This window comes from Mycoplasmopsis sturni DSM 22021 (genome assembly GCF_000701485.1).
Classification (GTDB): domain Bacteria; phylum Bacillota_I; class Bacilli_A; order Mycoplasmatales; family Metamycoplasmataceae; genus Mycoplasmopsis; species Mycoplasmopsis sturni.
In genome coordinates, this window is sequence record NZ_JNIZ01000004.1 from 1 (window position 1) to 57,671 (window position 57,671).

General features: G+C 30.2%; 54 protein-coding genes, 10 tRNA genes and 1 rRNA gene (1 of these 65 running past the window's edge). 46 read left to right on the forward strand and 19 right to left on the reverse strand.

All coding sequences use genetic code 4. The features are described 5' to 3' along the window. The 16 genes from Q349_RS01395 to rpmA form a co-directional block, all read left to right on the forward strand. Positions 1-1,637 (forward strand): 23S ribosomal RNA (locus tag Q349_RS01395); the annotation flags it as partial. A gap of 1,092 nt (positions 1,638-2,729) precedes the next feature. After that, a tRNA-Pro gene (locus Q349_RS01400) sits at positions 2,730-2,806 on the forward strand. A gap of 6 nt (positions 2,807-2,812) precedes the next feature. Continuing rightward, positions 2,813-2,889: transfer RNA gene (locus Q349_RS01405), tRNA-Ala, on the forward strand. A gap of 6 nt (positions 2,890-2,895) precedes the next feature. Next, a tRNA-Met gene (locus Q349_RS01410) sits at positions 2,896-2,972 on the forward strand. 21 nt (positions 2,973-2,993) lie between these two features. Beyond that, positions 2,994-3,069: transfer RNA gene (locus Q349_RS01415), tRNA-Ile, on the forward strand. Between the two features lie 3 nt (positions 3,070-3,072). After that, positions 3,073-3,165 (forward strand) — tRNA-Ser (locus Q349_RS01420). 29 nt (positions 3,166-3,194) lie between these two features. After that, positions 3,195-3,270, forward strand: a tRNA-Met gene (locus Q349_RS01425). 4 nt (positions 3,271-3,274) lie between these two features. Beyond that, a tRNA-Asp gene (locus Q349_RS01430) sits at positions 3,275-3,350 on the forward strand. Positions 3,351-3,354: 4 nt separating this feature from the next. Continuing rightward, positions 3,355-3,430, forward strand: a tRNA-Phe gene (locus Q349_RS01435). A gap of 93 nt (positions 3,431-3,523) precedes the next feature. Further along, complete coding sequence (locus tag Q349_RS01440; RefSeq protein ID WP_036464238.1) at positions 3,524-4,012, forward strand: hypothetical protein; 489 nt, start codon at positions 3,524-3,526, stop codon at positions 4,010-4,012. A gap of 8 nt (positions 4,013-4,020) precedes the next feature. Beyond that, positions 4,021-6,687: an isoleucine--tRNA ligase gene (gene ileS, locus Q349_RS01445; RefSeq protein ID WP_036464240.1), complete on the forward strand. Its 2,667-nt coding sequence runs from the start codon at positions 4,021-4,023 to the stop codon at positions 6,685-6,687. Further along, positions 6,687-7,553, forward strand: coding sequence for a signal peptidase II (locus tag Q349_RS01450; RefSeq protein ID WP_051616735.1), 867 nt, complete (start codon positions 6,687-6,689; stop codon positions 7,551-7,553). Before ileS ends, Q349_RS01450 begins: the two co-directional genes overlap by 1 nt. A 77-nt stretch (positions 7,554-7,630) precedes the next feature. Next, a complete protein-coding gene (locus tag Q349_RS03280; RefSeq protein WP_051616737.1) occupies positions 7,631-9,322 on the forward strand; it encodes a YitT family protein in 1,692 nt (563 codons plus the stop codon). Positions 9,323-9,389: 67 nt separating this feature from the next. After that, positions 9,390-9,641 (forward strand): hypothetical protein, encoded by a 252-nt coding sequence (locus Q349_RS01465; protein WP_051616738.1) that lies wholly within the window; start codon positions 9,390-9,392, stop codon positions 9,639-9,641. Between the two features lie 121 nt (positions 9,642-9,762). Continuing rightward, entirely contained in the window at positions 9,763-10,062 is a 300-nt protein-coding gene (gene rplU / locus Q349_RS01470; protein WP_036464243.1) for a 50S ribosomal protein L21, read from the forward strand. Positions 10,063-10,076: 14 nt separating this feature from the next. Continuing rightward, entirely contained in the window at positions 10,077-10,337 is a 261-nt protein-coding gene (gene rpmA / locus Q349_RS01475) for a 50S ribosomal protein L27 (protein WP_036464246.1), read from the forward strand. A 26-nt stretch (positions 10,338-10,363) separates the two neighbouring features. Here rpmA and Q349_RS01480 read toward each other — a convergent pair whose 3' ends face one another. Further along, on the reverse strand, positions 10,364-11,092 hold the full coding sequence (locus tag Q349_RS01480; protein WP_036464249.1) for a DNA-processing protein DprA: 729 nt from the start codon (positions 11,090-11,092) through the stop codon (positions 10,364-10,366). A 153-nt stretch (positions 11,093-11,245) separates the two neighbouring features. On the opposite strand from Q349_RS01480, the gene Q349_RS01485 reads away from it, so the two are divergent. The 10 genes from Q349_RS01485 (at position 11,246) to Q349_RS01530 (ending at position 24,696) form a co-directional block, all read left to right on the forward strand. After that, a complete protein-coding gene (locus Q349_RS01485) occupies positions 11,246-12,283 on the forward strand; it encodes a 2-hydroxyacid dehydrogenase (protein ID WP_036464252.1) in 1,038 nt (345 codons plus the stop codon). Continuing rightward, positions 12,276-13,283: a hypothetical protein gene (locus tag Q349_RS01490; RefSeq protein ID WP_169734565.1), complete on the forward strand. Its 1,008-nt coding sequence runs from the start codon at positions 12,276-12,278 to the stop codon at positions 13,281-13,283. Before Q349_RS01485 ends, Q349_RS01490 begins: the two co-directional genes overlap by 8 nt. A 48-nt stretch (positions 13,284-13,331) precedes the next feature. Beyond that, positions 13,332-14,072 carry a nuclease-related domain-containing protein gene (locus Q349_RS01495; protein ID WP_036464257.1) on the forward strand — a complete coding sequence of 247 codons (741 nt, stop codon included), beginning with the start codon at positions 13,332-13,334 and terminating at the stop codon, positions 14,070-14,072. Beyond that, positions 14,059-16,209 carry a Tex-like N-terminal domain-containing protein gene (locus tag Q349_RS01500; protein WP_036464258.1) on the forward strand — a complete coding sequence of 717 codons (2,151 nt, stop codon included), beginning with the start codon at positions 14,059-14,061 and terminating at the stop codon, positions 16,207-16,209. The genes Q349_RS01495 and Q349_RS01500 overlap by 14 nt, the downstream gene beginning before the upstream one ends. A 114-nt stretch (positions 16,210-16,323) precedes the next feature. Further along, the gene (uvrB, locus tag Q349_RS01505; RefSeq protein WP_036464260.1) at positions 16,324-18,321 is read left to right on the forward strand and encodes an excinuclease ABC subunit UvrB; all 1,998 of its coding nucleotides are present in this window, start codon (positions 16,324-16,326) and stop codon (positions 18,319-18,321) included. A gap of 81 nt (positions 18,322-18,402) precedes the next feature. Then, on the forward strand, positions 18,403-18,924 hold the full coding sequence (locus tag Q349_RS01510; protein WP_036464262.1) for a hypothetical protein: 522 nt from the start codon (positions 18,403-18,405) through the stop codon (positions 18,922-18,924). A gap of 7 nt (positions 18,925-18,931) precedes the next feature. After that, positions 18,932-21,775, forward strand: a complete 2,844-nt coding sequence (gene uvrA, locus Q349_RS01515) for an excinuclease ABC subunit UvrA (protein ID WP_036464264.1) — start codon at positions 18,932-18,934, stop codon at positions 21,773-21,775. A 50-nt stretch (positions 21,776-21,825) separates the two neighbouring features. Next, a complete protein-coding gene (hprK, locus tag Q349_RS01520) occupies positions 21,826-22,755 on the forward strand; it encodes an HPr(Ser) kinase/phosphatase (RefSeq protein WP_036464265.1) in 930 nt (309 codons plus the stop codon). Continuing rightward, entirely contained in the window at positions 22,748-23,761 is a 1,014-nt protein-coding gene (lgt, locus tag Q349_RS01525; protein ID WP_036464266.1) for a prolipoprotein diacylglyceryl transferase, read from the forward strand. Before hprK ends, lgt begins: the two co-directional genes overlap by 8 nt. 2 nt (positions 23,762-23,763) lie before the next feature. Beyond that, positions 23,764-24,696: an NAD(P)/FAD-dependent oxidoreductase gene (locus Q349_RS01530; RefSeq protein WP_036464268.1), complete on the forward strand. Its 933-nt coding sequence runs from the start codon at positions 23,764-23,766 to the stop codon at positions 24,694-24,696. Positions 24,697-24,794: 98 nt separating this feature from the next. On the opposite strand, the gene Q349_RS01535 is transcribed toward Q349_RS01530, so the two are convergent. The 3 genes from Q349_RS01535 to glpO are packed head-to-tail and all read right to left on the reverse strand — an operon-like array spanning position 24,795 to position 28,350. Further along, positions 24,795-25,628 carry an MIP/aquaporin family protein gene (locus Q349_RS01535; protein ID WP_036464270.1) on the reverse strand — a complete coding sequence of 278 codons (834 nt, stop codon included), beginning with the start codon at positions 25,626-25,628 and terminating at the stop codon, positions 24,795-24,797. Next, on the reverse strand, positions 25,628-27,151 hold the full coding sequence (gene glpK / locus Q349_RS01540; RefSeq protein WP_036464273.1) for a glycerol kinase GlpK: 1,524 nt from the start codon (positions 27,149-27,151) through the stop codon (positions 25,628-25,630). Before glpK ends, Q349_RS01535 begins: the two co-directional genes overlap by 1 nt. 44 nt (positions 27,152-27,195) lie before the next feature. Beyond that, entirely contained in the window at positions 27,196-28,350 is a 1,155-nt protein-coding gene (gene glpO / locus Q349_RS01545; protein ID WP_036464276.1) for a type 2 glycerol-3-phosphate oxidase, read from the reverse strand. Between the two features lie 435 nt (positions 28,351-28,785). Here glpO and Q349_RS01550 point away from each other — a divergent pair, with 435 nt between their 5' ends. The 5 genes from Q349_RS01550 (at position 28,786) to msrA (ending at position 32,735) form a co-directional block, all read left to right on the forward strand. Further along, on the forward strand, positions 28,786-29,760 hold the full coding sequence (locus Q349_RS01550) for a hypothetical protein (protein WP_036464279.1): 975 nt from the start codon (positions 28,786-28,788) through the stop codon (positions 29,758-29,760). Between the two features lie 87 nt (positions 29,761-29,847). Continuing rightward, on the forward strand, positions 29,848-30,264 hold the full coding sequence (locus Q349_RS01555) for a hypothetical protein (protein WP_036464282.1): 417 nt from the start codon (positions 29,848-29,850) through the stop codon (positions 30,262-30,264). A gap of 8 nt (positions 30,265-30,272) precedes the next feature. Continuing rightward, the gene (cmk, locus tag Q349_RS01560; protein WP_036464285.1) at positions 30,273-30,962 is read left to right on the forward strand and encodes a (d)CMP kinase; all 690 of its coding nucleotides are present in this window, start codon (positions 30,273-30,275) and stop codon (positions 30,960-30,962) included. Further along, the gene (gene der / locus Q349_RS01565) at positions 30,955-32,262 is read left to right on the forward strand and encodes a ribosome biogenesis GTPase Der (RefSeq protein WP_036464287.1); all 1,308 of its coding nucleotides are present in this window, start codon (positions 30,955-30,957) and stop codon (positions 32,260-32,262) included. Before cmk ends, der begins: the two co-directional genes overlap by 8 nt. After that, complete coding sequence (msrA, locus tag Q349_RS01570; RefSeq protein ID WP_036464289.1) at positions 32,262-32,735, forward strand: peptide-methionine (S)-S-oxide reductase MsrA; 474 nt, start codon at positions 32,262-32,264, stop codon at positions 32,733-32,735. Before der ends, msrA begins: the two co-directional genes overlap by 1 nt. 162 nt (positions 32,736-32,897) lie before the next feature. On the opposite strand, the gene Q349_RS01575 is transcribed toward msrA, so the two are convergent. Both Q349_RS01575 and Q349_RS01580 read right to left on the reverse strand, forming a co-directional pair. Next, positions 32,898-34,085 carry a phosphopentomutase gene (locus tag Q349_RS01575; protein ID WP_036464291.1) on the reverse strand — a complete coding sequence of 396 codons (1,188 nt, stop codon included), beginning with the start codon at positions 34,083-34,085 and terminating at the stop codon, positions 32,898-32,900. Between the two features lie 626 nt (positions 34,086-34,711). Further along, on the reverse strand, positions 34,712-35,581 hold the full coding sequence (locus Q349_RS01580) for a DegV family protein (RefSeq protein ID WP_036464293.1): 870 nt from the start codon (positions 35,579-35,581) through the stop codon (positions 34,712-34,714). A 45-nt stretch (positions 35,582-35,626) separates the two neighbouring features. Here Q349_RS01580 and tapR point away from each other — a divergent pair, with 45 nt between their 5' ends. Together tapR and tyrS are read left to right on the forward strand one after the other, a co-directional pair. Beyond that, positions 35,627-36,208: a TyrS-associated PheT N-terminal domain-related protein TapR gene (gene tapR / locus Q349_RS01585; protein WP_036464295.1), complete on the forward strand. Its 582-nt coding sequence runs from the start codon at positions 35,627-35,629 to the stop codon at positions 36,206-36,208. A 1-nt stretch (position 36,209) separates the two neighbouring features. Continuing rightward, positions 36,210-37,448, forward strand: a complete 1,239-nt coding sequence (tyrS, locus tag Q349_RS01590) for a tyrosine--tRNA ligase (RefSeq protein WP_036464296.1) — start codon at positions 36,210-36,212, stop codon at positions 37,446-37,448. A gap of 61 nt (positions 37,449-37,509) precedes the next feature. Here tyrS and Q349_RS01595 read toward each other — a convergent pair. The 6 genes from Q349_RS01595 to Q349_RS01615 form a co-directional block, all read right to left on the reverse strand. Next, positions 37,510-37,583 (reverse strand) — tRNA-Thr (locus Q349_RS01595). Between the two features lie 3 nt (positions 37,584-37,586). Next, a tRNA-Ser gene (locus tag Q349_RS01600) sits at positions 37,587-37,679 on the reverse strand. A 57-nt stretch (positions 37,680-37,736) separates the two neighbouring features. Then, positions 37,737-38,348 (reverse strand): transcription termination/antitermination protein NusG, encoded by a 612-nt coding sequence (gene nusG, locus Q349_RS01605; RefSeq protein ID WP_036464298.1) that lies wholly within the window; start codon positions 38,346-38,348, stop codon positions 37,737-37,739. A gap of 10 nt (positions 38,349-38,358) precedes the next feature. Next, a complete protein-coding gene (gene secE, locus Q349_RS01610) occupies positions 38,359-38,580 on the reverse strand; it encodes a preprotein translocase subunit SecE (protein WP_051616741.1) in 222 nt (73 codons plus the stop codon). Further along, the gene (gene rpmG, locus Q349_RS03340) at positions 38,580-38,726 is read right to left on the reverse strand and encodes a 50S ribosomal protein L33 (RefSeq protein WP_084270839.1); all 147 of its coding nucleotides are present in this window, start codon (positions 38,724-38,726) and stop codon (positions 38,580-38,582) included. The genes secE and rpmG overlap by 1 nt, the downstream gene beginning before the upstream one ends. A gap of 116 nt (positions 38,727-38,842) precedes the next feature. After that, positions 38,843-40,033, reverse strand: coding sequence for a phosphoglycerate kinase (locus tag Q349_RS01615; protein WP_036464303.1), 1,191 nt, complete (start codon positions 40,031-40,033; stop codon positions 38,843-38,845). Positions 40,034-40,403: 370 nt separating this feature from the next. Here Q349_RS01615 and Q349_RS01620 point away from each other — a divergent pair, with 370 nt between their 5' ends. The 5 genes from Q349_RS01620 to rplL all read left to right on the forward strand — a co-directional run bounded on the left by Q349_RS01620 (position 40,404) and on the right by rplL (position 44,220). Further along, entirely contained in the window at positions 40,404-41,435 is a 1,032-nt protein-coding gene (locus tag Q349_RS01620; protein ID WP_036464306.1) for a nicotinate phosphoribosyltransferase, read from the forward strand. Between the two features lie 66 nt (positions 41,436-41,501). Further along, complete coding sequence (locus Q349_RS01625; RefSeq protein WP_036464309.1) at positions 41,502-41,885, forward strand: hypothetical protein; 384 nt, start codon at positions 41,502-41,504, stop codon at positions 41,883-41,885. Between the two features lie 14 nt (positions 41,886-41,899). Beyond that, positions 41,900-43,189, forward strand: a complete 1,290-nt coding sequence (locus Q349_RS01630) for a hypothetical protein (protein ID WP_036464311.1) — start codon at positions 41,900-41,902, stop codon at positions 43,187-43,189. Positions 43,190-43,317: 128 nt separating this feature from the next. Further along, the gene (gene rplJ / locus Q349_RS01635) at positions 43,318-43,815 is read left to right on the forward strand and encodes a 50S ribosomal protein L10 (RefSeq protein ID WP_036464314.1); all 498 of its coding nucleotides are present in this window, start codon (positions 43,318-43,320) and stop codon (positions 43,813-43,815) included. Between the two features lie 33 nt (positions 43,816-43,848). Beyond that, positions 43,849-44,220: a 50S ribosomal protein L7/L12 gene (gene rplL, locus Q349_RS01640; RefSeq protein WP_036464317.1), complete on the forward strand. Its 372-nt coding sequence runs from the start codon at positions 43,849-43,851 to the stop codon at positions 44,218-44,220. 102 nt (positions 44,221-44,322) lie between these two features. Here the strand turns inward: rplL and Q349_RS01645 are convergent, their stop codons facing one another. The 5 genes from Q349_RS01645 to Q349_RS01665 form a co-directional block, all read right to left on the reverse strand. Next, a complete protein-coding gene (locus tag Q349_RS01645) occupies positions 44,323-45,048 on the reverse strand; it encodes a potassium channel family protein (protein WP_051616743.1) in 726 nt (241 codons plus the stop codon). 11 nt (positions 45,049-45,059) lie between these two features. Then, on the reverse strand, positions 45,060-46,946 hold the full coding sequence (locus Q349_RS01650) for a TrkH family potassium uptake protein (protein WP_036464319.1): 1,887 nt from the start codon (positions 46,944-46,946) through the stop codon (positions 45,060-45,062). Positions 46,947-46,956: 10 nt separating this feature from the next. Continuing rightward, entirely contained in the window at positions 46,957-47,196 is a 240-nt protein-coding gene (locus Q349_RS01655) for a YneF family protein (RefSeq protein WP_036464432.1), read from the reverse strand. Between the two features lie 176 nt (positions 47,197-47,372). Further along, positions 47,373-48,455 carry a M42 family metallopeptidase gene (locus tag Q349_RS01660; RefSeq protein WP_036464326.1) on the reverse strand — a complete coding sequence of 361 codons (1,083 nt, stop codon included), beginning with the start codon at positions 48,453-48,455 and terminating at the stop codon, positions 47,373-47,375. Next, a complete protein-coding gene (locus Q349_RS01665) occupies positions 48,455-50,821 on the reverse strand; it encodes a UU173 family protein (protein ID WP_036464331.1) in 2,367 nt (788 codons plus the stop codon). Before Q349_RS01665 ends, Q349_RS01660 begins: the two co-directional genes overlap by 1 nt. Before the next feature lie 123 nt (positions 50,822-50,944). Between Q349_RS01665 and rbfA the strand changes: the two genes are divergently transcribed. From rbfA to rpmE, 4 genes are all read left to right on the forward strand, one after another. Beyond that, positions 50,945-51,283, forward strand: coding sequence for a 30S ribosome-binding factor RbfA (gene rbfA, locus Q349_RS01670; protein ID WP_036464341.1), 339 nt, complete (start codon positions 50,945-50,947; stop codon positions 51,281-51,283). A 32-nt stretch (positions 51,284-51,315) separates the two neighbouring features. Then, positions 51,316-51,840 (forward strand): hypothetical protein, encoded by a 525-nt coding sequence (locus tag Q349_RS01675; protein WP_036464344.1) that lies wholly within the window; start codon positions 51,316-51,318, stop codon positions 51,838-51,840. A gap of 281 nt (positions 51,841-52,121) precedes the next feature. Next, positions 52,122-52,721, forward strand: a complete 600-nt coding sequence (gene rpsD, locus Q349_RS01680; protein WP_036464351.1) for a 30S ribosomal protein S4 — start codon at positions 52,122-52,124, stop codon at positions 52,719-52,721. 17 nt (positions 52,722-52,738) lie between these two features. Then, positions 52,739-52,948, forward strand: a complete 210-nt coding sequence (gene rpmE / locus Q349_RS01685) for a 50S ribosomal protein L31 (protein ID WP_036464352.1) — start codon at positions 52,739-52,741, stop codon at positions 52,946-52,948. Positions 52,949-53,243: 295 nt separating this feature from the next. On the opposite strand, the gene fba is transcribed toward rpmE, so the two are convergent. Both fba and rpoE read right to left on the reverse strand, forming a co-directional pair. Then, entirely contained in the window at positions 53,244-54,110 is an 867-nt protein-coding gene (gene fba / locus Q349_RS01690) for a class II fructose-1,6-bisphosphate aldolase (protein ID WP_036464353.1), read from the reverse strand. A 27-nt stretch (positions 54,111-54,137) separates the two neighbouring features. Next, positions 54,138-54,395, reverse strand: coding sequence for a DNA-directed RNA polymerase subunit delta (rpoE, locus tag Q349_RS01695; RefSeq protein WP_036464354.1), 258 nt, complete (start codon positions 54,393-54,395; stop codon positions 54,138-54,140). A 226-nt stretch (positions 54,396-54,621) separates the two neighbouring features. Here rpoE and Q349_RS01700 point away from each other — a divergent pair, with 226 nt between their 5' ends. The 4 genes in view from Q349_RS01700 to Q349_RS01715 are tightly spaced (at most 3 nt apart) and all read left to right on the forward strand, a layout consistent with a single transcriptional unit that may run on beyond the window. Continuing rightward, the gene (locus Q349_RS01700) at positions 54,622-55,857 is read left to right on the forward strand and encodes a class I tRNA ligase family protein (protein ID WP_036464355.1); all 1,236 of its coding nucleotides are present in this window, start codon (positions 54,622-54,624) and stop codon (positions 55,855-55,857) included. Beyond that, positions 55,857-56,561 (forward strand): 23S rRNA (guanosine(2251)-2'-O)-methyltransferase RlmB, encoded by a 705-nt coding sequence (gene rlmB, locus Q349_RS01705; protein WP_036464358.1) that lies wholly within the window; start codon positions 55,857-55,859, stop codon positions 56,559-56,561. Before Q349_RS01700 ends, rlmB begins: the two co-directional genes overlap by 1 nt. Continuing rightward, positions 56,542-57,153: a hypothetical protein gene (locus Q349_RS01710; protein ID WP_036464360.1), complete on the forward strand. Its 612-nt coding sequence runs from the start codon at positions 56,542-56,544 to the stop codon at positions 57,151-57,153. The genes rlmB and Q349_RS01710 overlap by 20 nt, the downstream gene beginning before the upstream one ends. A gap of 3 nt (positions 57,154-57,156) precedes the next feature. Then, positions 57,157-57,671, forward strand: the 5' portion of a protein-coding gene (locus tag Q349_RS01715) for an MIP family Ig-specific serine endopeptidase (RefSeq protein ID WP_036464362.1). 1,207 nt of this gene lie beyond the right edge of the window; 515 of the gene's 1,722 nt are visible here — the first part of the coding sequence; its start codon is at positions 57,157-57,159; the stop codon falls past the right edge of the window.

A 57,671-nucleotide genomic window follows, 5' to 3' on the forward strand; every position in this document is an offset into this window, starting at 1 on the left:
AAGTCAGACCGTGAGGACTGGTGGAGCGCTTAGAAGTGAGAATGCCGGTATGAGTAACGATTCGTGGTGAGAATCCACGACGCCTATTGGGAAAGGTTTCCTGGGCAAGGTTCGTCCACCCAGGGTTAGTCAGGACCTAAGGAGAGGCTGAAAAGCGTATCCGATGGACAACGGGTTAATATTCCCGTACTATCTATGACTGTGATGGAGTGACGGAGAAGGATAGCACTACCCATTATTGGATTTGGGGGTAAGCTTAAACTGGTGAACATAGTTAAATGCGTGTTCTATAACCGGGATAAGTGATGCATAGGCGCATGCTGAATTGTGTGATTTCATGCTTCCAAGAAAAGCTTCTAAACGTTAAACTCATAGATACCTGTACCGAGAACGGACACACGTTCCCAAGATGAGTATTCTAAGGCGAGCGAGAAAACTAGTGTTAAGGAACTCTGCAAATTAACCCCGTAAGTTCGCGAGAAGGGGTGCCATCTTGATGGCCACAGTAAATTGTGAGGGGCAACTGTTTATCAAAAACACAGCTCTCTGCTAAATCGTAAGATGAAGTATAGGGGGTGAAGCCTGCCCAGTGCCCGAAGGTTAAGCAGATGTGTTAGCTTATGCGAAGCATTGAAGTGAAGCCCGGGTGAACGGCGGCCGTAACTATAACGGTCCTAAGGTAGCGAAATTCCTTGTCGGCTAAATACTGACCTGCACGAAAGGCGCAATGATCTCTCAACTGTCTCAACACTAGACTCGGTGAAATTATGGTCCCAGTGAAAACGCTGGGTACCCGCATCAAGACGAAAAGACCCCATGGAGCTTTACTACAACTTCGTATTGGAACTTGGCCTAACATGTGTAGGATAGGTGGGAGACTATGATCTTAAGGCGCTAGCCTTAAAGGAGTCGTCCTTGAAATACCACCCTTGGTATGTTGAGTTTCTAACCTGCTACCGTTATCCGGTAGGGGGACAGTGCGTGGTGGGTAGTTTGACTGGGGCGGTCGCCTCCTAAAAGGTAACGGAGGCGTTCAAAGGTACACTCAATACGGTCAGAAACCGTATGTAGAGCGCAAAGGTAGAAGTGTGCTTGACTGCGAGACCTACAAGTCGAGCAGGTGCGAAAGCAGGACTTAGTGATCCGGCTGTACGTCATGGAACGGCAGTCGCTCAACGGATAAAAGTTACCCTGGGGATAACAGGCTTATCTTGCCCAAGAGATCACATCGACGGCAAGGTTTGGCACCTCGATGTCGGCTCATCGCATCCTGGAGCTGGAGTCGGTTCCAAGGGTTTGGCTGTTCGCCAATTAAAGCGGTACGCGAGCTGGGTTCAGAACGTCGTGAGACAGTTCGGTCCCTATCTGATGTGGGCGTTGGAATATTGATGAGAGCTGCTCTTAGTACGAGAGGACCGGAGTGGACGTACCGCTGGTGTTCCTGTTGTTTCGCCAGAAGCATAGCAGGGTAGCTAAGTACGGAAAGGATAACCGCTGAAAGCATCTAAGTGGGAAGCCTCCTCAAAGATAAGTATTCCCTTGAAATTCCTTGTAGACTACGAGGTTGATAGGATGGAAGTGTAAGTGTAGTAATACATTCAGCTGACCATTACTAATAAATTGATAGGTTTAAAAGTTAAGATGTATTTAGACATTTTAATGAATTATTTTCATCATTACTATTCAGTTTTCAAAGTGCATTATGTGCGCAAGCACATTTTTTTATGCTTTTTTAGATTGAATAATGATTCTGGATTAATTTGCAAATTAAAAAATTAAGTTTAATTTTGTAAAACTTAAACATTCAAGGGTAAGTATTAGATTTTAATTTTAATAGTTACTCAGAGAAGGCTCAATGACCAGATAATAAAATATTCAAATTGGATTATCCAATTAAATAATTCTAAAAATTTTTTCTAAAGAATATTTTGAAATTGATTTAAATGAATTTAAAAGATATTTTTGAATATAGAGTTTATTTTTGCTTCTTTTATTTAAAAAAACAAAATATAGTTAATTACAAAAGTTTTAAATGATAATTACTCATCGAAAACTAATTTAGTAGGCTCAAATTTGCAAATTTAAGGACATTATTACCAGTAAAATTAATAATTTATTCAAAAGTAAATTTTTTAAAAAACTTACATTAAATTGAGTCACTTACCTTTTTAATTAAAACTGATTATTTTTTATTTTTTGTATAGTTTTTAAATTTCAGAACGTAATAATACACATTTTATTTTCAAAATTGATTAACTAATATTAAATTGTTATCAAGCATGTTTAGAATGAAATTATTTTATATATAAAATATTCAGATGCTATTATTAATTTTAGACATCAAGTTTGAATCATTAATTATTTTTATTTGATTCAATCAAGAGAAAATTTGATTTTGAGTTATCCAGAAAAAAGTTCTAAACAAAAATCAATTTCTAGAGAAAAGTTAGAATTTATTATTTTAGTGTTAAAATTTATTCTTTTATTTTAGAAAATTTATTTTTAATCTTTTGAAAATAAAAAGTAGAGGATCTTTTAATCATTTATTAAAGTTAATTGTTGAATTTTTAATAAAAAAATATTTAATTAATCATTAATTCTAGTTTTATGTTATAATAATACGGCAAGCTGAAAAAGTAATCACTAAAAAATATAAATTTTTGTTTTAAAAAAAATAAAATTGATGTATAATAAGTATGTTCCTAATTGACCAATTTAAAGAACATCTTGGAGAAGTAGCTCAGCTTGGCAGAGCGCTACGTTTGGGACGTAGTGGTCGCAGGTTCAAATCCTGTCTTCTTCACCATTTTATGGGGGGTTAGCTCATTTGGCTAGAGCGCCTGCCTTGCACGCAGGAGGTGGTGGGTTCGAATCCCATACTCTCCACCATATTATGGCACTGTAGCTCAGTTGGTTAGAGCATCCGGTTCATACCCGGAAGGTCATGAGTTCGACTCTCATCGGTGCTACCAAAAAAAGAAACAATAGGAAGAGGACCCATAGCTCAATGGTTAGAGCAACCGGCTCATAACCGGTCGGTTACAGGTTCGAGTCCTGTTGGGTCCACCAAAAGGGTGATTACCCAAGTCTGGCTGAAGGGACTAGTCTTGAAAACTAGCAGGGGCTTCACGGCCCGCGGGGGTTCGAATCCCTCATCACCCGCCAACACTCTAAATTAAAAATTTAATTAATATAGCGGAGTGGAGCAGTTGGCAGCTCGTCGGGCTCATAACCCGAAGGTCACAGGTTCAAGTCCTGTCTCCGCAACCAAATTGGTCCAGTGGTAAAGTGGTTAATACGCCTCCCTGTCACGGAGGAGAACGCGGGTTCGATCCCCGTCTGGACCGCCATTAAGGCCTTGTAGCTCAGTTGGTAGAGCAACAGATTGAAGCTCTGTGTGTCGCTGGTTCGATTCCTGCCGAGGCCACCAAAAAATACTCTATTTTATTTGCTATTTATAGTCGGTAAAATAGAGTATTTTTTTCTTTTTTAGTATAATATAAAAATATTATAAAGGAGTGCTATGAAGTGGCAAAAAGTATTTAAATTAATTACCTTTTTATCGGTTCCAAGTATTAGTGTACTGATGGCTTCATGCACTACTTCTAAATTTAAATATGAAGAAGAAATTTTAAGTTCTATTAATGAAATGCCTTATGAGCAAATTAAACCTATAATTTATTTTCCGGATATTTCGGTAAGTAAATTAGAGCCGCGTCGCGAAAATTATACCGCTGAGGCACTGGATGCTGCAGGGTATATTGTGGCCCAATCCGTGCAACTTGACAATGGTCAAGTTTTAAGTAGTGAGATTATTAATGTTAGACAAGAAATTAATTCAAATAGTGCTGAAATTACAACTCTTTGACGTTTGAGTAATCTACCAGAAAATATTACTATTTCTAAAACCTTTACATACACACATTTTAAACCTATTAAACCTAATCACGAACATTATATTCATTCAAATAGCAAACTTGAAATCAAAGAAGCTTTATTAAAATATAATTAGGAGTTATTATGCAAGATTATAAAAAAACTTTAAATATGTCGCAAACTGATTTTGATATGCGCGCTAATTTAACTACCAAAGAACCTAAGTATCGCCAACAATGATTAGATTTAGATATTTATAATAAATTACTTAAAAGAAACCAAAATAATACTCCATTTGTTGTACACGATGGTCCTCCATATGCTAATGGAGATTTACATTTAGGACATGCTTTAAATAAAATTCTTAAAGATATTATTGTACGTTTTAAAAGCATGCAAGGATACTACTCTCCATTTGTAGCTGGTTGAGATACACACGGATTACCAATTGAACATAAAATGCTTACTGAAAGTAATTTAAAGCAAGAGCAAATTTCTAAAGTAGAATTAAGAAAACAAGCTACTAAATATGCTCTTGAGCAAGTAGCTAAACAAAAAGAACAATTTTCACAATTACAGCTACTTACTGATTTAAAAAACATTTATATTACATTAGATAAAAAATACGAAGCAAGACAACTTAAATTGTTTAAAAAGATGGTTCTTGAAGGTTTAATTTATAAAGGTCTTAAACCAGTTTATTGATCTCCTTCATCTAAGAGTGCTTTAGCAGAAGCAGAAGTTGAGTATCAAGATGTTGTTTCGCCTTCAATTTATGTTTCTTTAGAGGTTGTTGCCTCAGAAGATAAACATATTAATGTTGGTGATGAGTTAATTATTTGAACAACAACACCTTGAACATTGCTTGCCAACGCTGGAGTGGCTTATGGTGAAAATATCGAATACCTTAAAGTGGCAATTAATGGACATCATTATATTTTAGCTTCAGCTCTCTTTGAAGATGTATCAGCTAAATTAAATTGAGAAAATCCTGTAGTTATTTCTTCATTTTTAGGAAAAGATATTGCAAAGGTTACTTATTTAACTCCAATTATGAAATTTGAAGCGCCAGTAGTTGCCGGACACCATGTAACGGTTGAATCAGGAACCGGATTAGTTCACATGGCTCCTTTATTTGGAGAGGATGACTACCAAATTGGAAAAAAACATAATTTAGAAATGATTATGCACGTTTCTGATGAAGGAATCATCGAAAATACTAACACTGACTTTGATGGGTTATTTTACGAAGATGCCAATAAAGCTGTTTCACAATTTTTAGGTGATAAAATGCTGGCATTTAAACGTATTAAGCACTCATATCCTCATGATTGAAGAACTCACAAACCAATTATTTATCGTGGTACTCCACAGTGATTTGTTTCAATTGATAAAATCAAACCAGTTATTTTAAATCAAATTGATAACCATATTCATTCATATCCTGCTTGAGGTCTTAAACGTCTTAGATTAATGATTGAAAATCGTTTTGATTGAACTATTTCACGTCAAAGAAGTTGAGGTGTACCAATTACTATTTTTTATGATCAAGATAAAAATCCTGTTATTGATGAGGCTATTTTTAATTATGTAATTGATTTAGTAGAACAACACGGAAGTGATGTTTGATTTGAGTGAGAAACTGATCAATTACTTCCTGAACAATACCGTGGCAAAGGATTTACACGGGAAATGGATATTATGGACGTGTGATTTGATTCTGGGGTTTCATCAATGGCAGTGAAAATTCCTGGCGTAGAAGCTCCTTATGATGTTTACCTAGAAGGTTCAGACCAATATCGTGGATGATTTAATTCATCAATTATCAATGCAGTTGCTTGAAATGGCAAAACACCATATAAAAACTTAATTTCTCATGGTTTTGTTTTAGATGCTAAGGGTGATAAAATGTCTAAATCTAAAGGAAATGTAATTTCGCCGCTTGAAGTAGTCCAAAAACAAGGTGCTGATATCTTACGTCTTTGAGCAGCTAATAGTGAATATTCAAATGATGTAACTATTTCGCAAGATATCTTAAATCAAAATACCGAAATTTACCGTAAATTAAGAAATACTATTCGTTTCCTTTTAGCTAATTTAAGCCAATATCACTACCAAGAAACTAAGCTTACCGGAATTCATGCTTATATCTTTGAACAATTAAAAGAAACCCAAAATAAAGTTTTAGAAGCTTATAATGAATTCAAATTTATTAATGTAGTTAAAATTATTAATAATTATGTTGTTGAGCTTTCTGCTTTTTATCTTTCAATTATCAAAGATTTACTTTATGTTCAAGAGGTTAATCATCCTGAACGTTTAATGGTACTTTATAACTTACACCACATTGTGAATTTCTTAGTTAAATCACTTGCTCCGGTGCTACCTACCACTGCTGAGGAAGCTTATTCATTTATTAACAAAGACAATAAATATGAATCAATTTTTCTTGAAGAACTTTATAAAGAACCAGTTGAGGTTAATTATGATTTAATTAATCAATTTGAAGAATTCTTCAAATTAAAAGATCAGGTTAATATTTTAATTGAGCAAGCAATTAAATCGCAAGAAGTAAAACGTAGTAATGAATTAAAACTTACTTTAAATACTTCATCAGAATTTCTTCAATCACTTGATTTAAAAATGCTTTTACAAGTTGGTGATGTGGAATTTGGTGATCACACACAAGTAACTAAATTTGATTCACAAAAGTGTTTAAGATGTTGAAATCACTTTTATCCAGAACAGATGCAAGGTGATTTATGTATTAATTGCAACAATATCGTATCCCATTTTAAGGACAATAACTAATGATCGCGAAAATCAAAACCCACTTCAAACACCAAGCGATTCGTGACCAAAATTTTCTTCACAGCTTCATTAAACATATTAAAACTAACAAAAAAACAATTATTTGAAACTATGTTATCTTTTTTCTTATCTTTGGAATTTTTCTTGCACTAGATCAAATTACTAAAGCGACTTTATTTGTGCATGGAGATATTCACCAAGGAATTATAGGTACAGATGGTCGTTTACAAGTAACCATTATCAATCCTGATGGAAAAGAAGAAATGCTTTTAGCTGAGCAAATCAATCCTTATTCATACCAAAACTTCTTGCCATTTTTAGGAATTAGAAGTATATGACATGGTGGAGTAACTTTTTTGCCTGATTCAGTTCCAAGCTGAGTTATCCAATTAATTAGTATTATCATTTTTATCATTACTTTAGTTATTCCTCTTTATACACAAAAACGAAATCGCTTTTTAATTGTTTTTGTGGCTCTTTTGGGGGCAGGAGATTTAGGAAATGCTTTAGATCGCTTTTTGTTTAATGGTCATGTTAAAGATATTTTATATGTAATTAATCCATCAACAGCTAAGCAACCTGATACTAAATTAGGCGGTTCTACTTTTAATGTTGCTGATTTAACTATTTTTCTTGGAATTATTCTTTCGGTTATTTCCTCAGTCGTTATTATTGTTAGAGATTGAAGAGAAGAAAATAAGCAAGAAAAGCAAGAGCAAATAGAAGAAACCAAAATTATTTCGCAATTAAAAGCTCAAGAAAAAGTTCTAGATTTAGTATCAAAAGTTCATTTTAATAATAAAAGAAGAACACAAAAAATCCTTAAATCACGAAGAATGAAAAATATCAACAGAAGAAAAAAATAAGAGGTGAAACTCTTATTTTTTTCTTGACTTTAAAGTATAATTTTTTTGTTTACATTTTGATTATTTTAAAGGTGATTATGAGTAAAGAAAATAGTAATACGCCCGCTGTTGATGATCCACAAGAAGTGGTTCAGAATCAAGGTCCTGAAAATTGCCAACAAGCATGTGAAACATCACAAAAAGAGTACAAACAACAAATTAAAAATCTTTTTAGGTTTTTAAGTTTTTATCGAAAAACTCCTCATCTAGATGCTTCAAATCAACTTGAATATTCTAGAGTAGCCCAGGAGATGAATATTTTAAATTATAAGATGGGTCAGTATTTGAGTAATACTGCTAATACTCAATTTAATTTTAAAATTCTTTTCAAACGTTATTGGTATCGGCTTTTAATGATTATTTTAGCCGCTTTTATTTTTAACTTTGGAATCCAAATTTTTGTTGTCCGTGGTGATACGGTTCCATCTGGTTTTAGTGGAATTCCAACTTTATTGCAGATCTTTTTTCCAATAGTGCAAAAGTATTTTGCTCTAATTTATATTGGAATTAATTTGCCTTTGTTTTTAATTTTTTGAGGAAAGATTAAGTGAAGTTTTTTGATTTTGACACTATTTTTTATGGTGGTCCAAATTAGCGCAAACTTTATTTTTACCGATGAAAAAATCTCATTATTTTTAATGAAAAGCATTGCCTTTACTACTGATGAGTTAACTCTTAATGATTTGCAAAGCTTTATTAGATATCAAAGCGAAATAACTAACGGGGAAAATGTTGAGCATATCAAAAATCTTTTAGGTACAGCACAAACCACTAATGATCTAAAAATTTTGGCTAATTATTTAACTTTAAATGATTTGCAAAATTTTGTTCAACATCAAATTAGTAATAACCAATCTCAAAGCGTAGAGCATTTACAAGAATTATTAAAACAATATCAAAATGAACCAAATGGTTTGATACAAATTCTTACTAACTTAAATTCAGAAGAACTTAATCATTTTGTTCAATATCAAACTTTTGTAGCTGCACCAGAAGGGATTGGTTCAATCAATAATTCCTTAATTAGTGCACAAAATCAAATAGAAAGTTTAAGACTTAAAAAAGTTTTAAATAACTTAACTAATCATGAATGAGTAAGTTTAATGAAATTTAAATGATACTCAACTGGTAATAGTTGATCTTTTTTGATTAATTCTTTTATTGGATCATTTGTTATAGGTACATCTATTGCTATTACTTGAAAAGCCGGGGGTTCAACCGGTGGAACTGACATTATTGCATATTACTTTATTACTAAAAGTAAAAAATCAATTGGAAAAGTCTGAAGTATTTTTTCATTTACTTCATCAATTATTTTTCTTATTATTTGAGGTTTTGTTAAACCAAATTACTCTCCAGATTGAAAAGAAACGCGAATAATTTTTGGTGTTAGAGAGCTTTCGACATTTTGTTATATTTTGATTAGTTCAACGGTTATTAACTTAATTTATCCAAAATACAAAAAAGTAAAACTAACTATTGTTTCAAGTGATATTAACCAAGTTGTAGCTTACTTTAAATTAATTAACTATTGACATGCTTACCAAATTATTAAATTTACATCTGGATTTACCGGTAAAGAAAGTTACAAAATTGAAACAGTTGTCTTACTTTTTGAAACTAAAAATATTATTTATGATCTTAAACTAATTCAACCTAATATTTGAATTAGTATTAACCCGGTTTATAATATTATCGGAAAATTTGATACCAAATTTGTTGATGATTAGAAGCGAAAGCTTCTTTTTTTGTCATTTTGTTATTAAAAAATTAAGACTTATACGGAAGGAGGTATTTATGAAGTTACAAGACCTTAAAAGAGTTGATGAGCAAGAATTAAAACATATTCAACCCGGCTTTGCATTAGTAGCTTTGATAACGGCAATTCCAACTATTGTTAATGCTATTGCCTCGGTAGTAGGATTAATTAAAACTTCTTTAACTGATAATGGTGAAATTAAAGATAAAATTAACACTTTTAAGTGGGATAATAGCAAAAAAGAAACTGCCAAATCAAGCCCTAATTTAAACAAATATATTAGTTTTTAATTTTGAAAAATTAAAGGTTTTTGTATAATGATATTGTTACTTCAAGTAACCGTTCTGAAGAGGTTTTTTCAAAGCTTTTATGCTACCTCAAAGACGAGCCCACTATGGAGGTATTGCAATTATGTTAGCAATTATCGAAACAGGTGGTAAACAAATCCGTGTAGAAGAAGGATCAGTTATCTTCGTTGAAAAACTTGAAGGTGCAGAAGGTTCAGAAGTAAAATTTGATAAAGTTTTACTTGTTGATACTAAAATTGGTCAACCTTACGTGGAAAAAGCTGTCGTATCAGGAATTATCGAAAAACAAGGTAAAGCAAAAAAAATCGTTGTATACCGTCACAATGCAAAATCTACTCACAAAAGAAAACTTGGACACCGTCAACCTTATACACGTGTAAGAATTACATCAATTCAAGGATAATAGGTACTTAGAAAATGGCAAAAACAAAAGCTGGTGGTTCTACTAAGAACGGCCGTGATAGTCATAGTAAACGTTTAGGTGCTAAGTTAGGTGATGGACAATTTGCAACAGCAGGATCAATTATTTACCGTCAAAGAGGAACAAAAATTTTCCCAGGTGTAAATGTTGGTCGTGGTGGTGATGATACATTATTTACCAAAATCGATGGTTATGTAAAATACGAAAGCAGAAGAAACAGAAAATTTGTTTCAGTTTACCCAGAAAGACAAAACTAAAAAAATGCTCCTTTAAGGAGCATTTTTTATAATCTGGATGCATCTACTTTAGTTACTAAGTTTGCTCCATTTTGAATTAAAGTGTTATTATAATCTTCTAATTTAGTTCCTGGAAAACAATTAATATCTATGCCTTGTGCTAAAAAGCAGCTAATGAGATGATCGGCTTTAGTTTGTGCGATAGTAGAAAAGATTAATACTTGATCACAAAGGGCAGCGGCAAACATGTTAGATTCTTTAAAGTATTGGCGTTTTGGGTGCGTAAATAGTGGATATAAAGATAAGTATAATTCATTAGAATCAATATCGTTAGTAACATTATCTAAACCAGATTTAAGAATATAAACAATTTTCCCTCCTAATTTTTGAAACTCTTTAATAATTTTCTTTTCGCTGGCAAATTGATTAGTTACTAAGACTGAATTTTTTGCAATAATTGGTAAATTATTGTGAATATATTCTTCGATAATAGGATCTTCTTTTTCATGAATTAAGTAAATTTTATCGTACTTAGAATCAAGCAATTCTAAGTTTCCTTTTGCAAAAAATCCAAAGGGAGGATAATCTTCTTTAAGCAAGCGAATGGGATAATTAGAATTATAAATATCGATAAATTCAATCTTTGAGTTTTTATAAATCTCAGCAATATAGTTAATATCCTTTGAATCTAATTGGTCAGTTTTACGCATTTGTTGATAAATTAAAAAGGTATTTGCTTGGAACTTGTGGATTAGGTAAAGTAAAATTTTATTCATTAGACCTCCATTATTGTCTTAATTTTTTTTCATAAAAAGACAAAGTTTTTTATGGTAAAGATCTCATATTCCTTTTTCTATGTTTCAAATAAGCAATAAAAATTTTTAAATTTTTATATAATTAAAACAACTATATTAAATAGGAGATATTTTATGAAAATTGCATTTTTTGACGCTAAAGATTATGATAAAAAATATTTTGATAAATATAATAACGGAAGACACGAGATTGTCTACTTTAAAGAAAACTTGAACTTAGAAACAGTTAAATATGCAAAGGGATTTGACGCTGTTTGTGGTTTTGTTAATACATATGCTGATAAAGTGATTTTAGAAGTTTTAAAACAATTAGGTGTTAAATTCTGATTACAACGTTCAATGGGATATAATAAAGTTGATATTGCTAAAGCAAATGAATTAGGAATTGAAGTATTTAGAATTTTTAACTATTCAGCTGAAAGTGTTGGTGAATTTGCTATGACACTTTTAATGACACTTAACAGAAATATAGTAGTGGCTAATGATCGTGTAAGAAACTACAACTTCTCATTAAATGGACTTGATGGACGTTGCATTAATTCATCAACCATTGGTGTTATTGGTTCAGGTAAAATAGGGCAAACTTTCATTAAAGCAGCTAAAGGAATGGGGGCAAGAGTTATTGTTTTTGATGCATTTGCTCAAGAAAACTTCCCTGACTTAGCTGAAAAATTTGGTTTTGAATTTGTCTCACTTAGCACTTTACTTAAAGAAAGTGATTTTATCTCATTACATGCTCCATTATTACCTTCAACAAAATATATTTTAGATGCTGAAGCTGTTAAAATTATGAAACCAGGTGTGGTTATTATCAATACTTCAAGAGGTGAATTAATGGATATTACAGCAATGCTTGAAGGGCTTAAAAGTGGAATTATTCGTGGTCTTGGAACTGATGTTCTTGAAAGAGAAGAAGGAAGATTCTACGAAGATATTTCTGCACAAAAATCAGAATTTGAACAAATGGATCCACAATGAAAAGAACTTATTGAAATGGATAATGTTTTAATTACTTCGCACCAAGCATTCTTAACTGATTTAGCTCTTACTCAAATTGCTAAAACAACATTAGAAAATGCAGATCTAGCAGAACAAGGTAATTTCGAACGTGCATTAAGATTAATGGACGATGGAAGAATCAAGAATGGATAAACATTTACAAAAAGGCTTTTGAAGTAACTTTAAAAGCCTTTTTAGTTATTTTAATTTAACTAAAGAAAAACGCTCGCAAGCTCTTAAACCAATTGATATTTATACTTGAATTATCAATGGATTTAGTGAATTTTTAGGAAGTTGCTTTATTTCGCTTGGAGTAGTTTTTTTATCACTTAATATAAACCATCAATCACTAGAATATAAGGTTTTTCTCAATCCAGTATTAAGTGGGCTTTTTGTTGGTTTTTGTGTTGTAGGAATTGCAATCTTAGTTTTTAGTCGTTGAAGTTGTGATCTTAATCCAATTGTGTCTTTAACGAGGTATTTAAAAGGACAAAATAACGGATGGTATACTTCGTATAAGATTTTTGCACAAGCAGCAGGTTCTCTTTTAGCGGTTGCCTTTTTATTTGGTATAAGCAAAGGGATTTCACGTGATAGTGCATTAACTCCTTATAATTTTCCAATTGATGTTTTTCCAATTTCCAATACTTTTATTGGCAATCCTATTGACTCAGAAAATATGAATGCTACAATTGGTATTCTCGTTGTTATTTTTGTAGAAATTTTAATTTTTCTAGTCATTTTATTTGGGTATTTTTATTCAAGAAGCTCAGAAAAATATCGAAATTTCTTAATTATTTTTGCAACTATTACAGGATATTGATTATCATCGGTTTCAACTAGATCTTTAAATGTTCCTTTAACAATTAATCCAATTATTTCAACAACGCAAAATGTGCTATATTTAAGTTATTGAATTGATAATAAAATAACTTCTGATGCCTTAAAAGGAACAACCTACTTTATTTTTTCTGCTAATGGATCTTCGATAGCTACGGTAGCAATTTGACTTTCATCAGCTATTACCCCTTTTGTGTATGTATTCTTACAAGGGTTGTTTAATGTCTTTTTAGGACCTATTTGTACTAAATGTATTACTTACAAAAATAATGCAGAAGAAAATCTTATTCAAGATAACGATCAAGTGAGTTAACGAAAAATCTTTCGTTAACTTTTTGTATAATAAAAAATAGGGGTGCACATGCATTTAATACATCAATTTCAAGAGCTTAACCAATCTGAAAATATCACTTTGTCAAATTCAAATACTTATGTCATTATAAGTGTTGTTTTAATTATTCTTATCTTTATAGTTGCTCTTTTAAGTTGATTTTTCGCATATAAAAAGAAAAAGAAAAGCCAAAGTCAACCAGAAGGTCTACGTTTTGAAAATGAGGTTTCTGATTATTTAGAAGAAATCCTAAAAAAAACTGATTTTGACTTTATCCGTTCTACTTTATTTTCATATGATTCTAAAATGTATGAAGTAGATGGAATCTTAATTAGTAATTCCTTAATTGTTGTTGTTGAATCCAAGGCTTTTCATGGCACCTTGCAAGGAGATTCTGCACAAGAATATTTAACACTTTCATCACTTAATAACAAAAAAACAAGCTTTAAAAATCCGATTCTACAAAACGAGAAGCACATTCTTCATATTTGAAAAACATTGGGCAAAAAAATTCCTATTGCTTCTTTGGTTGTTTTTCCAGATGATTTAAATATCCAAATTAGTAATTTAGATAGTCACGTTATTTTAACTAATGTTAATAAGCTAGAAAAAGAAATTTCCATGCTACATGAGTTTTCAAGACAACAACCACCACAATTTAGAAAAGAAAGCATTATTTCTTTACTAAGAGCTTTAAGTGCCAAAAGTAAATCTGAAAAAAAGAAATTCGAAAAAATCATAAATAGAAAAGGACAACATGCAAAGAAATAACTTAGCAATTCAACAAGTATCCAAAGAATTAAATGTAACCGAACAACAAGTGCATACCATTTTAGATATGCTTGAAAATGGGGATACGGTACCATTTATTTCGCGTTATCGTAAAGATGTTACTGGCGGCTTAGTTGATGAACAAATTTATAAAATTGAAGATCTTTTTAAGTACCAAAACGAACTTCAAAAAAGAAAAGAAAAAATTATTGAATTTTTAAAAGAAAAAAATCTTTTAACAGAAACGATTAAACAAAATATTATGCAAGCTACCACTAAAAGTGAAGTTGAAGCTATTTATCAACCTTATAAAGAAGGTAAAATTACTAAAGCTTCAGAAGCTATTGCTCTTGGTTTAGAGCCCTTAGCGCTTGCAATTTTGAATAACAAAAAACCACAATTTGACATTGAGCATGAAGCTAAAAAATATTTAAATGACAAGATTAGCAGTGTTGAATTTGCAATAGAAAATGCAAATTATATTATTGCTCAAATTTTTTCACAAGATCTAGAGCTAAGAAATATTCTTAAAGAAGAAATTTTAAAATTTGGGGCAATACTAACTAAAGTTAATCCTAAAGCAATCGATGAAAATCAAACATTTAAAAATTATTACAATTACAAGGTTCCAATTAAGTACATTAAAAACCATAACGTAATGGCAATTAATCGTGGAGTTGAACAAAAGATTTTAAAGATAAGCTTTGAATATAAGGTTGAATTTTTAATTAATAAAATTCTTTATAAATATGATCGAAAAAAACTTAATCAAGCAAATCTTTTACCAGCTGTTGAAGATGCACTTAATCGTTTAATTTTACCAAGTATTGAAAGGGAAATTTTTGGGGATCTTTTTGCTGAAGCTGAAAGCAAATCTATTGAGTTATTTTCAAATTTAGTTGAAAAAATTCTTAATGGTCCAGCAATTACCGGACATAATATTATTGCCATTGATCCGGCTTTTGCTAATGGGTGTAAGTTAGCTACTTTGGATGATAAAGGAAACTTATTAGCTGAAGTGGTTAAAATTTATCCACCTTTTGCGGCTAAATTTACTTCAACTAAAAATGTTGAAAGAGCAAGTCAAATTACTTTAGATTTAATTAAAAAACATCATGTTACCATTATTGTCATAGGAAATGGAACAGCTTCAAGGGAAACGGAACAATTTATTGCTGACTTAATTAAAGAGCACAATTTACAAGTCAAATACGCAATTGTATCTGAGGTTGGCGCTAGTGTGTACTCGGCTTCTGAATCAGCTAGAAATGAATTCCCTAATTTAGATGAACAACAACGTAGTGCAATTAATATTGGTCGGAAATATCTTGACCCGCTTAATGAATTAGTTAAAATTGATCCTAAATCACTTGGTGTAGGTCAATACCAACATGATGTTAACCAAAAAGAATTACAAAAATACCTTGATTTTAAGGTACAAAAAGTAGTTTCTTCTATTGGTGTAGATTTAAATAGTGCCACTGTTGAAATTTTAACTTATGTTCCTGGTTTAAGTAAAACTAATGCTAAAAATATCTTACTTTATAAAGAAGAACAAGGTCAATTCACTAATCGTAAAGAACTTAAAAAAGTTAAGGGAATTGGACCAAAAACCTTTGAGCAAGCAGTTGGATTCTTGCGTATTTTCAACTCAGAAGAGTTTTTAGATAAAACCTTTATTCACCCAGAATCTTATAAATTAGCTAAAAGCATTATTAAGGACTACAAACTTCAACCAAATGAAAATGGAATTGATGTTTCTGGATTAAAAATTGAGGAACTTACTCAAAAATATGACTCTAACCATTATGAAATTGAGTTAATCCTTAATGCCTTCTCTCAACCTACAAAATTAATTCGTAATAGCAAAGATGGGTTTATTTTAAAAGATTCTATTACCAAAGAAGAGGACTTAAAAGTAGATATGGTTATTGAAGGTACGGTTGAAAACGTCACCGATTTTGGAGTTTTTGTTTATATTGGGGTTAAGAAAAACTTATTTATTCATACATCAAATTTAAAATTAAACAAAGACCAAAATCCTGTAGATCTTTATTATCCAGGTATGGTTATTAGAGCCAAAATTGATGCCATCGACCTTGAGAATCACAAAATTGCCGGAAGTATCGTTGATTAACAAAAATAAATACCTATTAGTAATGAGGTATTTATTTTTTTATAAAGTTTTAAATTAAAGCTAGAGCAACAACTTTTGTTTGTTTTCTATAACAAGGTATAATATACCTTAATTATGGGAATTTTTAAATTAAAAGCAGACTATCAACCAAAGGGAGACCAACCTAAAGCAATTTCTGAAATTTCGCAAGGAATTAAAGAAGGGATCAAGGACCAAGTCCTTTTAGGGGTCACAGGTTCAGGAAAAACCTTTACAATCGCAAATGTTATTAAAGAATTTGACAAACCAGTTATTGTCCTTTCTCATAACAAAACACTTGCAAGTCAACTCTATAGCGAATTAAAAAGTTTCTTCCCTGACAATGCTGTTGAATACTTTATTTCTTATTTTGATTATTATCGTCCAGAAGCATATATGCCCAAAACCGATACATATATTGAAAAAGATTCTAAAACTAATGAACAAATTGAAATTTTACGTTTAAGCGCGATTAATTCGCTTTTAACTCGTAAAGATACTATTGTGGTGGCTTCAGTTAGTGCTATTTATGGGGCACTCAATCCGCAAATGTATAAAGAATCATTTTATCTTTTTTCAGTTGGGCAAGAATTATCAATTCGTGATTTTATTTCGCAATTAATTCAGATTAAATACAATCGTAATGATGTAGATCAAAACCCAGGTGAATTTACCGTTAAAGGTGATCTTGTTATTATTAGACCAGCTGATAGCGAAGATCAAGCTATTAGAATTTCTTTTTTTGGTGATGAAATTGAGGAGATTGCTATAATTGATCCCTTAACTAAAAACCTCATTAAAAAAGTAGATGTGTATCGCTTATCACCTGGAAATGCTTATGCAACTGAAAATTCAATTTATGATCAAATTATTCCTCAAATTGAGCAAGAACTATCACAACAAATTAAATATTTCAAAGATCAGGGAAAACTTTTAGAAGCAACAAGATTAAATCAAAGAGTCAAAAATGATATCGATGATATGAAGGAATTTGGGATGTGTAAAGGGATTGAAAATTACTCAATGTACCTTGACCAAAGAACTTTTGGTGAGCGTCCTTATACGATTTTGGATTATTTCCCAGAAGATGCTTTGATGTTTATTGATGAATCTCATATGTTCTTGCCTCAGCTCAACGGAATGTATAAAGGTGATAGATCACGAAAAGAAATGTTGGTCAATTATGGATTTCGATTACCTAGTTCCTTAGAAAATCGTCCACTTCGTTTTGAAGAGTGAGAAACAGCTTTTAAGTTTAATAAAGTCTACATCTCTGCAACACCTGGTGATTATGAGTTAGATAAAACTGAAGGAGTTGTTACACGTTTATATGTTCGTCCAACCGGATTGATTGATCCTGAAATTATTATTAAGCCAACACATAATCAAATCGAAGATATCTATAATACCATTATTGAACAACGTAAAACTAATGAAAAAACAATTATTTTAAGTGTCACTAAAAGAATGTCTGAAGAATTAAACAATTATCTCTTAGAACGTGGAGTCAAATCAGCATATATTCATTCAGAACATAATACTTTTGTTCGAAATGAAATTTTGCGTAAATTAAGAGCCGGTATTTATGAAGTTATTGTCGGAGTTAATTTACTTAGAGAAGGAATTGACTTGCCGGAAGTATCTAAAGTTATTGTTTTAGATGCTGATAAAGAAAGTTTTATGAGAAATGCTCGGAGTTTAATTCAAATTACTGGTAGAGCTGCCAGAAACGCCAAAGGGCAAGCGATTTTTTATGCTGATCACATTTCTAAAAGCATGCAAGAATGTATTAATGATAATAAAGAAAAACGGGCATTACAAATTGCTTATAACAAAAAGCACGGAATTATTCCAAAAACAATTATTAAGCCAATTCCAGAACCTATTCATGGACATGATATTATGAATGCTGTTCAAGTTTTATTGGATAAAAGTCAAAAACACAATAATATAGAAATTAAAAAACCAAAAAATAAAGAACAAATTTTATCTGAATTAAAAAAACAAATGGATGAAGCAGCACGCTCACTAGATTATGAAAGAGCAATTGAATTAAGAGACATTCTTTTAGAGCTCCAAAACCAAAAAAGTTAAATTTTTGAAAAATTTCATGAAAAAATTAACTTTTTCATATTTTTAATATTTTAAGAGTATAATTCTAGTGGAGAAAAAATTATGAATTATACTTATAACGAAATTAAAGAAAATACTGATGCAATTTTGTATCAAAGTATTGATGTTGTATCACTATACAACTCATTTAGAAAAATATTATCTAAATTACCATTGGAAGATCAAACCTTACATTATCATTTAACTCATTCTAATTTTGATCGTAATGACAATTTTTCTAGCAAAATCTATGATTTTGTAGTTGCGTTAGGTTATTTGGTTGCGACCAAAGCTAACTCAGAAAAAGTTTCAGAAGAAATTAGAAAGCAAATCCAAGATGCTAATGATCAAATTAACCAATTAAATATTGAGACCTTTGATCAAGTTCTAGCAAATTTAAAATTAAAAGAAAGTCTACATCAAATTGCAAAAGACCTTTTTGGTTTTATTAGAATTGATGGAATGGCCAAAGATTTAATTTTACTAGTTGATGGACTAGATATTTTTGATGCTAAAACCAAAGAACTTATTGGTTCTACAACTTTGATTTTAGCACCAGTTAATGGGTGTGATCTTCCTTTTTAGGAGGATTATGTCTACAAGAGACCAAATTGTTATTAAGGGAGCACGTGAAAATAATCTTAAGAATGTTTCTTTAGTGTTGCCAAAAAATAAATTAATTGTCTTTACAGGACTTAGTGGTTCAGGGAAAAGTTCATTGGCCTTTAATACAATTTATGAAGAAGGACGAAGAAGATATGTCGATAGCTTAAGCAGCTATGCTCGTATGTTTTTAGGAGGAACTAAAAAACCTGATGTGGAATCAATTGAAGGACTTAGTCCCTCAATTTCCATTGAACAAAAAACAACTTCAAATAATCCGCGTTCAACAGTAGGTACAGTAACTGAAATTTATGATTATTTTAGATTACTTTTTGCACGGATTGGTAAAGCTTTTTGTCCAAACCACAACATTGAAATTACCTCGCAAACATCAAAAGATATTCTTCAAGAAATTTATAAATATCCTGAAGGAACAAGAATTATTATTTATGCACCACTTGTTGACCAAGAAAAAGGAACCCACCAAAATCTCCTTGAAAAATTACGTCAAGAAGGATTTTTAAGAGTTAATATTGATGGTCAAGTCATGTTGCTTGAGGATAAAATAGAACTTAATAAAAACCAAAAACACACTATTGATTTAATTATCGAAAGAGTCGCTTTAAGTGAATCAAAGCAAAGCCAAATTGCTCAATCAATTGATTTTGCTACCGAAAGAGCAAATGGTTTAGTAAAAGTTGAAAATACTCAAACTGGCGAAGTTAAAACTTTTTCAAAAAATCATGCATGTATTTATAAGGATTTTAATATAGGAAAAATTGAGACTCGTTTATTTTCTTTTAATGCTCCTTATGGAATGTGTGCAAACTGTAAAGGTTTAGGAGTTGAGTTTAAGGCTGACTGAGATTTAGTGGCTCCTGAAGAATGAAGAAGCATCGGTTTAGGCGGGATTAAATATTTTGAAAAAACAGTTAATACCCAAAACTTAGAATGACAAGAATTCGAGGCTTTACTTAATCACTACGATATTGGTCTTGATGTACCTCTTGATGAAATACCAGAAGAGAAACTCCAAAGAATCAAATATGGATCTCATGAAGAAGTTGAATTTGAAACGGTTTCCTCATCAGGAATCAAAAGAAGACATAAGCGCTTCATTGAAGGGATTTTAACAAAAATTGAGCGTTTATATTATGAAACTTCTAGCGAAATGATTCGTGATTGACTGAAAAAATATATGGGATCATTTGCTTGTTCAACATGTCATGGAGCTCGTTTAAATAACAATGCATTAGCCATTCGTGTAGCAGGCAAAAATATTTATGAATTTACGAAAATGTCAATTGAAGATTCTCTTGATTTCATCCAAAAAATTACTCAAAATTTTACTGAAAATGAAAAACAAATTTCAAGCATAGTCACCAAAGAAATTATTGACCGGTTAACTTTTTTAAAAAATGTAGGTTTAGAATACTTAACTTTAAATCGTAATGCTGAAACACTTTCGGGTGGAGAAAGTCAACGGATTCGTTTAGCAACTCAAATTGGTTCGAATTTAACTGGCGTACTTTATGTTCTAGATGAGCCTTCTATTGGTCTACACCAAAAGGATAATGAAAAATTAATCCAAACATTACGTAAAATGGTCGAAATTGGAAACACACTAATTGTTGTTGAGCATGATGAAGATACAATTTTTGCAGCGGATCATATTGTTGATATAGGTCCAAAAGCAGGTCTAGAGGGCGGAAAAGTTATTGCTTCAGGTTCCTTACAAGATATTACTGACGTAGAAGAATCTATTACAGGTAAGTACCTTTCGGGTGAATGAACAATTGAAGTACCAACTAGCCGAAGAAGCGGAAACGGAAAAACCATCGAAATTATCGGGGCCAAAGAAAATAATTTAAAAGACATTAATGTAACTATCCCACTTGGAAAATTAGTAGCTGTAACCGGAGTTAGTGGATCAGGTAAATCTACTTTAATTAATGAAATTCTTGTTAATGGAGCTCAAAGTAGTATCGGAATTGCACAATCACTAAGTAAACCAAAAGCTAAATTTAAATCAATTAAAGGACTGGAAAACATCGACAAAGTTATTCCTGTATCTCAAAGTCCTATTGGAAGAACTCCTCGTTCTAATCCTTCTACTTATACAGGTGTTTTTGATGATATTCGTGATATTTATGCAAACGTAGAAGAATCTCGTGTGCGTGGTTATTCAAAAGGTCGTTTTAGTTTTAATGTTCCCGGCGGAAGATGCGAAAAATGTTCAGGAGATGGTTTTATCAAAATTGAGATGCATTTTCTTCCTGATGTTTATGTTGCTTGCGATAATTGTGATGGAAAAAGATATAACAGAGAAACCTTAGAAATTAAATATCGCGATAAAAATATTGCTGATATTTTAGAAATGAATGTTGATGAGGCATTGGTTTTCTTTGAAGCAAAACCTAAAATTATTGAAAAACTAAGTATTTTAAAAGATGTAGGACTCGGATATATTAAACTTGGTCAAATGTCAACTACTTTAAGTGGTGGTGAAGCCCAAAGAGTTAAATTAGCAACTTATTTACAGAAAAAACCAACCGGGAAAACGCTTTATGTTTTAGATGAACCAACAACGGGACTTCATACTCATGATGTTAAAAAACTCATTAGTATTTTAAATAGAATGGTAGATACAGGAAGTTCTGTTGTAGTTATTGAACATAACTTAGATGTTATTAAATCATCTGATCACATTATTGATTTAGGTCCAGATGGTGGAATTAAAGGTGGAAGAGTTATTGCTAGCGGGACACCTGAACAAGTATCTAAATCAGAAGTGAGCTATACCGGAGAATTTCTTCGTAAGGTACTTAACTAAGTCTTATAAATATTGATATAATTAAAAAATAATTTATAAGGACTAAGAAGATGCAAAAAAACAAGATGTTTGCTTATGATTTAATTAAATATTTTGAATTAAAGATTATTAACGAAGATTGTGAACCTTTAAACCGTCAAATTCTTTCACCAGCAATTAAAAGAGTGGGGTTAGAACTTTCTGAACGAGAAGGTCATGAACGTTTATCGCATAACGTCATTGCATGAGGCACTAGCGAAAGCCGTTATTTTGATCGAATTGGCGAAACTGAAACACGTTTAGCTTTAGAGAATATTTTTATTTATAGTCCGCCTTTGGTTTTGCTTTCAAAGGGGATGTCAAAGAAAAATGTTGAAATTATTAAATCCATTTCAAGTAAATATAAAATTCCGGTTTCATATAATGAGTATCAATCAAGCGCTTTTACAACTGCTTCCATTGGTGCTTACTTAAATGAATTCTTTGCCGAAACTGTCCAAGTTCATGGTTGTTTAATGATGGTTAATGCAACTGGTGTTCTCATTATTGGACCAAGTGGTTCAGGAAAAAGCGAGGCCGCACTAGAACTTGTGCAAAAGGGACATATTTTCGTTTCTGATGATGCTGTACTTGTTAAAGACTTAGGTAACCAATTTGTTGGTTCATCTCCTTATATTACAAAAAACTTTCTTGAAGTTCGCGGAATAGGTGCAATTGATGTTAAGTATACTTACGGTGTCAAATCAATTGCTAACTCTTGTGTTATTAAATTAGTTATTGAATTAGTTCAAAAAGAAGAGCAAAATAAATTAGATCGTTTAGGAATTAGTTTTCTAAATTATCCGATTATGTCGCGAAGCATAAAAAAAATCCAAGTGCCTGCCAAAGAAGGTGGTTCAGTTGCTTCTTTAATTGAAGCTGCTGTAAGCAGTTATTTAGCAAGGCACGAAGGTTATAGTGTCATTGAAGAAATTGAAAAAAGGAGATTAGAAGATGAGTAATTTACCAGTTCCCAGTTATGTTCCGGATTCTCCAATAGTTGCTGGTACACCAAGGTATATCTTTCAAAACTTATTTGGAATTCAAGGTTTTGATTTTAGGGTATATTCATTTATGATTATGCTCGGAATTATTGCTTCAATTCTTACGATTTTATTTTTCTGATATCGTGAAAATTACAAAACAGAAATTCTCTTAACCTTTGTTATTATTGTTGTTCCTTTAGCCATTATCGGAGCTCGTTTAGGATATGTTGTTGAGGCATTACTTTATGAAGCCGAACCCTTTAAAAACTCCCATTGGTATGCCGCTTGAGATGGAGGGCTATCAATTCAAGGTGGGATTATTCTTGCTGGAATCGGCGGAATGTTGTACGGATGAATAAAAAGAGATGTTATTGATTTTCGTAAAGTAATTAGTATGATTATTCCGACGATTTTAATTGGTCAATTTGTTGGTCGTTGAGGAAACTTTGCTAACCATGAATTGTACGGTAAAATCGATTGATCTGGAAAATCATCAATTATTTGAGGACAAGTAATTGCTGATAATATGTATATTTCTGATAGCTTAACTGACAGCATGAATCTAGAAGGAGCTTATCGCTATCCGCTTTTCTTATACGAAGGACTAGCTAACTTATTTGGATTTATTTTAATTGTGTGAGTGTTTAATCTTTTTGGTATCTTTAAACCAGGAACACACGCAACCTTTTATTTAATTTGATATGGAACTGTCCGTTTAGCCCTTGAACCACTTCGTCAAGATTCATTTGGTCTTTATACTAATGTTTCTCTTGTTTTTATTATTTTAGGAACAATTGGATTTATCTATTTCCAATTCTTATCAAGAGTGAAATACGATGTAAAATGAGTTAAATATCGTTGAGTATATTCATATACTGATGAACTTAAATATCTACAGTATGTAAGCAAAACTTCTCCAAGAGGTCTTATCTATTTATTTAAAGATAGATTTCTTAAAAATGAACTTATTTATAAAGGATAGTTATGCAAACTAAATATGATTTAATTATTATTGGTTCAGGACCTGCTGGACTTAATGCTGCTTTATATACTTCAAGAGCAAATCTTAAAGTAGCATTTATCGAAAAAAGCGCTCCAGGTGGAAAACTTTCTTCAACAAGTAAAATTGAAAACTGACTAGGAACCGAAATGGTCGATGGATGACAATTAGCAACTTCATTTTTTGAACATGCTAAGTTGTACGGAGCCGAATATCTTTATGGTGATGTAACCGAAATTATTAACCATGGTGATTTTGACAAAGAAGTTGTAACTTCAAATGGAAAAAGTTACCTTGGTAAAACAGTTTTAATTGCTTCAGGAATGAGAAATAAAGTTCCGCACTTTATCAAAAATGTTGAAAACTTAATTAACCGTGGGGTAAGTTTCTGCGCAATTTGTGATGGCCCCCTTTATAAAAATTACCCAACCCTTGTTCTTGGAGGAGGTAATTCAGCAGTTGAAGAGGCAACATATTTAAGTAAAATTGCTTCTGAAGTTCACCTTGTTGTTAAAGACAACTTCTTTAATGCTGAAAAAAGATTAGTTGATGATTTACTTAAACTTCCAAATGTTAAAGTTCACATGTCTTCTCAAATTAAAGAACTTATTGGAGAAAGCAAACTTGAAGGAGCTATTATTGTTGATCAAAACAATAATGAATTCAAAGTAGAAGTAGCTTCTTTCTTCCCATACATCGGTTTAGAACCAGTTGCTTCATTTGCTTCAAAACTTGATATTTTTGATGAAAAAGGATTTATTCTTACTGATGAATTTATGCAAACCAAAGTCAAAGGAATTTTCGCTGCCGGAGATATCAGACATAAAGATATTCGTCAAATTGTCACAGCTGCTAGTGATGGAGCTATTGCCGCTAAGAAGATTTCGGATTTATTAAATTCAGAAGAAGCAAACTAAAAAATCCATTACCCTAATATTTCTTATTAATTAAAATAACAAACAAAAAAGGAAACTATTGTTTCCTTTTTCTTTTTGGCTTAAAATTAATTTTAAATTTAAGATATCGCTAGTGCAATTCCACCGATAATTAGACCTGATAAAGCAGGTGCTAAACCGGCATTAATTAATCCGTATTTAAAATCAGCACTAACAATATTGTTTATTTTTTTAGGAAAAATTTTTGATGTAGCAAAATATACTAATCTAGGTCCAAGGTCACGTGCAGGGTTAATAGCATAACCAGTTACTGAACCTAGTGACATACCAATAGCAGCAACTAAGAAAGTTACTGGAAGTGGACCTAAGTGTGAAATTCCACCATATGAAACTTTCACGATACCTTCTTCTGCGTTCATTAAAACAGAATGACCAGCGTTAGCTCCTTTTGAAAAAGCAAGAATAACACCAACAAGCACTAAAGTTCCAACTAATTCATATGCGAAATTTTGTACATGAGCCTTTGGGTGAGAAGGCCCTGTTGATAAGGTGCTTTTGAGTACAGCAGCATCATTTTCAATTACGTGTTTTCAGTTTATAAATACAAGCAATGAAGCAGCAAGAATTGCCCCGATAAATTGCATAACAATGTATAGTAAAGCAGCTCCAATATGAGTACCGATATTACTTTTAACAGATTCTTTTGATAAATCTGAAAGGGTTACAAAAAGAGTAACAGCTGGATTTAGATGTGCGCCACTATTAAAGGCATTTGCAACTAAAACTCCACACATAACGCCAAATGCTCATCCAAAAGCAATAAGAACTCAATTACCTCCTGAATTTTTAGCGAACATTTTCTTAAAGGAATTACTTGCATTAACACCGCAACCTAATAAAATTAAGATAAAAGTTCCTAGAAGTTCTCCTAATAAAGGTAATCCAATTGACATTATTTTACCTCTATTTCTTTGATTCAATTAAAAGTACGTTTAACAGCTATGTTTCAACCATGGGTAAGTTTTTCTACTTCTTTGTCGCTGAGTTTTGGAGTGAATTCATGATCAACAATAGTGTTTTTTTCAATTTCAATTAAGTCTTTTCAATACCCTGTTGCTAACCCAGCTAGATATGTAGCACCAAGCGCAGTTGTTTCGGTATTTTTAGGACGTACAACTTTAACTTTTGAAATTGACGATTGAAATTGCATTAAGTAATTAGATTTACTTGCTCCACCATCAACTTTAAGTACAGGTATTTCTTCGTTAACATCAGATGCCATTGCTTTAATTAAATCATTTGATTGATATGCAATAGATTCTAATGTCGCTTTTACAATGTGTTCTCGTTTTGTTCCTCTTTCAAGGCCAAAAATGGCACCTCTTGAATATGAGTCTCAATAAGGAGCTCCAAGACCAGTGAAGGATGGGACAAGGTAAACATTATGTGTGTCATCTTTAAGGGCTAACTCAGCATAAAAATCACTTTCTGCTGAGTTATAAAGTAGTTTTAAACCATCACGAATTCATTGAATAGCAGCACCAGCTATAAAAACAGAACCTTCTAATGCATAAACTGGTTTTTCATTTCCTAGTTGTCAGGCCACAGTTGTTAATAATTTATTTTTAGATAATAAAGGTTTTTCACCAATATTCATTAATGTAAAACATCCTGTTCCGTAGGTATTTTTTACCATACCTTTTTTGTGACAAAGTTGACCAAATAAAGCAGCTTGTTGATCACCTGCGACCCCAGCAATAGGCACTCTCCCGCTAGCTTTAAGTGATCAATGGTGCGGTTCTACTTCTCCGTATATTTCAGAAGATGATTTAACTTCAGGCAAAATTTCAAGAGGGACCTCAAAAAGTTCTAATAGGTCACTATCTCACTTCATTGTATTAATATTAAATAATAATGTTCTTGAAGCATTAGAAACATCAGTTGCATGTACACGACCGTCAGTCAATTTTCAAATTAATCATGTATCGATCGTTCCTGCAAGTAACTTACCTTCTTTATATGCCTTTTGAGCAGCTGGCACATTTTTAAGGATTCATCTAATTTTAGTACCTGAAAAATAAGGGTTAATAATTAATCCGGTTTTTTCACGAACTAAATCTACTTTATCTTGTAATTTTTCACAGTAATCGCTAGTTCTTCGATCTTGTCAGACAATAGCATTGTAAACTGGCATACCTGTAGTTTTATCTCATAATACGACTGTTTCACGTTGATTAGTAATTCCTAATGCAGCAACATCAGTTGATTTAATTCCTGCTTTGTTTTTGGCTGACTGCATTGTTGCTAATTGGGTATTTCAAATTTCTAATGCATCATGTTCTACTCAACCGCTTTTTGGGTAATATTGAGTAAATTCTGCTTGAGATGTTGCAACAATTTTAGCATTATGATCAAAAACAATTGTTCTACAAGAAGTTGTTCCTTCATCTAGTGTAATTACATATTTATCTTTCATGGTTCTCCTTGATGATTAATTATGAAAGGATCTTTTATTTATACTTAGTAAACATCAATTTTATAATCGGGTTTAAAATCTTCTCTTTCTTTAAGATCTAATTCAAGTAGTTTAACAATTTCTTCAGCTATAGATGGAGCTGAAGAAAGAGCAGGTGATTGCATTCCACCAGCAATTAAGAAGTGAGGATTATTTTTAGACTTTCTAATTACAAAGTCATTTGTTTCAATATCAATAGGTCTTGAACCAGAAAGTGTCATGATAGTGCGCTCTAATTTTAATGATGGAATAATTTTTTTTCCAATTTCCCCGATGTGTTTGTATTTTTCGGGTGTAACTAAACGAGTATCTTCTTTTGCTACTCCTTCTTCGGCGGTAGGTCCTACAAGGTATTTGCCATCAAGAGTTGGAGCAACAATTACTCCTTTACCATAAATTGTTGGCACTTTAAATAATACAGAGTGAATAAGATTTGGATCGTAGTTGTCTAAGATTCTATATTCACCACGTCTTGTTGTTTGTTTAAAGTCATCAAATCCATTTTCATTTGCGATTTTATCAGCATAGTGCCCAGCAGCATCAATCACTTTTTTAGAATAAACTTTTTCTTTTCCGTTAATTTCAATTTCAAAAAGTTTAGTCGACTCATCTCATGTTATTTTTGTAACTTGTGAATTAACTTTTAATTCTGTTCCGTTTTGTAAAGATGCACCTAATAATGCACGAGTTGCTTCAACCGGCTGAATTGCAACAGATGAGGTACAAAGCAATGCCCCTTTCACTTCAGGATTAACATTTGGTTCGCGTTGCATAACTTCTTCGCGGGTCAAAATTTTTAAGTCTTTTGGATCTAATTTATTAATTAACCCACGTTCATATAACATGTGAATGTGTTGCATTTCCTCTCCTTCATCAAAGGCTAAGATAAGAGAATCAATTTTTACTCTAGGAAACTTTAAGTGTTTAAATCATTTTTCTTGTCACTTTCTATTTCCTGCAAGGTTAAGTTTTGCTTCGATTTTATGTGGCTCAGGGTCAAAACCACCATGAATAAGACCTGAGTTTCCAAGTGATGTTTCATTGGCTACTTTTGGGTTTTTTTCAAATACCACAACGTCCAATTTATATTGCGCTAATTCATATGCAATTGAAGCACCGATAATACCAGCACCAACAATAGCTACATCGTATTTTTTCATGAAATTCTCCTTAATTTTTTTAAATACATAATAATTATATTACTTACAAAATGTTAAATAGAAACATTTCCATATTTACTATATTGATGTGCTATTTTTTTCAAAAGATAATAAGAAAACCCTAAGTTTTTTATTTTGTACTGAAAAATTTTCATTCTAAGAATTATTGCTTTATATTGTTGGTTATTGCAATCAAAAAAAGGTTTAATTCTAATTGATAAATTAATTTTATTAAGAATAAAACTATAAGTGAGAAAAGATTACTTATGTAGATTTAATGTTAGTCTTTGTGTGTTAATTAGGCTAATTTTAGTTTAAAAAAAGATCTAAAAATGGTATACTTTATTTATTAATTGAGTGTTAAAAAATAAACAAAAACAAAATTCAAATCTATAAGATATAGTAAAAATCATTACTCTAAAAAAGGATTTACTTATGAAAAACAAATTAATTATTGCCTTATCTTCGCTTGGTGCTATTGTTCCTGTAGCTGGAATTTCTGCATCAGTTGCTCTTACTCAAAACGTTTCAAATAAAGAAGAAATGTCAGCGGAAAAAGAAGTTGCTTCATCTGCTGAAGAAAAAACAACCGAAAGCGAAATGTCAGAATCTTCGGTACAAGAAGAATTAAAAGCATTTACAAAAAATATTAAAGTTGCTTTAAAAAATATTTCAGAAGAAAGAAAATATCCAAGATTAATTAACTCAAATGATATTTTAGTAACTAAAAATTTCAAAGGGTTCAAATTATTAAACGAAAAAAATACAAAAGTAGAAGTTGTAGTTTTATCAAACCCAAAATTTAAACAACTTATTAGTTCATCATTTATTTTAAATAGAGTTAATCAAGCAGCCAATCAAGGACAAGCACCATTATTAATTAGAGTAACCTACGGTGATTCAAACTTACAATCAAGTGTTATTAGAACATGAACAGTTAGTGGTTTAAAACATGAAAAACACGAAATGGAAACAGTTTTATTTCCTGTTAAAGTAGCAACAACACAAGGAATTGAACTTGCAACCAAATTCACAGTAGAAGAAGCTAAAGACTTCTTAGAAAAAAATAATACAACTAATAAAAGATTACCAATTAAACAAGTTCAATATTATCAATCATTAAATGAAAAAAATACCGAAAATGAAGAACAAACAATTAGCAAATATGCATTCGGATTTAAATCATATGGTTCAAAAGATATTATTAATCAAAACAAAATTTTATTAGTATCACCTGAAGTATTTGAAAAAATTCAACTTGTAGATTTTAAAGGTCAAGTAGATTCTAAAAAAGAATCGAATAACAAATATTTACCAGCTACATACGATATTGAGACCGGTAAATTAGTAGTTACATTTAAATATAAAGATGGAACATCAGAAGTAAAAACTTTCCAATTAGGACAGTAATATTTAAAACCCTTTTTTTGGGTTTTTTCTTTTATTTGTTGCTTGAAAATGATATAAAAACAAGTTTTTTAAGGTAAAATTGATATTATGAAATTAAGCGGTCAAAACAATGATTTTAATTCTCAATTAAACAATGAATTTGAAGAGTTAAAAGTTTTAAGTTTACAAAATAATCAACAATATTCAATTGATTTAAAATGACTTAAAAAGAAGTTTCGTAACCATATTTTTACCGAGGTTCCTGTTTTGAAACTTAGCAAAAATCCGCTTAATTGGTATCGGTTAAAGCATAACAATCAAAATATTAATCAATTAATTAGGCGATTTTACAATGATAAAATGAAGATTCTTTTTCTTAAGCCATTTTATATTGATAGCTTTAATTTTACAGAAGACGAATTTACACAAATTTTAAAACAAGATCAATTTTCAATTCAACCACGTAACAATGCAAAAATCAATGATGATAAAAATAAGCTCAAGATAGGAAAACTAGAATTATAGGAGAAATTATGGATAATAACATTGATAAGAAGGTTAATATTGCAATTGACGGACCCGGTGGAGCGGGTAAGTCAACAGTATCAAAAGAAATTGCTAAAAGACTTAAATATACCTTTATTAATAGTGGAAGTGTTTATCGGGCAATTGCCTACAATGCTATGACTAAAGGTGCTAATTTAAGAGATAAAGGTGAAGTTATTGCCACTCTTGAAATAGGAATGATAGAACTAAGAGAAGATGAGTCGGTATGACTGCATGGTCAAGATGTGTCAAATATTATTCGGAATCAAAATGTTTCATTAGCAGCCGCTAATGTTGCGAAAATTCAGGAAGTAAGAGATTTTGTTGTAGCTTATATTCAACAAATGACTCGAGAAAATAAAGGTTATATTATTGACGGTAGAGATACAACCTTTAAGATTATGCCGCATGCTGAAGTAAAGATTTTTCTTTGAGCAGAAGCAAGAGAAAGAGCACTTCGCAGACATATCCAAAATACTTCAATGGGTTATCAATCAAGTTTTGAAGAAGTTCTTTATGATATCCAACAACGTGATGCTCAGGATATGAATCGAGAAATTGACCCGCTACACAAAACTGAGGATTCAATTTTAATTGATTGTTCTGATTTATCGTTAGAGGAAGTAGTAACCGAAATTATCAACATAGTAAAAGGAAAGGCAAGAGAAAATGCGTAATACTATTGCAATTATCGGAAAACCTAATGTCGGTAAAAGTACCTTTTTTAACCGTTTAATAGGAAAAAAAGTATCAATTGTTCATGATCAACCCGGTGTAACAAGAGATCGTTTGTATGAAAAGATTAATTGAGTTGGAAACGAAATTAAAATTATTGACACTGGAGGAATCGAAATTGAAAATCGTCCTTTCCAAGAACAAATTCAAATTCAAGCAAAAATTGCCATTGATGAAGCTGATGTAATCTTGTTTTTATTTGATGGTAACAGTGAAATTACTAACGATGACTTATTTATAATGAATATCTTGCGTAAAAGTAATAAACCTATAATTGCAGTAGCTAACAAGTTAGAAAATAATCAAATGTTTGATTATTCTTGATATAAATTAGGGGTAGATCCAATTTTTCCTGTGTCAGCATTACACGGAGAGGGTATTGGTGAAGTATTAGATTATGCAGTGACTTTATTAGATTTTAGTGATGTTGTTGCAGAAGAAACATTTGATTTAGCAATCATTGGAAAACCTAATGCTGGAAAAAGTTCACTTTTAAATAATTTAGCAAAAGAAAACCGTTCTATTGTTTCAGAAATTGCTGGAACAACTAGAGATAGTGTTAAATCTATTATTGAAATTGAAGGCAAAAAATATAATATTATTGATACAGCTGGAATTACACGTAAAAGTAAATTAATTGAAAGCGTTGATCATTATGCTTTGATGCGTGCAATGAACTCGCTTGCTGAAGCTGATTTATCCTTAATTGTTATTGATGCCACTCAACCAGAAGTTTCGCACTTTGATTCAAGAATTATCGGATACGCCTTAGACAACGAAAAACCAGTTATTATTGTTATTAATAAATGAGATTTAGTTGAAAAAGAAACCAATACAATGGCAGAATTTGAGAAAAAGCTTAGAAACAAATTTCACTTTGTGCCATGAGTTCCTTTTGTTTTCATTTCGGCTAAATTTAACCAAAGAATTCCTAAATTAATTCAAACCATTACTGAAGTTAGAACCAATTTAGAAAGACACATTAAGCCAACTTTATTATCAAATTTAATTTTAGAAACTCAAATGATTCAAAAGGCACAACCATTTAATGGTGGAAGGTTAAATGTCTTTTTTGCTCGTCAAGAAAAAGGTAAGATTCCTACATTTACTTTTTTTGTCAATAATAAAAAATATTTACACTTTTCTTACCAAAGATTTTTAGAAAATCAACTAAGAAGCAACTTTAACTTTAAAGGGTGTCCAATTAAAATGAATTTTAAAAATAGAAGGGGTCTAGAATAATGAAAATTATTTATTTAGCAGGTGGTTGTTTTTGAGGTGTGCAAGCATATCTTAAAACTCTTGATGGAGTAGTACAAACTACAGTTGGTTATGCCAATTCTAAAGTTGAAAATCCAACATACGAACAAGTGAAAACAGGTACTACAGGAGCAGTTGAGACTGTTGAAGTAATTTTTGATGAAACAATTTTATCCTTGAAAGAACTTTTAGAAGAATTTTTATCAGTAATTGATCCAAGACAACTTAATTATCAAGGTCCAGATTATGGGACTCAATATCGTAATGGAATTTATTTTAAAGATCCTAAGGATAAAAATATTATTAATCAAGTTTTGACTGAAGTTCAAGAACAATATGAAGAGCCAGTGGTTACTGAAGTTAAAGAAATTACAAACTATTATTTAGCCGAAGCTTATCATCAAGATTATTTTGACAAAAATAGTGATGCCACATGTCATATTAAATTAAAGTAAAAGTCCATTTAAGGACTTTTTTTATTCCCTGACAAACTTATCAATGAAAAAGTTTTACTTTATTTTGTTTTTCATATTAGTTTATTTAAAAGCAAAATAATATAGACATAAATAAAAATAACCAAAATTCATTTGGTTATTTTTAGCTTCATCTTAAAATTATTAAATTAGTTCTTCGAAAATATCATCACCAGTTTCGGTAACAATGTCAGCACCAAAGTTTCTTGCTACAATATTTCCTAATGTTCCTAGCCCATTGAAATTAGGTAGTACTTTAGGTGATTTAAAAGATTTAGAATAAATAGTAGCTGGTAAAAATTCACGTGTGTGGTTAAATCCAGGATAAAGTGGATCATTACCGTGATCTGAAGTCATAATTAAAAGATCATCCTCTTTTAAAACATTAATTAATTTATTTAATTTAACATCAAGTTCGGCTAAATTTTGAGCAAAACCATGCACATTTCTTCTGTGACCATAGTGTGAGTCAAATTGAACTAAATTAGTAAAGACGAATTTATTTTCTGTATCTTGCATTGCAAGTTCAATGGTCTTATCCATTCCGACAGCATCACTTCCACTAGGGATATGTCTTGAAATTCCTTGTCCAACAAATATATCATTGATTTTTCCAATTGAAATAACTTCTACGCCTTTATCCTGTAAACTATTTAAAATAAGTTTAGGAGGTTTATTTGCATAGTCGTGACGGTTAAATGTTCTATTATAATTACCTTCTTCACCGACATATGGGCGAGCAATAATTCTTCCAACATTTCATTCTGGACGTGATGAACAAATTTCACGAGCTGCTTTAGCATATCTATAAAGATTATCTAATCCTGTTCATTCTTCATGTGCACAAATTTGAAGTACTGAGTCCATTGATGTATAAACAATAATTGAGCCGTTAGCTTTTTCTTCGTGTGCAAGCTCATTAATAATTTCTGTCCCGCTACTTGCTTTGTTTCCAATGATTTTTCTTCCATCAAATGCTTTTTCAAGTTCATCGATTAACTCTTTAGGGAAACCATTTTCAAAGAAAGTAGGAAATGGAACAAGTGTTTTGATACCCATCATTTCTCAATGTCCGGCTAATGTGTCTTTTGCATTAGAAACCTCTTGAACTTTTGCCATATATGCAAGAGGATTTTTGACATGGTAATTTCCTTGTAAATTAGTAATATTACCAATTCCTAATTTTCTTCAAGTATCAATTTTGAATTCTTCAACCATTGAAGCTGAGCGAATTGTATTTGCACCAGCATCTCCAAAAGCTTTTTGATCTCGGTCAGGACCAATTCCTAAACCATCTGTTACGATCATAAAAATCCGTTTAAATTTCGGCATATTTCTCCTTATTTTATATAAGCTATATAATAATTTTATTCTTTTTTGTTGAAAACCCTGCAAAAAGACCACAAAAAACCAAAAAATACCAAAAGTATCACAATTTTTTTAAGATTTGCTATTAAGAGTGCTATAATATTTTTGCTATTTTTATAAAATAGCCTCGCTTTAATATTAAAGCTAAAGCGTGTAAATAAATTATGTTTTTATGTTTAATTAGAAATTTTCTTAAAATTTTTCAATCACAATCGCCCTTTTGTTATTTTTTTGTTTTCTTGATTTGATTATAAATCTATAAAAAATAAAGAAATAGAAATAAACTTAATAATTGTTTAATTTTTATCTCTCTAATATTTATTTGATTAAATTTTCTTAATTTTAAAGATATATGTTTATAGATCTTCGAATAAAAAAGCGACTTGTCCTCGCTAACTCCTTTCGTGAATAATAGTTTTCATACTTTTAATACATATTTTAAATTTCTAAATATATATTTCTTATAGATAATAATAAAAAGTAATTATCACAATAGGTATACTTTGCGATCCTAAAAATGTCTTAGGATCGTTTTTTTTTTTTTTGATCAAATTTAATTATTTATAACCTTTAAAAAGAAGACACCATTTTTATGGTGTCTGGATAATATTAGTTAATTTTTCAACAAAATCTTTAGGACCATTATAAGCAATTACAGCAATAGCTTCTGGACCAATATGGATTGAAATAACAGATGGAGAATCTACTAAGTAAGCATCAATTCCATATTTATCTTTAATGTAATTTACATATTGTTGAATTTCTTGGTTTTTCGCATGTAAAATGATAATTTGAGCATTGGGGTTATTTTTAATCTTATCATCAATAATATTTAAAATTGTTTTATTGAAGACCCTTCCTTTACCTTCTTTGAGTAATTGTCCGTTTTCAAATTTAATCATTGGAATAATTTTGAGCAACTTGGCAACAGCAGCAGCTGCAGGTGTGAGTCGTCCGCCTTTAACTAAAAAATCATTATATTTAGGTGCTAAGGTAACATCAAAATCTTTATTAGGACTTTCAATTTTTTGAATTGACTCTTCAAAAGGGCACTGATTTTTTAGTAGTGAATCAAGTTCAAAAATCTTCAATGGTATTAGTTGAGCCACATAAAGAGATTGTACTACATAAACGTTTTCAAAGTCTTGTGCTATTGCAGTTAAGTTGGCTGCCTGTCCTGATAGGTAAGTTGAAATTGGAAAAACAATTACTTTATCATATTTTTGACTTAATTCGGTAAATAATTCGATAGCTAAACCAGGAGCAGATGAACTAGTTTTTGCCATTTTTGAATCTACTGAGAAAATGTCAAATAAATTTGAATTATTAATTTCAATTCCATCTTTATACAAATGATCGTTAATTTCAATTCCTAATGGAAGATAAAATCAACCTAATTTCTCAGCTTGTTTTTTGGTTAAACCTGAAGCTGAATCAATAACATAAGCTATTTTTTCCATTTTTTTATTATATATTAAATTGGTTATTTTAGTAAAATATAAAATATGATATTAGCACACAAACTTAATGATATTTTTAATGGTATTTCAATAGTAACATTTGATAGCAATATTCAACCGATTAAGCAAATTAAAACTACAAACTTTATTTTTTTTGTAAATGAAAAAAATGAGGTACATTCGGCCAATGTTTTAAATAGCGATATTAGCAATCGTTATTTTATTAAAACTTTTAATGCGTTAAATACGAGTCAAAGTGAAGAATTTATTAGTTTATGTTTGCAAGAATTTAGTGAAGGTATTTTTAATAATTCACCTAAATTTGTCTATGGAAAAATACTTAAGCGAACACCTCATCCCAAAAGTGAGAAGCTCTTTGTTTTAGAGATTATCTATCAAAAACAAGTATTCCAAATTGTAACTAACACATTAGATTCACAAGAAAATAAAGTGCTTGTTCTAGCCTTGCCAGGTTCAGTTACTGCAAGTGGTACATATATTATTGCGGGTAAGATGCTTGATGTTAAAAGTGAAGGAATGCTAACCGGATATCAGACACTTGGATTAGAAGGTGAAGGTTTAATTTTTGGTGAGGAAGAAGATCTAGGAAGGGATTTTGCTTTTTAATATGAATATTGTAGAAGAACTAAAATTAAGAGGTATTTTTAAAGATATTTCTAATTACGAAAAATTTGTAAAATTACCAAAGGAAGCAGGAGTTTATGTTGGTTTTGATCCAACAGCACAAAGTTTGCATTTAGGAAACTATATTCAGATTGTTAACTTATTGCGTTTTAAAAAACACGGCTACAAAACTATTGCTATTTTAGGTGGTGCTACCGGAATGATTGGTGATCCTTCTTTTAAAGATGCTGAGCGTCAATTGTTAGATCATGAAACTCTTTTACTAAATAAGAATAAGATTAAGCAACAGCTTGAAAAATTTGGTATTCAAGTTATTGATAATTATGATTTTTATAAAGATATGAGCATCATTGATTTTTTAAGAAATGTAGGGAAATTGGTTAATGTTTCGTACATGTTATCTAAGGATTCGGTTTCTAAAAGAATAGAAAAAGGACTCAGCTTCACGGAATTTTCATATCAATTAATTCAAGGATGAGACTTTGCTTGATTATATAAGCAAGAAAATGTATGCATTCAATTTGGAGGTTCTGATCAATGAGGTAACATTACAACAGGTCTTGACATGATTGGAACTTTATACGGCAAGGAACATAAAGCCGTTGCAATTACTGCTAATTTACTTACCGATTCAAGTGGTAATAAGTTTGGTAAATCTACTGGTGGAGGAAGTTTATGACTTGATCAAGATATGACCAAACCGTATCAAATGTATCAGTTTTTATTAAACCAACCCGATTCAGAAGTTGAAAAACTTCTTAAATGATTAACTTTCCTTAGTGTTGAAGAAATTGAAGCAATTATTAAGCAACATAAAGAGCATCCACAAAATAAATTAGCTCAAAAGAGCTTGGCTTTTGAAGTTATTAAAGATATTCATTCTGAGTTAGATGCTAATAATGCTATTTTAGTTAGTGAATTATTGTTTAATAAAAACTTAAACTTTAGTGAACTCAATGTTGCAAAAATTGAATCTGTAAAAGAAGATTTACCAACTATTAAATTAAATCAAGATGCTAATTTAATAGAGTCATTAATTTCAAGCAAATTGTTGCAATCTAAAAGAGAAGCTAGAGAATTTTTGGCTACTCATTCAATTAAATGAAACTACCAAAATGCAACAGAAGATACATTAGTAGAAAGTCCTCATTTAAATAATCAATATGGCCTAGTTCATGTTGGTAAGAAAAAGATCTTTTTAGTAGAAATAATAAAAAAATAGACCTTTATGGGTCTAATTTTTTATTAAATAAAAAGGCAATAAAAAACCATTTTTATAAAAATGGTGCCGCTTACGAGAATCGAACTCGTGACAATTGATTACGAGTCAATCGTTTTACCACTAAACTAAAGCGGCTAATGGCGGGCAATAAGAGATTCGAACTCTTGCGGGCCGTGAAGCCCCTGCAGCTTTTCGAGAGCTGTCCCTTCAGCCAGACTTGGGTAATTGCCCATTAATACTACTATAATTTTAGCAAAAAGCGCAAAAAATAAAACTCCTTTGGGAGTTTTATTCGTCTTGGTCGTGGTCATAAGGACGTAAATTTTCGATAATTGTCTCAACCTCTACTTGTTTTCCAAATGTTTCTACCAATACAATTACTATGTTTGATTCGGCATTAATATTTTTAATAGTTCCTTCTGTTCCCTTATAAGCTGAATCTACAAAGGTAACGACATCACCTTCTTTTAGTCCAAAGTAGTTTTTATCTGTTTCAAAAGTTTTTAGAGCTTCTTGTTCTTTTTTTAGTGATTTATTAATTTCTCTTTGAGTTACAGGAGTAGGTTTTGCTCCTTTTCCTGATGATCCTACAAGTCCGGTGACATATTGAGTGTTACGAACAATAAATCAGGCCTTATCTGTCATATCCATTTTAATAAAGATATAACCTGGATACATATTTACTCATTTAATTTTATAAGGTTCACCAGCTAATTTTTTATTTAATTCTTTAATGGTGAGAGTAGGTTTTTTAAAAACTTTAAAAGCGCCATTTTCAGTTGCACTATTATCAAATTGTTCAGAAACTTGTTCAGCAATAATCCGGTTTGATAAAGCTTCAACAACAATATCTTCTTTTCCTGAAATAGTCGAGACCATATATCAATTAAAATTACTCATATTTTTTCTCCTAACTTAACCCATAAATTGCTCATAAGTGACTAAAACCATAAGTTAATGCAATTACAAATCCACCAATAATTAGTGTGAATAGAATAATTTTTAGCAATGAAGATACATTTTTTTGTGAATCAGGTCACTTTACACGTTTAATTTCTTTAATAAATTTCCGAACATAATAACGTTTTTTACGAGGGTTTTTATCCTTCTTTGGTAAAAGTTCTTTTCTCATTAAACCTCTTCTTTATGAAGTGTGTGAGCATCGCAATGCTGACAAAATTTTTTAATTGCGATTCTTTTTTCACTTCCATTACTCTTAGTTGTTCAATAATTTTTTCTACGGCATAAACTGCATCCAATTGCTATTTTAGTCTTCATATGTCTTTAATTATATATGAAAAGATTTTTTAATGATGTTTTTTTTAGTAGGTTATCGCCTAATCTTAATTTTTGTTAAAAAAACTAAAAGCTAATAACTTTTAGTTTTTCATCTTTTAGGCAACTTTATCTTGAATTGCTTCAATACCAGGTAATTTTACACCTTGTAAGAATTCAAGTGAAGCTCCACCACCAGTTGAAACGTGTGAGAATTTGTCAGCCATTTGAAGTTTTTCAACAGCAGCAACACTATCTCCTCCCCCAACAACTGAGAAAGCCCCTTTTAAGTTAGCGATTGCTTTACACATTTCTAATGTACCTTCACGGTAGTGTTCAAATTCGGTAACTCCAAGTGGACCGTTTCAAACTACTGTTTTAGCACCTTGGATTGCTTGTGTGAATGCTTTAATTGATTTTGAAGCAACATCAAGTGCCATTAGATCGTCAGGAATATTTCCTTCAACAATCACAGGTTTTACGTCTTTAAACTCAGGAGCAGCTTTAAAATCAAATGGTAATATGATTTTATCTTTATATTTTTCATAGAAGTTACGAGCTAATTCAACATAATCAAGTTCTACAAGAGATTTACCAATTTGTTCACCTCTAGCTTTCATAAATGTAAATGACATAGCTCCACAAATAATCATTTTATCAACAATTTTAGCAAGGTTTTCAAGTACTTGAATTTTGTCTGAAACTTTTGCTCCACCAATGATTGCTACATATGGATGTTCTGGATTGTTGATTGCTTTTGAAAGGTTTTCGGTTTCTTTTTCAACAAGATATCCGATTGCTGATTCTTTAATGTAAGTTGAAATCCCAACGTTTGAAGCGTGAGCACGGTGTGATGTTCCGAAAGCATCGTTAACAAAAATATCACCAAGACTTGCTCAATATTTTCCAAGTTCAGGATTGTTTTTACTTTCGGCTTTGTCATTTAAGTCTTCATAACGAGTGTTTTGAAGTAAGATTACTTCACCTGGTTTCATTTGAGCAATAGCATCTTCAACCATTTTTCCTCTTGTTTGGTTAACAAATGTTACTGGTTGTCCAAGTTGACGAGCAAGTTCGACAGCAACTGGTGCTAAATCTCTTTTAGGTAAATCAGCTTCTTCTTTAACTCTTCCTAAGTGAGACATTAAAATAACTTTTGCGCCTTCTTCAACTAATTTTTTAATTGTAGGTAAAGCAGCTGTAATTCTTTTGACAGAAGTAATAACTCCATCTTTAATAGGTACGTTAAAGTCAACTCTAACGATAACTTTTTTATCTTTAACTACAAGATCATTAAGTGTTTTTTTCATATATTCCTTTCGGTATTATTAATGATTTTATTATACTATTTTATAAATTTGTGAAATTGCATTTTCACGTTAGTTTTAGCAAGCAAATAAGGAAATTTTTTCATTGTAGGGATTCAATATTATTGTGTGTTAGTTCTCTTTTTGAGTTCTCTATTAAAGTAATATAATTTATTTACTTTATTAAAGAATATTTTTGTTTGGTTTTGAATGTAAAATAATCTTTAGTAATATAGTCAATATAATCATTTTTAGTGAATTTTTTTAAATAACCAAGCCATTTCAATTTATTATTACATTTTTAGATCTATTTTTATATCTTTTTTAACATTAATAACACAAAACAGAAAACGCAAAATTATTAAGGATTTTTATGAATAAAAAGTTACAACAAGAACTTTCTCAATATACAGCTAGCTACTTTGAAAAAACTAAAATCATTTTAGAAAACGAAGTACCTAATAACATTATTACTTTACAGTTCTTCCAAAGAAAAGATAATACTTTGCTATGCGGAATTTCAGAGGTTTTAGAATTTTTAGAAACAGTTACAGATACTTCAAAATACACTATTAGATATCTTCCTGATGGAACCATTGTTAATGCCTTAGATATTGTTTTAGAATTAGAGGGACATTATCAAGACTTTGGGATGTGAGAAGGCATGATTGATGGTATTTTATCCAGAAATACATCATTAGCAACTAATGCTTATCAATGCCGTTTAGCCGCACAAGGAAAACCTGTTATATTTATGGGTGATCGTGCTGATCATTATTTAAATCAAGAAGTAGATGGTTATGCTATGAAAGTAGCAGGGATTGATTTAGTTTCAACGATGAAACAAAAAAATTCAAATCAAATTGGTGAAACTAAAGATATTTTTGGTTCAATGCCTCATGTTTTAATTCAAGGATTTGGTGGAGATGTTGTTGCAGCTGCAAAAGCTTATAATAAGAATTTTCCTAACAATAAACTCATCGTTTTAGTAGATTATCACAATAACATTATTGAAGATTCCATTAAAATTTGAAATGAACTTGGAAATAAAGTATGAGGTGTTAGAGTTGATACATCTAAAAATATGGTTGACCATATGTTTGACGGAGAAGAACCTCAATATGGCGTTAATCCAGAGCAAATTATTCGTTTAAGAAAAGCCTTGGATCAAGTAGGCGCAAAAGAATATAAAATTGTTGTATCTAGTGGCTTTAACTTTGAAAAAATCAAGGAATTTGAAGAGAAAAACGTCCCAGTAGATTATTATGGAGTTGGACAAAGTATCTTTAAATTAACCCGTTCTTTTTCGGCAGATGCTACTATTTTAAATGGCAAATTCCAAGCAAAAGAAGGAAGAAGCTACAGAGAAAACCCTAATTTAGTTATTTATAAATCTAAAAAATAATCAGCAACAGCTGATTTTTTTCTTTTTTAATTAAAAAAATTAATACTTATATGAAAGAGTTATATTATGAAATTATTTAATTTATACAAATTTAAAGCAAACAATGGAGAATTTACTCCAACGTTTTTACCTATTTTTGTAATTGATAAATTAATTTACATGGTTGAAGTTAGTGATTTTTTAGAATTTGAAAGCGATCTAAAATATTTTCAAAAACTTTTTACAAAGACAAGATATTTTGATTTATATGCAAATTTAAATAATCTTTTTGCTATTGAGGAAAAACTTTTTGATGCTAAATTTCAAAATTGGCAACTAAAAATGATTCGAGAGGATTTTGAAGATGCTTGTATAGCAGAGTTGTTGAAAAAAGTTAATGATCGTTTATCTTTATTAAGAGATCCGGAAATAATTATTCATCTAAAATCAAGAGATTATAATAGTTTATAAGGTATAATTTTGAAATGTGAAAATTAAGTAAATTATCAGATTATTATGGCCAGAAACCAATTTTGCTGTTAAATAATAAAGTAACTAATATAAGCATTTTAAGTGGATTTTCGTTTCTTTTAGGTACTATTTTTCTTTTAGTTTTTTTTCTTACAAAAAACAGTCCAGTTTTAAAATACGAAGGAAGAATTGTATTTATTATTTTATCAGTGCTTGGTTTTGCTAGTTCAAGTGCAATTTTGCTTATTGATTCTTTTTTCTATATCAATAACATAAAGAAAAGTAACTTTGAACTTTATGATTATAAAAAGAAAAAATATTTAATGATCTTTTCTAGTGTTAATTTCCTTTTTTATTTTTTCTATTTTCAGCGCAATGTAATTCCCTTTTTAAACATCGAGAAAGCTCATTTTGATTCAAGAACTAAAAAATTTACAAATTTAGTAGGAAATCAAAAGGAACTTGTTAGTTTATATAGTTTTAAAAATATTTTTAAGCTTGATATTATTGACATAGCATTAAGTGGAATTTTACTTGGGATTTATATAGGTGTTAGATCAACAATAGGAAGATTAGGTCTTAGTTTTGAGTACTTATTTTATATTTTAGTCTCTTATATTTTGAGGTATTTTAAGGCTGCTATTGTAGCTTTTCTTGCTGATTTTATGGGATTAGTTATTACTGGTTCTGTTGGGACTTGACACTGAGTTTATGGTATCGTTCCGATTTTATCTACGTTATTATTATCGATTCTTTTTGATATTTTTGAGCGAAACAAAAAAGTTTCTATTTTAATTTCTAATGGTATTTTGTGGATTGCTTTTGGAGCTCTTTTTGGTATATTTATTTGACAAAGTTCAGTTGCTACAGGTGAGTCTCTTAAAATTTCAAATACGTTTAATTACAAAAACCTTTCAATTACAACTTTAGCTATTTTAATTGCCCTAGGTTTTGTCATTATGGCATTTATTTCTGGAGCGAGTTTTTATTATTTATTTAAGAAAAAAGATCACGAAAAGAAAAAACTTATTTATATTTTGTTAACTTCTTTTGCGCTTGTGGCATTTACAATTGTGATTTTTAGATGAATCTGAGGACCATTTGCTTATTTACGTTGAAGAAATTGAGCAATTCAATCTAAGCCTAGAAACATTTCTGAATGATATATTCCTGTCATGCTTCCTATTGTTTTAAGATCATCAATAAGCATCCCAATTTATACTGCTTCTTTAGTTATTATATTAACTCCGCTTATGTATCTTAGAAAAAGATATATAGAAAAAAAACTTATATCTCAATATTAATATATTAATATTTTTATGGTATAATAACCAAGCAATACATAAAGACAGCAACAGCGCATGCTTAATATGTTGCCGAGTGTATAATCTTAAAGTTTTGTATTGCGTAATTTTTGAAAGGAGGCATGATAGTGTCTGAATCAAATTTCAAAATAGCAAAAAGACATGTAGTAAGCGAAATTACTTCAAAAATTCAAGAATCTAAAGCGATTGCTTTTGCTGAGTATCGTGGATTAACAGTAGCTGAATTAAAGGAACTTAGAAAAGCTGCTAAAGAAGTTAATGTTGAAATTAAAGTTTACAAAAACAGACTTTTCAAAATCGCTGCTCAAAACACAGGTTTTGAAAAACTTGCTGATCACTTAGTTGGACCTAACATCTTTGCTTTTTCAAATCAAGATGATATGTCTGCAGCAAAATTACTTGTAAAATTTGCTAAAAAACACAAACTAATGGTAATTAAAGCCGGAACATATGAAGGTGAAGTTATTGATGCAAGTGGTGTTAAAAATGTTGCTACATTGCCAACATATGAAGAAGCCCTTGGAATTCTTGCTCGTTCACTTATGGCGCCATTATCTCAAATTTCATTATCACTTAAATTAGTAAGTGAAGGAAAATCAGAATAATTATTATACTTAGCTTATTAGAAAGGAAATATCATGGCTAAATTAACTAAAGAAACATTTATTGAATCACTTAAAGAAATGTCAATTAAAGAAGTGATGGAACTTGTTGAAGCAATGAAAGAAGAATTTGGAATCGACCCAACAGCTGCTGTAGCAGTTGCTGCTGCTCCTGCTGAAGGTGGAGACGCTGCTCCTTCAAGCGTTAAAGTTGTTCTTAAAGCTGACAACGGTAAAAAAGTTCAAATTATTAAAGCTGTTAAAGATTTACTTGGAAACTCACTTATGGAAGCTAAAAAACTTGTTGACAACCTTCCAGCAGTTATTAAAGAAAACATCAAACCTGAAGAAGCAGAACAAATTAAAGCTGTTCTTGTTGAAGCAGGAGCTGAAGTTTCAGTTGAATAATTTAAACTTATTCTAATTAATAATAAAAAAACAAGCCATATTATTGGCTTGTTTTTTTCTTGTTTTAGATAAGGTAAATAAAAAACCAAGTGTAAACTTGGTTTATACTGTTTTGTTTTCATTAACATTCATTTGCGAAATATTTTGATCAATGAGCTTTTCTTTATTTAATAGTTTAAAAACGTGTGTAACATCATCAACCTCACCTACTAAAGTTACAAAATCACCTTTTAGTAGTTTTGAATCTCCTTGAGGACGAATCGAGAATGATTCACGTTTAATTACCACAAGAGTAACTCCGTATTTATTAAAGTTAATTTCTTTAAGTTTTTTATTTTCAAAAGCAGCATTATTAATTTGGGTTGTACCAAGAACTAAATTATCACCAAGTTCTTGTAGATTTTCACTATAGTGAATAAAGTTCTTATCACCTGCAATTAAAGCGGTTCTGATACCAGCTTCTGTTTCAGGGCGAATAATAACATTTACTCCAATTTGTTTCAAAATCCGAGCATGCCCTTCACTTGTGGCTCTAGCGATAATGTTTTTAACACCAACTTCTTGCAAAGCAGCAACAATTTCGGTGTTTTCAGGAACAGCAACAACAACGGTTTCGATTTCGTTAATTTTGATTGCTTTTAGCAATTTAATTTCAGCCGCATTTCCAATGATGATACGTTGAACATCATCAACATATTTTTTGGTTTGTTCTTCTTCTTTATTAATAATTAAGATACTACGATCCATTTTTAATAATTGATCAATTACGGCTGAACCATAGCGACCAACACCGATAATGGCAATATCATTTTTATATCTAATTCCCATGATTAAAATTCCTATCCGATGGCTACATCTTCTTCTACATAGTCATAATAAACGTTGTGACTATGTTTTTTCTTTCAAACAAATAAAAGCGAACTAATTCCAAATTGTCCTATAAACATTAATATGGTAATAGCGATTTTTGAAGCGGCATTGAAATATGGTGTCAATCCTGAAGATAGTCCTGTTGTTCCAAAGGCGCTAAAGACTTCAAAATAAACTTGTTCTAATTTAAAGGAATCAACTGAAGAAGCTATTTTTCCATCGATTTTTTCGATTCCAAAAGATTTGATTCCATTAGGTTGATAAACGTCTAAACTAGTTGTACAAATTGCGGCGATTACAAAGACGATAATTAAACTAATTATAAAAACTTGCATGGCCGCAAAAATATTATCTCTTGAAATTGCTCTTCAGAAGATTCGAATTCTTTTTTCTCCTCTAAAAGTTGCAATAATTGACATTAAAATAATAGCAAAAGTGGTTGTTCTAATTCCGCCACCTGTACTTGATGGAGCAGCACCAATAAACATCATAATAGAGTAAGTAATATAACTGCTATAAGTGAAATCATTAATTCCAATAGTATAAAAACCAGCACTTCTAGTAGATAAGGAAGTAAATAATATTCCAAAGATAATTTGACCTTTAGTACCATACATTTTTCCATTATCAAGATAAGGTTTTAGAATTTGTTGATATTTGAGAACCATTTCATGTTCAATTATTCCGGCATTTGGTTTTGTTTGTAATAAAACAGAATCGCCTGCTCTTATTGGAAGATCTTTTCAGGAAGTTTGTCAAATATAAGTATCCAATGGAATTTTTTGGTTTATAGATTCTTGAATTAAGTTAGTATCGGCTTTATTATATAAATAAAGTTGGTAGGCATATTGGTGTTGTACATCATTTTTAATATAAATTTTATTTCACGCACTGTTTGCATCACGTGAAATAATTTCAAATATTAATGTGATACCAAATCCAACAAGTAAAATTAAAACATAAATAATTAGTGAAATTTTAGTAAATAACGTAAATTTGTAATAACCTCTTTTACGTTTTATTTTATGTAAAATTCAACCTTTAATATCATAAAGAACCGGATAACCTAGCCCTCCAATAACAAATAGTATGATAAAACAAATTTGAACAAAATAATCACCATAAAATTGCATTAATGAGTTCCCGCTTAAAATATCAAATCCAGCATTATTAATTGCTGAAATAGTTTGAAAGAACCCAAAACGGAAAGCGTTTTCTCAATTATGGTGAGCTTTTATGAAACCTTCTCCACCATTTTGGTCCTTAAGGTATTGAATTAAACCAGGTGTTGTTTGAGCATCTGGGGCAAAGTAAAAATATAGACTTAAGGTAAAACCAAAAATAATAATTGTAATAAAGAGAAATTTCAATGAAGAAATAACAATAGCAGCTACTTTTGCATCATCTTGCCCGCCTCTTTCTGTTTGAACCAATTTAACATCTCTCAAGGTTAAGGTATTTCTTCTAAAAATAAAATTAAAGATAAATAGCTTTAGAGCAAAAATCCCAATTCCTCCAGCCAAAATTAACATTGCAATTATAAATTGACCAAAAACATTAAATTGGCTAAAAGTAGGCTTGACAGTTAAACCAGTATCACTAAAAGCACTTGAAGCTGTAAAAACTGCATCAATAAAACTGATTTTAGCTACTGGATCACCTGTAAGTGGGTGAATTTCGTTTTGACTAAAGGGTGCTCAAAGCAATAATGTAGCAATTAGCACTATAAAAAAATACACAAATAACAAGTATTTGAGTTTTGAGAGGTTATTTTTAAAGCGATTCAAGTTATTTCATAAACGAACAAAAAAGCTTTTGGAATAACTAAATAACTTTTTATGATCTAATTTCGGCATTGTTTACCAATTATTTTTTATCGTATTTACTATTTTTAACTGAACGCATAATTTGTCTAATTTGTGTTTCAGATGCTGTTCTTCCCATTTGTTGGAACATAACACGAATTTGTTTTTCTGTAATTGGAGGGTTTTCCTTGATTTGTTTTTCGAACATTCTTTTTACAAGGAAAAAAGTTAGTAGACCAACGATTAAAGCTACAAGAATGATAATTCCGACAATCATTGCTCCAAAACTAACTGGTGACATTGATACATAATTTGATGAAGTTGTTGTAACAGTTGTGCTGTCTGCATAATAAGCAAGAGTGGATAACATAAATTCTCCTTAAAGTGTATAAATATAAATTTAAATATTATTTAAATTTTAACATATTAAATTATTTTTCGCAATTTTAAGGATATAGAAAAAGCTCAATATTGAGCTTATTTATAGGTAATTTTTTGATATTCTTGGCTATTAAAATCTTTTAAAAAGTTTACTAATAGGTCCCCTGCGGCCATTAAATCAGAAATAGAACACACACCAATTGGACTGTGTAAATATCTTTGAGGAAGAGAAATTGTTAACGTTGCTGCTCCACCTTTTGCATATTGAAGTTCATGTGCATCAGTTCCACCTCCCATTGCAACAAACTTATAAGCGGGAATATCGTGGATTTTAGCTGTTTTAACAAAGAAATCAATTAGTTTAGGATCCATTAAAGTTCCGCCATCTTTAATTCTTAAAGCTGCCCCAGCGAATAATTTAGTAGTTCCAGGAATTGTATTTGGGGTATCGTGTGAACTTGTAGTGTCTAAAGCAATTGCAACTTGAGGATTTACCAATGATACCGATGTTTTAGCTCCTCTGGTTCCAACTTCTTCTTGAACGGTCCCAACTAAATATAAATTAACATCTAAATCTAAATCAGCCACTTGTGAAGCCACGTAATCTAAGACGGTTACACCAGCACGGTTATCCATTGCTTTTCCACCAATTAAATCTTCGTTTTTGAAATAAATTGTTTCACCAGAGAGATAAATACGATTGCCAACTGAAACATTGTTATCAAGTGCTTCTTGCTTATTTTTAAAACCAAAGTCTACATATAAATCATTATTTGTCATTGCTTTTGCAATTTCTTCACTTTTCATAATATGAATTGATGTGTGACCAAAAACGCCAATAAATTCTTCATTTAAATCATTAATTAATTTTGCTTTAGTCCCAATTACAGTGCTTGCTCAAATACCACCAATAGGACTAACTAAAATTTGACCATTAGCGTGGATATCACGAACAATATATCCAACTTCATCCATATGAGCGGCAATCATAACTTTGGGAGCATTAGGGTTTTTTGATTTTTTATAAATAATTAAAGAACCAAAATTATCACGAGAAAATTCAAAATTAGGATGCGCTAAATTTTTCTTTAAAGCTTTTACAACTGGCTCTTCATAACGAGACATTGCTTCAAGTTCCATGTATTGAACTAATCTTTGTTTAAATTCTTGTTTGTTCATTATTCTCCTATTCTTTGTAATTCAATTTTACCTTCTTTTAAAGTATATTGAAATTGCGGGTATTTGGTTTTGTCAATTTGATATTCAAAATCATTGATTTCAGGAAATTTCGCACGAATAATTTCCATTATAAATTCATAAACCATAATCATTGCTTTAACATCATTGTGACAATATTTTGCAAGTTCATTTTTTATTTTATTTCACTGGGCATCTCCGGTTATTTTATGGTATCGCAAAATTGCTTCATCCATTGCCATTGTCCCTTTTTGAATTATTAAATCACTATATGGTGTAATCATGGTTTTGAGTTCTAATTTATTGCTTGTAATAAGTTTTTCGACTTTTTTAATTGAACCATAAAACTTAAGATCTTTTAAGAAAATAGATAATTTCCCAGCAAATGGATGTTTTTCTAAATTTTGGTCAATATTTAAAGGGTGAATTCCATTTGGAGTGATATCAAAAGCGAAAATATCTTTTGGAATTGCTATATTTCTATAGCTAAAACAATCATAAAGATCGATAGTATTGTTATTAATATGCATTATTATTCGAGTAAAATCATCAATAGTACCAACGTTTTGCTTAAATCAGTGAGCGAATTCAGATACACTAGAATTTTCGGTGTCTTTTATCACATTTTTAATAATTTCTAGAATTTCCTTGTTTCTAGTATTTTCGTAGCTTTTGTTATAAACAACATAATAATCAGCTTTGTTTGAGTAAATACTTAAAATCAATTCAACAAGTTTTTGGTATGAAATATCAATAGTATCTATAACTATATCTTCTGAATTAACAACTTTACCATTAATTGTTTCAATTACCGAAACTTGTGAGACAACTTGTTGAGAAGTTCCGGTGTAATCTAAGATAGGAAAAACATCACTAAATCCTTCGTAGTCATACCAAATAATACGAGCATTTTTATAGTGTAATTGAGCAATCGTATTGATGGTATTGAATTGGAAGAAATTTGGAGTTAAATTATAATTTTCTTTAGTTTGAAGGTGATGTTCAATTTTCGTTTTTTTGAAGTGGAAAGGCATAAATACTCTTGAAGAATATTCTAAAAATAAATCTCCCATTAAGTATTTATAAATTGCTAATTCTAATTCTTTTGAATCGATAAAAATAGAATCAATTGTTACATTATCTGAATTAAATTGTCCGATAAAACCTGAACTTAGAAAATTATGGATTTTTTGATTAATATCAAATGTATCATCTTTTTCGAAAAAATAACCAATGTCATTTCAAATATATTTAGAACCAAAAGTGAAATATGATTTTTCAATTAACTCAAAATAAAATTGACTATTTTCAAATATTTGATCTTTTGTCTTGGTATTGTGGGGATTTTTAATAAGCATACGAAGATCACCGTTATTTCTTAGTGTTTCGTATTGATCTAAATTTTTAGGATATAAAGAATTATTTTCGTCAAATAATCTGGTACGAACATCTAAATTACGCATTCTTGCAACGTTATAAAAACTATATTGACCATTAGGGTCGAATTTACCAGTAGGATCATATAATAAGAAATCTCCTGATGCCTTGATGATTGAACGAGCAATTAATTCATGTTCACTTAATTTGTTGTTTTTTGTGATGCTAGCTTTTTTAGCAGGAATGGCAGAAAAACTCTCAAAATATTGCATTGCACCAGCTTTGGTATTTTTTAAAATCAAAGATACAGGATCTAAGATAATTAATGATAATGATTGGATTTTAGTAATTTTACTAATAACATCATAGTGATAAATAAATCGATAAAATTCTTTTTTTGTTGAATTTTTTGTAAATCCTTGCAAAGAAATTTTCTTTAATTCTTTATCAAATAACAAGGCTCTTGCAACATATTGAAATTTATTTTGTTGATTTTCTCTTATGTATTGAAAAACCGGATTTACAATAAGGCGAATTTTAGGGTTATTTAAAGCATCTAAAGTTTTTTGAACAGCTAGTTCTGTTTTGCTTAAAAGAATAACTAAAATCTCTTCAGACTCAATTTTATATTTTTGGGCATAAAATTTCCAAGATTCTTCTTCCATTTTCTTGTATGTTTTTCGTTTAACATCATTTACAGAATTGATAGATTCAACTCCTTGGAGATTATTATTTGCTATTAAAAAACTACCAAAATCATGCTCAACTTCATCTTCATCTAATTCGTTTTCATCTTCTAATAAAGCTCTGATTTTATTAAAATCAGATTCAGTATTTCATTTTAGTTTGTATTGATCTCCGACAATGTTATTAATTAATTCTTGATCGCTATTACCTGCTCAAATTAAAGCTGGATTATTTCAAAAAACCCTTTTAAATCTCGGTCATGAAACTACTACTGTGTCTTTCATTTTGCCTCTATTTTGAATTATTCTTTATAATTTTTTAAAAATTATAAACTATTTTCTAGATCGGTGATATTTCGATGTATATTATTCCAAAAATTGTAAGCAATATGTATAATATTAAATGTTATGAACAATGTAAATTTATCTAGAAAAGAATCACAAGTTCAACAACTTGTTGCTAATATTTTAGTCAATAATATTACTAATGCAAATGTTATTGACCCAATTGTTATTGATGCAAAACTTACAAATGACTTATCTCATCTCAAAGTGTATGTATCTCTTTCGGGAAATTCACAAAAAGGTATTGAAGCATTAAATAATGCTTCTGGTTATGTACGCTCAATTTTGGCTAAAAGCCTTAATTGAAGAAAAGTTCCACAGGTTCATTTTTATTTAGATGAAGTAACTGATCATGGAATGAAAATTGATGCTATTTTAAATAAAATTAAAAATGAAAATTAAAACACGAAAATAACTATGATACGAAAGGAATTATGAAGAGAATTTTAAAAAAATTATGAATTGCACCTAGTGTATTGACCCCTCTTGTGGCTATTGCTTGCCAAGACCCTAATAATGCCAATGTTTTGGAAATTCGCATTAATTATCAAAATAAAACATTATTAAATAGTCAAGGCTTAGAAATTTCTATTGAAACTGAAAAATTAATTAATCAATTATTATCTTTAAATCCAGAAAAAGAATTTAAAGATGAATTTTCAATATATAAAGCATACTTAGAAAGAGAAGCTTCTGTAGAAAAAGATAAATATTCCAAATCAGAACTTCAAGAAGTTATTGATTTCAAAACTAATTTCAAAAAATTATATGATGCTCTTTTAATGGTTCAAAATCCAGTTACTAAAATTGAAGGTTTAGAAGAGTTAAGAAACATTTTAAATTTACAAAAAAATATTGTAGCGCAAGTTCAGGGTTCTGTTAACTCTCAACAAAAAATTAGAATTGTTGTTGAAAACTTTAATTCGTTAATTGAAAGTCTTAAAAATAAAAGAGCATAATTTTCTTTTGCTCTTTTTTGTTTTCAATTAATTTAAGATTTTATTGATTGAATCTTATTTTATTTTTGCTTATTTTATAGACAAAAATAGCATAAAAAACTTTTAATGAATTCTATTTTTTTGATAAAATAAAAAAGCATAAATTACAGCAGTTTATTATTTTTAAGAAATAATTTTGATATGTTCAATTTTGATAGTAGGGATGCTGAAATACTGAAATCATTAAACCAAAATTACTTAATTAGAAATAAACTTTCTCTTTATGCAGAAGGGAAATAAAAATGTCAAGATATACAGGACCTGTTTTTAAAATTTCTCGTCGTCTTGGGCACTCAATTCTTGAAACAGGAAAAGAGTTTGCTAAAGGAAGAAAAAGAACTTATGCACCAGGACAACATGGAAATAGAAGAGTAAAACTTTCAGATTATGGACTTCACCTTTATGAAAAACAAAAAGTAAAACACACTTTTGGGATTTCAGAAAAACAACTTAGAAAAACTTACGAAAAAGCTATTAAAATTAAAGGAGTTACCGGTACCAACTTGCTTCAATTACTTGAATCAAGACTTGATAATGTTGTATACCGTGCTGGATTTGCTTCAACAAGAAGACAAGCACGTCAACTTGTAAACCACGGTCACTTTACTTTAAATGGCAAAAAAGCTGACATTCCTTCAATGTTAGTTCGTCCAGGTGATGTTGTTCTTATGAAAGAAAAATTAACTAAAAACCAATATGTAACTGATTCAATGGCTGCTAAAAATGCTGCTTCATGATTGACAAGAAAAGACTTTAGTGTAAAATTTGATCGTTTACCAGAAAGAACAGAAATGCATACAGAAATTAAAGATGCATTAGTTGTTGAGTTCTACGCTAAGTAGTCAGGAGAATATAGATTATGAAAAAAGATATTCACCCACAATACTTTACAGTTGAAGTTACTTGTTCAACTTGTCAAAAACAATTTACATTTGGTTCAGTTAAAAAACAATTCTCAGTTGATGTTTGTTCAGGATGCCACCCTATTTACACAGGGAACCGTTCACAAGCAAAAGCAACCGGAAGAATTGACAAATTCAACAAACGTCTTGAAAAGAAACAAAAATAATTCTTTTCAAATTATTAAAATCACACTTAATTGTGTGATTTTTTATTTTATCTAAAAAGCTAATGAAGTAAAATTAAAGGCATTTAATTTATCTTTGACTTTTTATTTTTATAAAATTTATTTTTATAGATTCATCAACAAAATTAATAAATTTCATGAAATAAAACTAAATAAAGGGAATTTATTAGGAAAAATGTGAAAAATGATGAAAATTTTTAATTTTTTATGCAAACCGTAAAAAATTTTTTAATATATTAATGGAGAAGAAAATAAAAAGCGCCCAAAAGGGCACTTATTAAGCTTTGTTATTTGAGCCGAATTCGTAGATTTTTTCTCTAACAGTTTCGCACATTGCATCAAATCCTGGTTTGTAAAGTTTTCTAGGGTCAAAGTTTTTCCCTTCAAGGTCTTTACCTGATTCGATGTATGATCTTAATGCTTTGTGGTTTGATTGTTGTAATTCGGTGTTAACATTGATTTTGGTAACTCCAAGTGAAATTGCTTTTTTGATTTGTTCTGTAGGAATTCCGCTTCCACCGTGTAATACAATTCCGATTCCAGCAGCATTTGAAATTTCTGATAATGTTTCAAAGCTAAGTGATTCTCAAGTTGAAGGGTATGGACCATGAATGTTTCCAATACCTGCAGCAAGAACATCAATTCCTAAATCAGCCATTTTTTTAGCTTCAGCTGGATCGGCAAATTCACCATCTCCTACAATTCCATCTTCTTCTCCACCGATTGTTCCAACTTCTGCTTCAAAAGAAAATCCTTTAGCTTTTGCTAATTTAACTAATTCTGAAGTTTTTGTGTAGTTTTCTTCGAATGGGAAATGTGATCCATCAAACATAACTGATGTATAACCATCACTTTCAAGAGCTTTTTTTACTCCTTCATATGAACCGTGGTCTAAGTGAAGCGCAACGGGGATAGTAATATTTAAGTCTTTAATTAAACCCTTAACCATTCCTGTTACTACATTAAATCCACCCATGTATTTAAGTGCTCCTTCGCTAGTTGCAACAATAACAGGTGAATTTTCTGCTTGAGCTGTTAAAAGAACTGCTTTAGCTCATTCTAAGTTATTAATGTTAATGTGAGGAATAGCATATTTTCCTTCTTTTGCTTTTTTAAGCATTTCGCTAGCGTTAACTAATGCCATATTTTCTCCTTTAATAAATAAAATAGATTAGAAAACTTCAAAAGTTTTACTTTTTCATGAACCGTCTTTATTTCTTTCAAAACGTCTATCAACTGTTAAAAGACGATAAAGTTCTCCAATTTTGTCTTTTCTAATATCTTCATATGATTTTTCTTCAGTGACAAATTTATCTTCTCATTGGCTTTTTAATTTATCTTCAACAACCTCAAAAATTTGATCAAAGTCAAAACTTTTTGTAGTGTCTTGAGAAATAACTTCGATTGCTATGTCTAACATCGTTTTCATAAACGGTCCTTTCTAAATGTCTCTTTTTAAATGTAAAACAATTATAATTGTTTATTATATTTTATAATAATTTATAAATGAAAATATTTCAAAAATTGTAAAAATATTTTTATTTTATTTAAGAATTAATATTAAATTGGTGAAATTATTTTTAGTCACTTAACTTTAATGTTCCTTACAATAATTACTTAATTAATTTTTCGAAAAAATAATATAATTCCAAATTATGAAATATAACATTTATTTATGTGGTCCAACAGTTTATAATCATGTTCATATTGGCAATATTAGGCCTATTTTATCGATGGATTTAATCTTAAAGGCATTCAAAATTTTAGGTAAAGACTTTTATTTTGTTCACAACATAACAGATATTGATGATAAAATTATTGCTCGTGCAATTCAAGAAAATGTTTCTGAAAAAGAAATTTCATCTTTTTATGCAAATGAATACTTACATTTATTGAAAAAATTAAACATCGATACAATTTCAAAAATTGAATATGTTACAGAAAATTTAGGAGCTATTGAAAATTTTGTAAAAGCTCTGTTATTGAGTAAGAATGCTTACAAAGGCGAAGGTTCAAATGTTTGGTTTGATGTTTTAAAAAACAAAGACATTTATGGTAAAGTTTCTCATCAAAAAATTGATAATATGGTATTTGAAGATAATAATCAAAATAAAAGATTTATGGCCGATTTTGCCCTTTGAAAAAGCACTGATATCGGGATCAAATATAAAACAGAATTTGGTCTAGGAAGACCAGGATGACATACTGAATGTTGTGCACTCATTTACAAAAATTTTGGAAGTCAAGGTGTAGATATTCATGGTGGAGGAATGGACTTAACTTTTCCGCACCATGAAAACGAGAACGTCCAATTTCAAGTCATAACTAGAAACCCAATAGCTAAAAAATGATTACGTACGGGGATGATTAATATCAATGGCGAAAAAATGTCTAAATCTTTGAATAACTTTATTTTAGCTAAAGATTTTTTAGATAAATATCATCCTGATGTGTTGAAATTTATTATTTTATTAAACTCATACACCGGAATTATTAATATTGATGAAAATTTAATTCACAATATAAATAAAATAATGAATAGAATTAAAAAAATTTATTTTAGTGTTCAATTATATTTATTTAATAATCAGGGACAAAAACTCACTGCTTATTATGAAGAAACTTATAAAAAAGCCATGACTAATTTAAGTGAAACGCAATTTAATCATTTTATGACTATAGTTCATGAGCTTGTTAAACAAAGCGCAAAAGATATAGTTAGCGCAAAAACCCTGATAAAGATTTTTGATGACTTAAAATTTGGATTTAGTCAAATCGATTATCCAAAATACATTAAAATTTATGATCAATGACAACAATTATTAAGTAAAAAAGAATTTACCAAAGCCGATGAACTAAGATCTATTCTCATCGAAGAGGGACTTATTTAATGAAAGAATTAATTATTAGTGGAAAAAACTCTGTTTTAGAAGCGCTTGCTAATAAATTACCAATTACTAATGTATACGTTTCTAAAAAAGAAAACATTAAACTTTTTAAGGATTTTAATGTTTCTGTAGAGTTAAAGGATATTGATTTTCTTAATCAATTATCAAAAGAAAATCACCAAGGATTTTTAGCGAAGCTATCTCATTTAAATTATCGTGACTTAGAATTTTTAATTAAACGTAAACCTGAAGCTGTTTTAATGTTAGATAAAATTCAAGATCCTCATAATTTAGGTGCGATAATTAGAACTGCAAATGCAGCTGGAATTCATGATATTATCTTACCTAAAGAAAACTCTTCTGACATCAATAATACTGTTTTGAAAGTTTCAAGTGGTGGCTTTGTTGGTATGAATTTTTATCGTGTTAACTCACTAAGCGCAACTGTTGTAAAGCTAAAAAAGAATGGTTATTGAGCTTATGCAACAACATTAGATAAAAATTCGTTACCTCATAATCAAGTGGAATATAATAAACCTTCAATTCTCATTATTGGCAACGAAGGGAATGGAGTTTCAAAAAGCGTTTTATCTGTTGTGGATCAAACCATTTATATAGAGCAATTTGGGACCGTTCAATCATTAAATGCCTCTGTCGCAACAGGTATTATCCTTTTTGATTTTATTAATGGCTCATCAAGGAAATAGAATTTCTTGGGAAGAAATTCAACCAGAAGTAAAAAGCTACTTCGAACTTCATCAATTCAAAACAATCTCTAAATCTCATTTAATTGTCATAATTTGTGAACACATTAAACCTAAATTGAATCATATGATTCGAAAAATACAATCTATTTATTATCGCGGTTGCACAGTTTCAACTGACGAAATCGAGAATTATATTTATAGTATTATTTTGGATATCATTCATAATTGAGATAATTTCAAGTATTTACCTTTTAGTGTTTGATTTTGAAAATCAGTTAAAATTAATACTTTGAATTATGTAAACAAAAACAATAATGCTCAATATTCTTTCGAAGATGGACTCCATAATAATATTAATTTAGATAAGGTATCTTACAATTATCATAGTGCTAATCAACAATCTAATTTGTGTGAAGTTTATAATTTAAATTTTTTAAAAAAGATTTTAAACAAAGAAGAGATTGAATTTTTAACAGAAATGATGAATTTACCAAAACGCCCAAGAATCAACAAGCAAAGTTTAAAAGGCAAACTTATTTGTCAAATTAATAAAAAAATTAAAGAATTTTTAGAAATTTCAAACATTGAATAAATTATGAAAAAAACATTGAAAAAAGCGCTCTTATCAATATTTTTAATAGCATCATCTACAAGTGTGCTTTTTTCGTGCACTGAACCAACTATTAAACAAGACGCCGAAACTACAAATTCTGTAGTGGATAAAGATAAAAATAAAGATTTTGACAACAGAACCTCTAGTGAAACTTTAAATACAAAAAACACTAAAGAAGAAAATCCAAAAACCCAAGAAAATTATGTAAAACCAAGCGAAAAAAGCGAATTAAATTCTAATATTCAGCCTCTTTTGCCAGAAGAAAAACCGGTTATAGTTCCAACAGAAGCAAAATTTGAGCTTTCAAAATCTTCAGATGATACAAAATTATCTACTAATAAGGATTATTTAAGTTCTCTAAATAAACGAACATTTTCATTATCTGCTATATTTAATGAAAAAGAAAATGGCCATTGAACTTCTCCCATAATATTTCGCTCGGGTACAATTTGATTATTGGATTATAAAGTTATTGAAGTTAACTCCAAAAAAGAACA